At 68.0% G+C, this 57671-nt stretch carries 44 protein-coding genes (1 of these 44 running past the window's edge); 26 read left to right on the forward strand and 18 right to left on the reverse strand.

What is annotated here, in order from left to right; genetic code table 11:
- Positions 1-254: 254 nt before the first annotated feature.
- Positions 255-1976, reverse strand: coding sequence for a gamma-glutamyltransferase (gene ggt / locus RTX79_RS11305; RefSeq protein ID WP_057509296.1), 1722 nt, complete (start codon positions 1974-1976; stop codon positions 255-257).
- Positions 1977-2487: 511 nt separating this feature from the next.
- Between ggt and ilvC the strand changes: the two genes are divergently transcribed.
- From ilvC to leuB, 9 genes are all read left to right on the forward strand, one after another.
- Positions 2488-3462 (forward strand): ketol-acid reductoisomerase, encoded by a 975-nt coding sequence (gene ilvC, locus RTX79_RS11310; RefSeq protein ID WP_057509297.1) that lies wholly within the window; start codon positions 2488-2490, stop codon positions 3460-3462.
- Between the two features lie 39 nt (positions 3463-3501).
- Positions 3502-5238, forward strand: a complete 1737-nt coding sequence (gene ilvG / locus RTX79_RS11315; protein ID WP_312683792.1) for an acetolactate synthase 2 catalytic subunit — start codon at positions 3502-3504, stop codon at positions 5236-5238.
- Entirely contained in the window at positions 5222-5473 is a 252-nt protein-coding gene (locus tag RTX79_RS11320) for an ACT domain-containing protein (RefSeq protein ID WP_057509299.1), read from the forward strand. The genes ilvG and RTX79_RS11320 overlap by 17 nt, the downstream gene beginning before the upstream one ends.
- A gap of 87 nt (positions 5474-5560) precedes the next feature.
- On the forward strand, positions 5561-6661 hold the full coding sequence (locus tag RTX79_RS11325) for a threonine dehydratase (protein ID WP_312683794.1): 1101 nt from the start codon (positions 5561-5563) through the stop codon (positions 6659-6661).
- A complete protein-coding gene (locus tag RTX79_RS11330; protein ID WP_057509301.1) occupies positions 6658-8241 on the forward strand; it encodes a 2-isopropylmalate synthase in 1584 nt (527 codons plus the stop codon). Before RTX79_RS11325 ends, RTX79_RS11330 begins: the two co-directional genes overlap by 4 nt.
- Before the next feature lie 10 nt (positions 8242-8251).
- A complete protein-coding gene (locus RTX79_RS11335; RefSeq protein WP_312683796.1) occupies positions 8252-9025 on the forward strand; it encodes a class I SAM-dependent methyltransferase in 774 nt (257 codons plus the stop codon).
- Positions 9026-9087: 62 nt separating this feature from the next.
- Positions 9088-10506 (forward strand): 3-isopropylmalate dehydratase large subunit, encoded by a 1419-nt coding sequence (gene leuC / locus RTX79_RS11340; protein ID WP_312683798.1) that lies wholly within the window; start codon positions 9088-9090, stop codon positions 10504-10506.
- Complete coding sequence (gene leuD, locus RTX79_RS11345) at positions 10506-11084, forward strand: 3-isopropylmalate dehydratase small subunit (RefSeq protein ID WP_057509304.1); 579 nt, start codon at positions 10506-10508, stop codon at positions 11082-11084. Before leuC ends, leuD begins: the two co-directional genes overlap by 1 nt.
- Entirely contained in the window at positions 11074-12138 is a 1065-nt protein-coding gene (gene leuB, locus RTX79_RS11350; protein ID WP_312683800.1) for a 3-isopropylmalate dehydrogenase, read from the forward strand. Before leuD ends, leuB begins: the two co-directional genes overlap by 11 nt.
- 159 nt (positions 12139-12297) lie before the next feature.
- Here leuB and RTX79_RS11355 read toward each other — a convergent pair whose 3' ends face one another.
- Complete coding sequence (locus RTX79_RS11355) at positions 12298-15462, reverse strand: efflux RND transporter permease subunit (RefSeq protein ID WP_312683802.1); 3165 nt, start codon at positions 15460-15462, stop codon at positions 12298-12300.
- A gap of 4 nt (positions 15463-15466) precedes the next feature.
- Complete coding sequence (locus RTX79_RS11360) at positions 15467-16606, reverse strand: efflux RND transporter periplasmic adaptor subunit (protein WP_312683804.1); 1140 nt, start codon at positions 16604-16606, stop codon at positions 15467-15469.
- Between the two features lie 121 nt (positions 16607-16727).
- Here RTX79_RS11360 and RTX79_RS11365 point away from each other — a divergent pair, with 121 nt between their 5' ends.
- From RTX79_RS11365 to RTX79_RS11375, 3 genes are all read left to right on the forward strand, one after another.
- Positions 16728-17417 (forward strand): TetR/AcrR family transcriptional regulator, encoded by a 690-nt coding sequence (locus RTX79_RS11365; protein WP_057508031.1) that lies wholly within the window; start codon positions 16728-16730, stop codon positions 17415-17417.
- 139 nt (positions 17418-17556) lie between these two features.
- The gene (locus RTX79_RS11370) at positions 17557-18204 is read left to right on the forward strand and encodes a protein-L-isoaspartate O-methyltransferase family protein (protein ID WP_123698975.1); all 648 of its coding nucleotides are present in this window, start codon (positions 17557-17559) and stop codon (positions 18202-18204) included.
- Positions 18205-18220: 16 nt separating this feature from the next.
- Positions 18221-19579, forward strand: a complete 1359-nt coding sequence (locus tag RTX79_RS11375; RefSeq protein WP_057508029.1) for a TolC family outer membrane protein — start codon at positions 18221-18223, stop codon at positions 19577-19579.
- A 132-nt stretch (positions 19580-19711) separates the two neighbouring features.
- Here the strand turns inward: RTX79_RS11375 and RTX79_RS11380 are convergent, their stop codons facing one another.
- Together RTX79_RS11380 and RTX79_RS11385 are read right to left on the reverse strand one after the other, a co-directional pair.
- Positions 19712-20677 (reverse strand): hypothetical protein, encoded by a 966-nt coding sequence (locus RTX79_RS11380; RefSeq protein WP_312683807.1) that lies wholly within the window; start codon positions 20675-20677, stop codon positions 19712-19714.
- A 56-nt stretch (positions 20678-20733) separates the two neighbouring features.
- Positions 20734-20976, reverse strand: a complete 243-nt coding sequence (locus RTX79_RS11385; protein WP_312683808.1) for a hypothetical protein — start codon at positions 20974-20976, stop codon at positions 20734-20736.
- 210 nt (positions 20977-21186) lie between these two features.
- Here RTX79_RS11385 and RTX79_RS11390 point away from each other — a divergent pair, with 210 nt between their 5' ends.
- Positions 21187-21855, forward strand: coding sequence for a hypothetical protein (locus RTX79_RS11390; RefSeq protein ID WP_312683810.1), 669 nt, complete (start codon positions 21187-21189; stop codon positions 21853-21855).
- A 66-nt stretch (positions 21856-21921) separates the two neighbouring features.
- Entirely contained in the window at positions 21922-23307 is a 1386-nt protein-coding gene (gene mgtE, locus RTX79_RS11395; protein WP_312683812.1) for a magnesium transporter, read from the forward strand.
- A 63-nt stretch (positions 23308-23370) separates the two neighbouring features.
- Here the strand turns inward: mgtE and RTX79_RS11400 are convergent, their stop codons facing one another.
- Positions 23371-24336, reverse strand: a complete 966-nt coding sequence (locus RTX79_RS11400) for a hypothetical protein (RefSeq protein WP_312683814.1) — start codon at positions 24334-24336, stop codon at positions 23371-23373.
- Between the two features lie 130 nt (positions 24337-24466).
- Positions 24467-25786 (reverse strand): lipid IV(A) 3-deoxy-D-manno-octulosonic acid transferase, encoded by a 1320-nt coding sequence (gene waaA / locus RTX79_RS11405; protein WP_312683815.1) that lies wholly within the window; start codon positions 25784-25786, stop codon positions 24467-24469.
- A gap of 70 nt (positions 25787-25856) precedes the next feature.
- Here waaA and RTX79_RS11410 point away from each other — a divergent pair, with 70 nt between their 5' ends.
- A complete protein-coding gene (locus tag RTX79_RS11410) occupies positions 25857-26774 on the forward strand; it encodes an LpxL/LpxP family Kdo(2)-lipid IV(A) lauroyl/palmitoleoyl acyltransferase (RefSeq protein WP_057508023.1) in 918 nt (305 codons plus the stop codon).
- A gap of 382 nt (positions 26775-27156) precedes the next feature.
- Here RTX79_RS11410 and RTX79_RS11415 read toward each other — a convergent pair whose 3' ends face one another.
- The 3 genes from RTX79_RS11415 to RTX79_RS11425 are packed head-to-tail and all read right to left on the reverse strand — an operon-like array spanning position 27157 to position 29795.
- Positions 27157-28485 (reverse strand): O-antigen ligase family protein, encoded by a 1329-nt coding sequence (locus RTX79_RS11415; protein WP_312683817.1) that lies wholly within the window; start codon positions 28483-28485, stop codon positions 27157-27159.
- Complete coding sequence (locus RTX79_RS11420) at positions 28466-29581, reverse strand: glycosyltransferase (RefSeq protein ID WP_312683818.1); 1116 nt, start codon at positions 29579-29581, stop codon at positions 28466-28468. The genes RTX79_RS11415 and RTX79_RS11420 overlap by 20 nt, the downstream gene beginning before the upstream one ends.
- A gap of 16 nt (positions 29582-29597) precedes the next feature.
- Complete coding sequence (locus RTX79_RS11425) at positions 29598-29795, reverse strand: zinc-finger domain-containing protein (RefSeq protein WP_042614687.1); 198 nt, start codon at positions 29793-29795, stop codon at positions 29598-29600.
- A gap of 236 nt (positions 29796-30031) precedes the next feature.
- On the opposite strand from RTX79_RS11425, the gene RTX79_RS11430 reads away from it, so the two are divergent.
- Positions 30032-33379 (forward strand): GH92 family glycosyl hydrolase, encoded by a 3348-nt coding sequence (locus RTX79_RS11430; protein WP_428695996.1) that lies wholly within the window; start codon positions 30032-30034, stop codon positions 33377-33379.
- The gene (locus tag RTX79_RS11435; RefSeq protein ID WP_312683822.1) at positions 33376-34083 is read left to right on the forward strand and encodes a basic secretory protein-like protein; all 708 of its coding nucleotides are present in this window, start codon (positions 33376-33378) and stop codon (positions 34081-34083) included. The genes RTX79_RS11430 and RTX79_RS11435 overlap by 4 nt, the downstream gene beginning before the upstream one ends.
- Positions 34084-34326: 243 nt before the next feature.
- Here RTX79_RS11435 and RTX79_RS11440 read toward each other — a convergent pair whose 3' ends face one another.
- Positions 34327-36618, reverse strand: a complete 2292-nt coding sequence (locus RTX79_RS11440) for an NADP-dependent malic enzyme (RefSeq protein ID WP_312683823.1) — start codon at positions 36616-36618, stop codon at positions 34327-34329.
- 240 nt (positions 36619-36858) lie between these two features.
- Entirely contained in the window at positions 36859-38202 is a 1344-nt protein-coding gene (locus RTX79_RS11445; RefSeq protein WP_312683824.1) for a dicarboxylate/amino acid:cation symporter, read from the reverse strand.
- Between the two features lie 235 nt (positions 38203-38437).
- On the opposite strand from RTX79_RS11445, the gene RTX79_RS11450 reads away from it, so the two are divergent.
- Positions 38438-39598 (forward strand): OprO/OprP family phosphate-selective porin, encoded by a 1161-nt coding sequence (locus RTX79_RS11450; protein ID WP_057508016.1) that lies wholly within the window; start codon positions 38438-38440, stop codon positions 39596-39598.
- A gap of 57 nt (positions 39599-39655) precedes the next feature.
- The gene (locus RTX79_RS11455; RefSeq protein WP_312683826.1) at positions 39656-42304 is read left to right on the forward strand and encodes a hybrid sensor histidine kinase/response regulator; all 2649 of its coding nucleotides are present in this window, start codon (positions 39656-39658) and stop codon (positions 42302-42304) included.
- Positions 42305-42353: 49 nt separating this feature from the next.
- Here the strand turns inward: RTX79_RS11455 and RTX79_RS11460 are convergent, their stop codons facing one another.
- From RTX79_RS11460 to RTX79_RS11475, 4 genes are read right to left on the reverse strand one after another with little or no spacing between them, the layout of a single operon-like run.
- The gene (locus tag RTX79_RS11460) at positions 42354-43001 is read right to left on the reverse strand and encodes a response regulator transcription factor (protein ID WP_309683613.1); all 648 of its coding nucleotides are present in this window, start codon (positions 42999-43001) and stop codon (positions 42354-42356) included.
- A 36-nt stretch (positions 43002-43037) separates the two neighbouring features.
- Positions 43038-44090, reverse strand: coding sequence for an ABC transporter substrate-binding protein (locus RTX79_RS11465; RefSeq protein WP_312683827.1), 1053 nt, complete (start codon positions 44088-44090; stop codon positions 43038-43040).
- The gene (locus tag RTX79_RS11470) at positions 44087-45481 is read right to left on the reverse strand and encodes a sensor histidine kinase (RefSeq protein WP_057508013.1); all 1395 of its coding nucleotides are present in this window, start codon (positions 45479-45481) and stop codon (positions 44087-44089) included. The genes RTX79_RS11465 and RTX79_RS11470 overlap by 4 nt, the downstream gene beginning before the upstream one ends.
- The gene (locus RTX79_RS11475) at positions 45468-46166 is read right to left on the reverse strand and encodes a response regulator transcription factor (RefSeq protein ID WP_312683828.1); all 699 of its coding nucleotides are present in this window, start codon (positions 46164-46166) and stop codon (positions 45468-45470) included. Before RTX79_RS11475 ends, RTX79_RS11470 begins: the two co-directional genes overlap by 14 nt.
- A gap of 464 nt (positions 46167-46630) precedes the next feature.
- Between RTX79_RS11475 and RTX79_RS11480 the strand changes: the two genes are divergently transcribed.
- The 4 genes from RTX79_RS11480 (at position 46631) to RTX79_RS11495 (ending at position 52430) form a co-directional block, all read left to right on the forward strand.
- Positions 46631-47773: an OprO/OprP family phosphate-selective porin gene (locus RTX79_RS11480; RefSeq protein WP_312683830.1), complete on the forward strand. Its 1143-nt coding sequence runs from the start codon at positions 46631-46633 to the stop codon at positions 47771-47773.
- A gap of 56 nt (positions 47774-47829) precedes the next feature.
- Complete coding sequence (locus RTX79_RS11485; protein WP_123699276.1) at positions 47830-49158, forward strand: CitMHS family transporter; 1329 nt, start codon at positions 47830-47832, stop codon at positions 49156-49158.
- 31 nt (positions 49159-49189) lie between these two features.
- Positions 49190-49930: an acetoacetyl-CoA reductase gene (phbB, locus tag RTX79_RS11490; protein WP_057508010.1), complete on the forward strand. Its 741-nt coding sequence runs from the start codon at positions 49190-49192 to the stop codon at positions 49928-49930.
- A 214-nt stretch (positions 49931-50144) separates the two neighbouring features.
- Positions 50145-52430, forward strand: coding sequence for a TonB-dependent receptor (locus RTX79_RS11495; RefSeq protein ID WP_312683831.1), 2286 nt, complete (start codon positions 50145-50147; stop codon positions 52428-52430).
- Between the two features lie 441 nt (positions 52431-52871).
- On the opposite strand, the gene RTX79_RS11500 is transcribed toward RTX79_RS11495, so the two are convergent.
- Together RTX79_RS11500 and rsgA are read right to left on the reverse strand one after the other, a co-directional pair.
- Positions 52872-54125 (reverse strand): flavohemoglobin expression-modulating QEGLA motif protein, encoded by a 1254-nt coding sequence (locus RTX79_RS11500; protein ID WP_312683832.1) that lies wholly within the window; start codon positions 54123-54125, stop codon positions 52872-52874.
- Between the two features lie 132 nt (positions 54126-54257).
- Positions 54258-55355: a ribosome small subunit-dependent GTPase A gene (gene rsgA / locus RTX79_RS11505; protein ID WP_057508828.1), complete on the reverse strand. Its 1098-nt coding sequence runs from the start codon at positions 55353-55355 to the stop codon at positions 54258-54260.
- Between the two features lie 122 nt (positions 55356-55477).
- Here rsgA and RTX79_RS11510 point away from each other — a divergent pair, with 122 nt between their 5' ends.
- The 3 genes in view from RTX79_RS11510 to RTX79_RS11520 are tightly spaced (at most 5 nt apart) and all read left to right on the forward strand, a layout consistent with a single transcriptional unit that may run on beyond the window.
- The gene (locus tag RTX79_RS11510; RefSeq protein ID WP_312683833.1) at positions 55478-56755 is read left to right on the forward strand and encodes a pyridoxal phosphate-dependent aminotransferase; all 1278 of its coding nucleotides are present in this window, start codon (positions 55478-55480) and stop codon (positions 56753-56755) included.
- A 5-nt stretch (positions 56756-56760) separates the two neighbouring features.
- A complete protein-coding gene (locus RTX79_RS11515) occupies positions 56761-57372 on the forward strand; it encodes an SGNH/GDSL hydrolase family protein (RefSeq protein WP_312683834.1) in 612 nt (203 codons plus the stop codon).
- 3 nt (positions 57373-57375) lie between these two features.
- Positions 57376-57671, forward strand: partial view of a methyltransferase domain-containing protein gene (locus tag RTX79_RS11520; protein ID WP_312683835.1) — the start only. The gene runs 433 nt beyond the window's last position; only the first 296 of its 729 coding nucleotides appear in the window; it begins with the start codon at positions 57376-57378; its stop codon lies beyond the right edge, outside the window.

Here is a 57671-nt window from a genome sequence, read left to right on the forward strand (position 1 = left end):
GAGTCCTTTCGCGCAGCGAAAGGACTCTGACCCCTGCCTTTGTTCTTTTATTTTCATCACGCGGATGGCGGCGCCCGGAACCTGTCAGGGGGTCGGGCGGTGGGGGTGGGCGGGGGCGTTGAGCGCCATGGATGGCGCGAAACGAGGCCCGCAGGAGCGGCTCTTGCCGTCCCCCGCGCAGCCCCACCGCCCGGCCCAGACCCAGCAACGGCTTTCAGCCACCCGCGAGGGGTCTCACCCGTTCGACCTCCCCCTCAATACCCCGCCGCCTGCCCATCCTTGCGGCTTTCGGATGCGCCGTAGTACACCCCCGTCTCCGGATCGCGCAGGATCGCCTGGTAGCCGCCATACGGACCGTCGGCGAACACCACGCGGTGGCCCTTGCGCATCAGCGCGCGGATCGTGTCATAGGCAAAACCGGTCTCCAGGTTGACCTCGCCGCCATCGCTCATTGCCGTGGCCTGGCCGGTGGGCTCGGTGGATCCTTCGTGCTGGATGCGCGGCGCATCGCCGGCCTCCTGCAGGTTCATGCCGAAGTCCACCAGGTTCATCACGATCTGCGCATGGCCCTGCGGCTGCATCGCCCCGCCCATCACGCCGAAGCTCGCATAGGGCTTGCCATCCTTGGTGATGAAGCCGGGAATGATGGTCTGGAACGGGCGCTTGCCCGGCGCATAGCCATTCGGATGATCCTTCTGCAGCACGAACATCTCGCCGCGATCCTGCAGGATGAAGCCCAGCCCCGGCGGGGCCATGCCACTGCCCATGCCACGGTAATTGGACTGGATCAACGACACCATCATGCCGTCGGCATCGGCGACGGTCATGTAGATCGTGTCGCCCTCTTCCAGCTGTTTCGGCGTGCCCGGCTGCACTTCCTTCAAGGCCTTGTCCATCGAAATCAGCGCACGACGCTCGGCTGCGTACTCCTTGGAAATCAGCTTGGCCACCGGTGCGGCCGGCTGGAAGGCCATGTCCGCGTAGAAGCGCGCGCGGTCGGCGAAGGCCAGCTTCTTGGCTTCCACGAACAAATGCACGTGCTCAGGCGAGCCGAACGGGATCTTCGAGAAATCGTAGCCTTCCAGCACGTTGAGGATCTGCAGCGCGGCAATGCCCTGGCTGTTGGGTGGCAGCTCCCATACATCGTAGCCGCGGTAGTTGCTGCTCACCGGGTCAACCCATTCGCCATGGTGGGCAGCCATGTCATCGAAGCTCAGGTAGCCGCCGTTGGCCTTGAAGTAGCTGCCGATGGTGCGCGCGATGTCGCCCTTGTAGAACGCATCGCGGCCGCCATCGGCGATCTGCTGCAGCGTGTTGGCCAGGTTCGGGTTCTTCCACAGCTCGCCCTTGCGCGGGGCATGGCCGTTGATCGTGAACTGCTCCTTGAAACCGGGGTACTGCGACAGGCGCGGGACCGATCGGTCCCAGTAGTACGCGATGACCTCGGCCACCGGATGGCCTTCGCGCGCGTAACGGATGGCCGGCGCCAGGTTGTCGGCCATCGGCTTGCGGCCGAAGCGCTCATGCAGCGCGAACCAGCCATCGACGGCGCCGGGCACCGACACCGGCAGCGGGCCGGTGGCCGGGATTTCCTTCAGCCCACGACGCTGGAACTCGGCCAGGGTGAGTGATCGCGGCGAACGGCCGGAGCCGTTGTAACCATGCAGTTGCTGGGTCTTCGGATCCCAGACGATGGCGAACAGGTCGCCGCCGATGCCGTTGCCAGTGGGTTCCATCAGGCCCAGTGCCGCGTTGGCGGCGATGGCCGCATCGACCGCACTGCCGCCGCCCTTCATCACCTCCAGCGCGATCTGGGTGGCCAGCGGCTGCGACGTGGCCGCCATCGCATGCGGTGCGATCACTTCCGAACGGGTGGCAAAGCCGTGGCCGGTCACGCGATCAGCGGCGAGGGCAAGCGCGGGCAGCGAAGCCAGCAGGGCAGCGGCCAGCAGGCAGCGGGTCAGTCGTCGGGTCACGGCGGGGAGTTCCTGGAAAGGGATGGCGTGATAGTCGCCTGTCTGCGCGCTGCCGGGTATCCGGCATAGGTCATGGACGTGCGGCGCGGGCAGCCCAACGACTGCGCGAATGGCGTGAACGGCTCGCTGCGCCCCGCAGCGCGACGCTGGTTTCATGCGCAACAATGCAGGCGGCACAAGGCTTTCGCGTGGATTCAGCGGCAACCAATCCGCATCCGTCGACAAGGGTTGACACACCTTGGCGCGCATGTTTTCCTCGGACCCATGTTGCAGCGCCACACGCCACCGCCGACGAACTTCGAGCCCGCCGCCACCGGCGCCGCCTCGCTGCGTTCGCTCCTCGTACTCGTACTTATTAGCCAGCCCACCGGAGCGGGACGAGCCAGCGTGTAAGCAACAGACACACAGGTACTCGATCAGAACCCGCACCGGTCCCGGCGCGGGTTTTTTCGTTTCAGAACAGGGCAACACCCTCCCTCCTCACCCAACACCTCTGCAAGGAACCACCACGATGAGCACCAACGACCTGCCCCAGACCAAGATCGCTGTCGTCGGCTACGGCAGCCAGGGCCGCGCGCACGCACTGAACCTGCGTGAATCCGGCTTCGACGTGGTGGTGGGCCTGCGGCCCGGCGGCCCGACCGAAGTAAAGGCCCAGGCCGACGGCTTCACCGTCAAGGCCCCGGCCGAGGCGGTCAAGGATGCCGACCTGGTCGCCGTGCTGACCCCGGACATGGTGCAGAAGAAGCTGTATGACGAGGTGCTGGCGCCGAACATGAAACAGGGCGCGGTGCTGTTGTTCGCGCATGGCCTGAACGTGCACTTCGACATGATCACCCCGCGCGAAGACCTGGACGTGGTGCTGGTCGCGCCCAAGGGCCCCGGCGCGCTGGTCCGCCGCGAGTACGAGATCGGCCGTGGCGTGCCGTGCATCTGGGCCGTGCACCAGGACAAGAGCGGCAACGCCGCCAAGCACGCGCTGGCCTATGCCACCGGCCTGGGCGGTGCGCGCGCCAATTTGATCCAGACCACCTTCAAGGAAGAGACCGAGACCGATCTGTTCGGCGAGCAGGCAGTGCTTTGCGGCGGTGCCTCGGCGCTGGTGCAGGCCGGCTTCGAAACGCTGGTGGAAGCGGGTTACCAGCCGGAAATCGCGTACTACGAAGTGCTGCACGAACTGAAGCTGATCGTCGACCTGTTCTACGAAGGCGGCATCTCGCGGATGCTGGAGTTCATCTCCGAAACCGCGCAGTACGGCGACTACGTCAGCGGCCCGCGGGTGATCGACGCCGGCACCAAGGAGCGCATGAAGGAGGTCCTGAAGGATATCCAGGACGGCACCTTCACCAAGAACTGGGTTGCCGAATACGAAGCGGGGCTGCCGAACTACAACAAGTTCAAGCAGGCCGACCTGGACCACCCGATCGAGAAGGTAGGCAAGGAACTGCGCGCCAAGATGGTCTGGCTGCAAGGCCAGGCCGCGTAACCCACGCGGCCCTCCCCCACCCGCTCTGCAAGGTTTCCCATGAACATCCCCGCACAACGCAGCGCGCCGCCCAACGGCGCGCGCTGGCTGACCCAGGCGCTGGAGGCCGAAGGCGTGCAGACGCTGTTCGGCTACCCCGGCGGCACCATCATGCCGTTCTACGATGCCCTGGTGGATTCGCGGCTGAAGCACGTGCTGGTGCGCCACGAGCAGGGCGCCGCACTGGCCGCCAACGGCTTCGCGCGTGCCAGTGGCCGGGTCGGCGTGTGCATCGCCACTTCCGGTCCGGGCGCTTCCAACCTGGTCACCGGCATCGCCGATGCAATGCTGGATTCGGTGCCGATGGTGTGCATCACCGGCCAGGTCGCCACGCCGCTGCTGGGCACCGACGCGTTCCAGGAACTGGACGTGTTCGGGCTGACCCTGCCGATCGTCAAGCACAGCTGGCTGGTGCGCAGCGTGGATGACCTGCCACGCGTGGTCGCCGAGGCGTTCCGCATCGCACGCGAAGGCCGTCCCGGCCCGGTGCTGATCGATCTGCCCAAGGATGTCCAGGTAGCCGATGCAAGCCATCTGCCGGTGCATGTGCCGGCCACCGTGGAAGCACCGCCCGCGCCGGCCGAGCAGGCCATCGCCGATGCCATCGCCGCCATTGCAGGCGCGGAAAAGCCGGTGATCTACGCCGGCGGTGGCATCGCGCTGGGTGATGCCGTCGATGCGCTGCGCGACTTCGCTGCGGCCAGTGGGATTCCAGCCGTGCTGACCCTGCGCGGCCTGGGCGCGCTGCCCGCCGGGCACCCGCAGTCGCTGGGCATGCTGGGCATGCATGGCACCCGCGCAGCCAACATGGCCGTGCAGGAGGCCGACCTGCTGCTGGTGCTGGGCGCGCGCTTCGATGACCGTGCCACCGGCAAGCTGACCGAGTTCGCGCCCTTCGCGCGCGTGGTCCACATCGATGCCGATGCGTATGAGATTTCCAAGCTGCGCACCGCCGATGTCGCCGTCCCCGGCAATGTCGCCCAGGCCATCCGCGCCCTGCATGCCGCTTTCCCGGCACCGCCGGCCACGCAGGCGGCCTGGCGCAACCGTTGCGCGCAGCACCGCGAGAAGTTCATCGCCCGCTACGACGCACCGGGCAAGCACATCTACGCCCCGGCCCTGCTGAAGCGCCTGAGCGAACTGGCGCCGGCCGATGCAGTGATCGCCTGTGATGTCGGCCAGCACCAGATGTGGGTGGCCCAGCACTGCCGTTTCAATCATCCGCGCAACCACCTGACCAGCGGCGCGCTGGGCACGATGGGCTTCGGCCTGCCGGCCGCCATGGGCGCCCAGTTCGCCTGCCCGGACCGCACCGTGGTGCTGGTGTCCGGCGATGGCAGCTTCATGATGAACGTGCAGGAGCTGACCACCATCGCGCGCTGCCGCCTGCCGGTGAAGATCGTGCTGCTGGACAACAGTTCGCTGGGCATGGTCCGGCAGTGGCAGGAACTGTTCTTCGCCGAGCGCTACAGCGAGATCGACCTGTCCGACAACCCGGACTTCGTTGCCCTGGCCAAGGTGTTCGGCATCGCCGCGACCCGCATCGATGCACGCGATGACGTCGAAGGTGGACTGGCCGCACTGTTGGCCGAACCTGGTCCGGCGCTGCTGCACGTGGCCATCGATGCGCGTGCCAACGTCTGGCCGCTGGTTCCGCCCAACACCGCCAACAGCACGATGCTGGAATCCAATCCCGCCCATGTCAGCCAGGAGACTCCCAATGCAATACCGGCTTGACCTGGTGCTGCACCCCGCCGAAGGCGCGCTGCTGCGGGTGATCGGCATGGCCGAACGGCGCGGCTTCGCACCGCGCGCGATCAACGGTGCCCCCGATGCCGACGACCACGGCCGCTGGCACCTGCAGCTGGTGGTGGACGGTAGCCGTCCGCCGGAAACCCTGTGCCGGCAGATCGAGAAAATCTACGACTGCGTATCGGTCCAGGTGACCGAACTGCAGGGAGTCGCCGCATGAACGCCCGTACCGTGCAAGCGGTGCCGGCACGGAGGCGTCTTCTTCGCCGCCCGTCGTCGTCGCCGTGCGCACCACGCGTGGTCCCCCATGCCTGCCGCTGACCGCGCCGGCACCGAACCCGACGTAGGCGATGTAACCGTCGCCGACGTGCTGGCCGCGCAGGCCCGCCTGCGCCGCTTCCTGCCGCCCACGCCGCTGCACCACGCTGAACGCTTCGGCACCTGGCTGAAGCTGGAAAACCTGCAGCGCACCGGCTCCTACAAGGTGCGCGGCGCGCTGAACGCGCTGCTGGCCGGCCGCGAGCGCGGCGACCTGCGCCCGATCATCTGCGCCTCTGCCGGCAACCACGCCCAGGGCGTAGCGTGGGCCGCGCATCGGCTGGGCGTGCAGGCGATCACGGTGATGCCGCACGGCGCACCGGCCAACAAGATCGCCGGCGTCGCCCACTGGGGCGCCACCGTCCGCCAGCATGGCGAAAGCTACGACGATGCCTGGGCCTTCGCGGTGGAGCTGGCCCGGCGCCATGACTACCGCTTCCTGTCCGCCTTCGATGATGCCGATGTCATCGCCGGCCAGGGCACGGTCGGCATCGAGCTGGCGCCGCATTCGCCGGACGTGGTGATCGTGCCCATCGGTGGCGGCGGGCTGGCATCGGGTGTGGCCCTGGCGCTGAAATCGCAGGGCGTGCGGATCGTCGGCGCGCAGGTCGAGGGCGTCGATTCGATGGCCCGCGCGATCAGCGGCGACATCCGTCCGATTGCCCCGGTGCCCTCGCTGGCCGACGGCGTGCGGGTCAAGATCCCCGGTTTCCTGACCCGCCGCCTGTGCGCCTCGCTGCTGGACGACGTGGTGATCGTGCGCGAAGCCGAGCTGCGCGAGACGCTGGTCCGGCTGGCGCTGGAAGAGAACCTGATCGCCGAAGGCGCCGGCGCACTGGCGCTGGCCGCCGGTCGCCGGGTTGCCGGACGCCGCAAGTTCGCGGTCGTCTCCGGCGGCAACATCGACGCCTCGGTATTGGCCGGCCTGCTCACCGACGTCCGCCCGCGCGCGCCGCGGAAGCCGCGCCGACGCCGCCCCGAAACCCTGCGAACGCCCGTCGTGGCGGTCGCACTCCCTGCTTTGAAACCTGCTTCTTCCCCTTCCCACCTGCACGCCGCACTGCCCGCTGTCGAGGAGACTTCCCCATGACCACGCCGACCATCGAACGAATTACCCCGCCGCGCATCCGCATCTTCGACACCACCCTGCGCGATGGCGAACAGTCGCCCGGCTGCAGCATGAGCCCGCAGCAGAAGCTGGTCATGGCGCGTGCGCTGGACGAGCTGGGCGTGGACGTGATCGAAACCGGATTCCCGGCCAGCTCCCAGTCCGACCGCGAAGCGATGACGATGATCGGCCGCGAAGTGCAGCGCCCGGTGCTGGCGGTGCTGTCGCGCTGCCTGGCCGCCGACATCGAAACCTCGGTGCGCTCGCTGGACTCGGCCGCACACCCGCGCCTGCACGTGTTCCTGTCCACCAGCCCGCTGCACCGCGAGCACAAGCTGCGCATGACCCGCGAACAGGTGCTGGAATCGGTGCGCAAGCATGTCGCGCTGGCGCGTTCGTACATCGATGACGTCGAGTTCTCCGCCGAGGATGCCACCCGCACCGAACTGGACTACCTGATCGAAGTGTCGCGCGTGGCGATCGCGGCCGGCGCCACCACCATCAACCTGCCGGACACGGTCGGCTTCACCACGCCGGAGGAAATCCGCGCGATGTTCCAGCAGGTGATCGCCGGCGTGGCCGACGTCAGCGGCGCCGAGCGGGTGATCTTCAGCGCGCACTGCCACAACGACCTGGGCCTGGCGGTGGCCAACTCGCTGGCCGCCATCGAAGGCGGTGCCCGCCAGGTGGAGTGCACGGTCAATGGCATCGGCGAGCGCGCCGGCAACTGCGCGGTGGAAGAAATCGCGATGGCACTGAAGGTGCGCCAGGCCTTCTACGACCAGGACACCGCGATCAACACCCAGCGCATCGTCTCCACCTCGCAGCTGCTGCAGCGCCTGGTCGGCATGCCGGTCCAGCGCAACAAGGCGATCGTCGGCGCGAACGCGTTCGCCCACGAATCCGGCATCCACCAGCACGGCATGCTGCGCCACCGCGGCACCTACGAGATCATGCGTCCGGAGGACGTGGGCTGGGAAGATTCGCAGATGGTGCTGGGCCGCCACAGCGGCCGCGCCGCGGTCGAAGCGCGCCTGCGCGCACTGGGCTTCTGGCTGGAAGAAGAAGAACTGAAGCTGGTGTTCGAACAGTTCAAGTCGCTGTGCGAACAGCAGCGCGTGGTCACCGATTCGGACCTGCAGACCCTGATGCAGGGCGGTGCCAGCACCCAGGGCTACCGCCTGGCCTCGATGACCATCAGCGATGTCGGCAGCCGTGCCAATGCGCTGGTCGAATTGTCCGATCCGGATGGCAACCGGGTGGCCGAAACCGCACAGGGCGATGGCCCGGTGGATGCGCTGTTCGGGGCACTCTCTTCGGCCACCGGGGTCAGCCTGCAGCTGGACAGCTACCAGGTGCACAGCGTGGGCATCGGCGCCGACGCACGCGGCGAAGCCAACCTGAGCGTCCGCAGTGGCGATGAGGTGTTCGAAGGCACCGGCACCAGCCGCGACATCATCGAAGCCTCGGCACTGGCCTGGCTGGACGTCGCCAACCGCCTGCTGCGCCAGCGCGAAGCCACGGCCGCCCCTGACACCGCCGCCGCCGCGGCCCACGCCTGAGGAGTCCAGCATGAGCGCCTTCACCTCCGCGACCGTTGATGCCGGCCAGACCTGGGACGCCCAGGATTACGCCATCGACGCCGGCTTCGTGCCGGTGCTGGGCAGCGCGATCGCGCGCCTGCTCGATGCACGACCGGGTGAACGGATCCTCGACCTGGGCTGTGGTGACGGCGTGCTCAGCACCGAACTGGCACTGACCGGTGCCCAGGTGATCGGCGTCGACGCCTCGCCCGAACTGGTGATCGCCGCACGCGCACGCGGCGTCGATGCGCAGGTCATGGATGGCCATGCACTGTCCTTCGATGGCGGATTCGATGCGGTGTTCAGCAACGCCGCGCTGCACTGGATGCGCGAGCCCGACCGCGTGCTGGCCGGCGTGCGGCGTGCCTTGAAACCCGGCGGACGCCTGGTCGCCGAGTTCGGCGGTGATGGCAACATCGCCGCCATCGTCGGCGCCGTGCAGTCCGCCCGCGTGGCGCACGGCCACGGCGAAAGTCCGTTCAGCTGGTACTTCCCCAGCGTGGAGGCGTACAGCGACCGCCTGCGCCAGCATGGCTTCCACGTACAGTTCGCCGAACGCGTGGAGCGCCCCACCCCACTGCCTACCGGCATCGCCGGCTGGCTGCGGGTGTTCGCCGCACCGTTGCTGGCCGACCTGGACAGCACCGCCGCCAGCCGCGTGCGCGTGGCCAGCGAGGCCCTGCTGGCCGAGCTGCCGCGTGATGCGTCTGGCCTCCCACTCGCCGACTATGTGCGGCTGCGTGTGCTTGCACGTCGCCGCTGAGTGTTGACCTCCTCCTGATTACACCCGATGTTCTTCATCGCACCTTCCTGCCAGGCCATCGCATGACCCCCGCACCCAGCACCCTGTACGACAAACTGTGGGACGCCCACGTGGTCGTCCCCGAATCCGACAGCGCGCCCGCCGTGCTGTACATCGACCTGCACCTGATCCACGAAGTGACTTCGCCACAGGCGTTCACCGAGCTGCGCGAACGCGGCCTGTCGCCGCGCCGGCCGGACCGCACCAAGGGCACCATGGACCACTCCACGCCGACGCTGCCCGCGCGCGCCGATGGTTCCCTGCCCTACGCCAGTGCCGCCTCCGAAGCCCAGGTGGCGATGCTGGCCAGCAACTGCGCCGAGTACGGCGTGGAACTGTTCGACATGGCCTCGGCCGACCGCGGCATCGTGCATGTCATCGCACCGGAACAGGGCTTCACCCTGCCCGGCATGACCATCGTCTGCGGCGACAGCCACACCTCCACCCACGGTGCATTCGGTTCGCTGGCCTTCGGCATCGGCACCAGCGAGGTCGGCCATGTGCTGGCCACGCAGTGCCTGCTGCAGCGCAAGGCGAAGACCATGGCGATCACCGTGGACGGCGCCCTGCCGGCCGGCGTCGGCGCCAAGGACGTGGTGCTGCACATCATCGGCGTGATCGGGGTCAACGGCGGCACCGGCCACGTGCTGGAGTTCCGCGGCAGCACCATCGCGGCAATGGACATGGAGCAGCGCATGACCCTGTGCAACATGTCCATCGAAGCGGGCGCACGCGCGGGCATGGTGGCCCCGGACCAGGTCACCTTCGACTGGGTGGCCGCCACCCCGCGCGGCCCGAAGGGGGCCGACTTCGACGCCGCCGTCGAACGCTGGACGCAGTTGCGCAGCGATGACGGCGCGCGCTTCGATGCGGAGGTTTCGATCGACGCGGCCGACATCCGTCCGACGCTGACCTGGGGCACCCATCCGGGTACCGCGATCGCCGTCGACGCGCCGATCCCTGCGGCCAACGATGCCGCTGCACAGAAGGGCCTGGACTACATGCAGCTGCATGCCGGCGACACCCTGCAGGGGACGCCGGTGGACGTGGTGTTCGTGGGGTCGTGCACCAACGGGCGGCTGAGCGACATGCGTGAAGTCGCCCAGGTGCTGCGCGGCCGGCAGGTGGCCGATCGCGTGCGCATGCTGGTGGTCCCGGGCTCGGAAATCGTCAAGCGCCAGGCCGAGGCCGAAGGCATCGATGCGATCGTGCGCGCTGCCGGTGCCGAGTGGCGCGAGCCGGGCTGCTCGATGTGCATTGCCATGAACGGCGACCTGGTGGCTCCGGGCCAGCTGGCGGTGAGCACCAGCAACCGCAACTTCGAAGGCCGCCAGGGCCCCGGCTCCCGCACCCTGCTGGCCTCGCCGATGACCGCTGCGTGGGCCGCCGTCAACGGCCGCGTTTCCGACACCCGCGACCTGTTCAACCAGGAGGTGGCCTGATGAGCGGCTTCCGTACCCTGGCGTCGGCCAGCGTGGTGCTGCGCCAGACCAACATCGACACCGACCAGATCATCCCGGCGCGCTTCCTGTCCACCACCGAACGTGCCGGACTGGGCCGCAACGCGTTCAACGACTGGCGCTGGACCAGCGATGGCACGCCCAACGCCGATTTCGCCTTCAACCAGCCGCAGAACGCCGGCCGCAGCATCCTGCTGGCGGGGCGCAACTTCGGCTGCGGTTCCTCGCGCGAACATGCACCGTGGGCGCTGACCGACCTGGGCCTGCGCGCGATCGTAAGCAGCGAGATCGCCGACATCTTCCGTGGCAATTCGCTGAAGAACGGACTGCTGCCGGTGGTGCTGGACGAAGCCGACGTGCAGGCGCTGATGCAGCGCCCGGACGACGTGCTGACCATCGACATCGCCGCGCGCGAGCTGCGCACCCCCGATGGCCGCGTCTACACTTTCCCGCTGGACGGCTTCTCGCAGACCTGCCTGCTGGAAGGTGTCGACCAGCTGGGCTACCTGCTGGGCCGCGTCCCCGACATTGAACGTTACGAGACTGAACATGCACGCTGAGATCGTCGTACTGCCCGGTGATGGCATCGGCCCGGAAGTGGCCGCCGCCGCCGTGGCCGTACTGGAAGCCGTCGCCACCCGCTTCAACCACACCTTCACCTTCAACGAACACGACATCGGCGGCATTGCCATCGACCGCCATGGCGAGCCGCTGCCCGCGAGCACGCTGGACGCCTGCCGTGCCGCGGACGCGATCCTGCTGGGCGCGGTGGGCGGCCCGAAGTGGTCCGATCCGAATGCGAAGGTACGTCCGGAGCAGGGCCTGCTGGCGATCCGCCGTGCGCTCGGCCTGTATGCCAACCTGCGTCCGGTACGCACGCATGAAGCGGCGCTGGGTGCTTCGCCGATCAAGGCCGAACTGCTGCGCGGCGTCGACTTCGTGGTGGTACGTGAACTGACCGGTGGCATCTACTTCGGTGAGAAGACCCGCACGGCCGACGCCGCCAGCGACCTGTGCAGCTACAGCGTGGAGGAGATCGAGCGGGTACTGCGCAGCGCCTTCGAGCTGGCCCGCCAACGCCGTGGCAAGGTCACCTCGGTGGACAAAGCCAACGTGCTGGAAACCTCGCGGCTGTGGCGCGACGTCGCCACCCGGCTGGGCCGGGACGTGTTCCCCGACGTGGCGCTGGAACACCAGCTGGTGGACTCGATGGCCATGCACCTGCTGGCCAAGCCGCGCGAGTACGACGTGATCGTGACCGAGAACATGTTCGGCGACATCCTGACCGACGAGGCGTCGATGCTGGCCGGGTCGCTGGGCCTGCTGCCGTCGGCATCGCTGGGAGAACCCGGTGCGGTCGGCATCTACGAGCCGATCCACGGTTCGGCGCCGGACATCGCCGGCAAGGGCATCGCCAATCCCTACGCGACGATCTTCAGCGCGGCGATGCTGCTGCGCCATTCGCTGGGCCTGGAAGTGGAGGCGGCGGCGGTGGAAGCCGCCGTGCACGCGGCGCTGGATGCCGGGGTGTTTACTGCCGACCTCGCCGCTGCGGGTGCTGCGGTGTCTACCGCGGAGGCCACCGCAGCCGTTCTCGAACGACTGCAGGGCTGAGGCAACGTCAACGTCAACGTCAACGTCAGAAGCTGCAGGGCTGTGCGGTTGGCGGGACGGGGCAGGTTCGCGGGGGACGGCAAGAGCCGCCCCCCGACCAGCCCCACCGCACGGCGCCAACCCGCCAGCGTGCCGCAGGCAGCCACCCGCGAGGGGGGCTCAGCCCGTTCGTCCATCCTCTTTCCGCACCCGGAACCACGCCGCATACAGCGCCGGCAGGAACACCAGCGTCAGCACCGTACCCACGATCAACCCGCCCATGATCGAAATGGCCATCGACCCATAGAACGCACTGCGCGACAACGGGATCATCGCCAGTACCGCCGCCAGCGCGGTCAGCACGATCGGACGGAAGCGGCGCACCGTCGCATCCAGGATCGCGTCCCAGCGGTCATGCCCGGCATCGATGTCCTGCTGGATCTGGTCGATCAGGATCACCGAATTGCGCATGATCATGCCGGCCAACGCGATCGTGCCCAGCAGCGCGACGAACCCGAACGGCGAACGGAACAACAGCAGGAACAGGGTCGCGCCGATGATCCCGAGCGGTGCGGTGACCAGCACCATCGCCGTGCGCGAGAAGCTGCGCAGCTGCAGCATCAGCAGGGTCGCCACCACCACCAGGAACAGCGGCATGCCGGCCTTGATCGAATCCTGGCCGCGGGCGGAATCCTCCACCGTGCCGCCGGTTTCCAGCAGGTAGCCGCTGGGCAGCTGCGCACGGATGCCCTCGAGCGTCGGCAGCAGCTGCTGCACCACATCCAGTGGCTGCATGCCATCGCCGATATCGGCGCGCACGGTCACCGTCGGCAGCCGGTCGCGGTGCCAGATGATGCCATCTTCGAAACCATGCTCCAGCGTGGCCACCTGGGACATGCTGATGCTGCCACCGGAAGGGGTGGGCATCTGCAGGCTGCCGAGCAGCTCCAGGCTCAGCCGCTCGTCGCCCGCACCACGCACCAGCATCTCGATCTGCCGGTTGCCTTCGCGATACACGCTCACCGCTTCGCCGGCCAGCGAACTGGCCAGGAACTGGCTGACCTGTGCACTGCTCACGCCGAGCGCGCGCGCACGGTCCTGGTCGATCACCAGCCGCACCACCTTGCTCGGTTCGCTCCAGTCCAGGTTGACGTTGATGGTGTGCGGATTGGCGCGCACCTTCTCTTCCACCTGCCGGGCCAGTGCCTGCACCTGCGCGATGTGCTCGCCGGAGATGCGGAACTGCACCGGGTAGCCCACCGGTGGTCCGTTCTCCAGCCGGGTCACGCGCATCTGCACGTCCGGGAAGGTGGGCAGCACCTCGCGCTGCAACCAGTCGCGCACGCTTTCACGGGCATGGGTGTCGTTGGCCAGCACCACGAACTGGGCGAAGTTGGTCGCCGGCAGCTGCTGGTCCAGCGGCAGGTAGAAGCGCGGTGACCCGGTGCCCACGTAGGCCACGTAGTTGCGGATGCCTTCATGGCCGTCCAGCAGCTTCTCCAGCTTGGCCACCTGGCCACGGGTCGCGTTCAACGACGCGCCTTCGGCCAGTTCGATGTCCACCATCAGCTCCGGCCGCGTGGAATCCGGGAAGAACTGCTGCGGCACGAAGCGGAACAGCAGCAGCGAGCCGATGAACAACAGGACGGTCGCGGCGATCACCCACCAGCGATGGCGCAGGCAGCCCTCGAGGAAGCGCCGGAAACGCACGTAGAACGGACGCTGGTACGGGTCGTGGTCGTGCCCGTGCGCCGGCGGCGCGAGCAGGTTGGCCAGTGCCGGGAAGCGGTCCGCCCACGCCTGCCGCCGCGCATGCCAGCGGCCCAGCAGGCTGCCCGGCTTCGGCGGCTGGCGGTTGTACAGGTCCGGCAGCATCTTGTCGCCGAGGTAGGGAATGAACAGCACCGCTGCGATCCAGGACACCACCAGCGCGATGGTCACCACCTGGAACAACGACCGCGTGTACTCACCGGTGCTGGAGGCGGCAGTGGCGATCGGCAGGAAGCCGGCCGCGGTGATCAGGGTGCCGGTCAGCATCGGAAATGCGGTGGATTCCCAGGCGAAGCTGGCCGCGCGCAGGCGGTCGTAGCCCTGCTCCATCTTGGTGGCCATCATCTCCACCGCGATGATCGCATCGTCCACCAGCAGGCCCAGCGCGAGCACCAGCGCACCGAGCGAAATCTTGTGCAGGCCGATGCCGAAGTAATGCATGACGAAGAAGGTCATCGCCAGCACCAGCGGAATGGTCACCCCGACCACCAGCCCGGTGCGCAGGCCCAGCGAGAAGAAGCTCACCAGCAGCACGATCACCACCGCTTCGGCCAGCACCTGGACGAACTCGCCGACGGATTCTTCCACTGCCTGCGGCTGGTCGGACACCTTGCGCAGCTGCATGCCGGCCGGCAGCGTCTTCTGCAGGCGTTCGAACTCCGCATCCAGGTGCGTGCCCAGCGCCAGGATGTCACCGCCGTCCTTCATCGCCACCGCCAGGCCGATCGCATCCTCGCCCATGAAGCGCATCTTCGGCGAAGCCGGATCGGCGAAACCACGGTGGACCTCGGCGATGTCGCCCAGGTGCACGGTGCGCTCGCCGACGCGTATCGGGAAGGCGCGGATGTCGTCGATGCTGTTGAACTGGCCACTGACCCGCAGCTGCACGCGGTCGCTGCCGGTTTCCAGGAAACTGGTATTGGCCACCGCGTTCTGGTCCGCCACCGCCTGCTGGACCTGCTGCCGCGAAATGCGCAGCGAGGTCAGCTTGGTGTTGGACAATTCGATGAAGACCTTTTCATCCTGCAGGCCGACCAGCTCGACCTTGCCCACGTCCTGCACCCGCTGCAGCTCCAGCTGGATGCGATCGGCGTAATCGCGCATCAGTGCGTAGTCGAAACCCTTGCCGGTCAGCGCGTAGATGTTGCCGAAGGTATCGCCGAACTCATCGTTGAAGAACGGCCCGACGATCTCGCGCGGCAGCGTGGCCTGGATGTCGCCGACCCGCTTGCGCACCTGGTACCAGAGGTCCGGGATCTGCCGGGAACGCAGGTCGTCGCGCGCCACGAAGATGACCTGCGATTCGCCCGGCCGCGAATAGGAGCGGATGAACTCGAACTCGCCGGTGTTCATCAGCGCCTTCTCGATCGGCTCGCTGACCTGTCGCGACACCTGTTCGGCCGTGGCCCCCGGCCACATCGTGCGCACCACCATGATCTTGAAGGTGAAAGGAGGATCCTCGGACTGCCCCAGGTGCTTGTAGGACCACGCCCCGATCAGCGCGAAGGCGAGCATGGCGAACAACACCAGGGGACGGTTGGCCAGCGCCCACTCGGAAAGATTGAAGCGACGCACCGGCTTACTCCCCCGCCTTGGTGGCGGCGGCCGCCGCCGGCTTCAGCACCGGGCGGTTCTGCCGGTCCACCGCGGTCACCCGCTGGCCTGCGCGCAGCAGGTGGCCACCGGCAGCGACCACCCAGTCACTCGCCGTGACGCCACTCATTACCGGCACGGTGTCGCTGCCATAGGCGCCTGCGGTTACCGGCACCGCCTTCAGCCGCGCGGTGGTCGGGTCCACCACCCACACGCTGGCGCGGTCGTCGGCACCGCGCTGCAGGGCGGACAGGGGCAGCTGCAGCGCCGCTTTTCCATTGCCGCCCGCCAGGCCATGCACGCGCGCGCTCTGCCCCAGGCTGACATCGGCCAGCGCATCGGCGGCCAGGCTGACCCGCGCAGCGAAGGTCCGCGACTGCGGATCGGCAGCGGCGGCGACCTCACGGATCGTCCCCGGCAGCATCGGCCCACCGCGACTCCACGGCTCCACCTGCACCGCCGTACCGACCGGGAAATCGCGCAGCATCGCTTCGGGCAGATCGATCCGCACCTCGCGGCCATCGTCGGCGGCCAGCGTGAACAACGTCTGCCCGGCGGCCACCACCTGGCCGGCTTCGGCATCGGGCTCGCGGCTGGCAATCACCCCGTCGGCCGGCGCGCGCAGCTGCGCATAGCCGGCCTGGTTGCCCAGCACGTCGGCGTTGGCGCGCGCAGCGTCCACCTGGCCCTGCGCCGCCTTGAACGCGGCAGCCTGCTGGTCCAGTGCCGAGCGGCTGATCAACTGCTGCGCGGCCAGCGTTTCATAGCGTTTGTGGTCGTCACGGGCGCGGACGAGTTCGGCCTGCGCGGCCGCCAGCTGTGCCTGCGATGCCCGTGCCTGCAGGGCGAAGTCGGCCGGATCCAGCTCGGCCAGCAGTTGTCCCTTGACCACCCGCTGGCCCGCATCCACGTCCCGCCGCAGCAGCTTGCCGGCAACCCGGAAGGACAGCGCGCTCTCCTGCCGTGCCCGGACTTCACCGGGGAACACCATGGTGCCGTCGCCGGCCGCGACCAGCGGATGCACCACCAGCACCGGCACCGCGGCGACCGGCGCTTCCGGCTTGTCGGAACAGGCAGCCAGCGCGGCCACTCCCAGTGCAATTCCCATCCAGCGCACGCTCTTCATCGGTGTTCGTCCTGATTACGCATTCGAGTGGTGGCAGCTGCGCGGGAGCGCGGCGCCGGGCGGTTTAGTGAACCCGTCGGTATAGTATAAATATCGAACCGCTTGGTCTACTATTACGCGGATGATGTGTCCCTTCTCCCGAAAGAATGCGCCCAAACCTGCCAGCAAGGCCGCAGGTCCGGGCCGCCCCAAGGACCTCGGCAAGCGTGCCGCCATCCTGGAAGCGGCCAAGGCGCTGTTCGTGGAGCAGGGATACACCGGGGTCAGCATGGATGCCATCGCCGCCCAGGCGGGGGTGTCCAAGCTCACCGTGTACAGCCATTTTGGCGACAAGGAATCGCTGTTCACCGAAGCGGTCAAGTCCAAGTGCGTGGAAATGCTGCCGGACACCCTGTTCGTGGCCGATGCCGAAGGCCCCCTGCGCGACCAGTTGCTGGGCATCGGCGAGGCCTTTTTCGAGCTGGTCACCTCCGATGCGGCCGTATCGGTGCAGCGCGTGATGATGGCCCCGGAAACCGATGACCGCCTGCGCGAGATGTTCTGGCAGGCCGGTCCCAAGCGCACCACCGAGGCGCTGGCCGAATTCCTGCGCGCCCGTGCAGCGCGCGGCGAACTGGACATCCAGGACTTCCCCACCGCGGCACTGCAGCTGATGACCCTGGTCAAGGGCGAACTGCATACGCACATGATGTGTGGGCTGCAGCCGCCGTTGGCGGCCGGGGATGCCGGCCGGCACGTGGCCGCCAGCGTGGATTTCTTCCTGCGCGCCTACGTCCCCCGCCCGGCCCAGGCGGGCCCGCGCGGTGGCTGATCCCCACAACCTGAACAAGCCGGAGGTCGCGATGACTTCCGGCACTGCGACCTACGCCGCCCTGAATACATGCTCCGGGTGCGCCGACGGCCTCCGGCACCGGTAAAATGGCCGGCCCACTGCGCTGGATTGGAACCTCATGACGATTGACTACGCACACGCCCGTGAACTGATGGTGGAACAGCAGATCCGTCCCTGGGACGTGCTGGACATCAAGGTGCTCGACGTCCTGGCGCGCCTTCCGCGCGAAGCCTTCGTGGCCGAGGCGCACCGCGCGCTGGCCTATGCGGACATCGAGCTGCCGCTCAGCGGCGGGCAGAAGATGATGAAGCCGGTCGTCGAAGGCCGCACGCTGCAGGCGCTGGACCTGCAGCCGGGTGACGAAGTGCTGGAAATCGGCACCGGCAGCGGTTACCTGTCGGCCTGCCTCGGCGCGCTGGCGCGCGAAGTGCTCAGCCTGGAAATCGATCCGGAACTGGCCGCCACCGCGCGTGCACGCCTGGACAGCACCGGCCTGGGCACCAACGTGCGCGTGGACGTGGCCGATGCCCTGGCCTGGCAGACCGACCGCCGTTTTGATGTGATCTGTGTCACTGGCGCCGTCGACCGCGTGCCGTCACAGTTCGCCTCGTGGCTGCGTCCGGGTGGTCGCTTGTACATCATCCACGGCCGTTCGCCGGTGATGGAAGCGATCCTGGTCAAAGCCGATGGCAGCACCGAATCGCTGTTCGAAACCGATATCGATTACCTGCGCGGTGCCGCGCCGGCCCCCCAGTTCCACCTCTGAGTCCAAGGAAGCCGCAATGATCCGCCGAACCCTCGCTATTGCGCTGGCCACCGTCCTGCTGCCGCTGTCCGCCCATGCCGCCGACCTGCTGCAGGTCTATGAAATGGCCCGCAATGGCGACCCGCAGCTGTCCGCTGCCGAATCCACCCGGCTGTTCGACAAGGAAGGCGCCGTGCAGGCACGCGCCGCCCTGCTGCCGCAGATCAACGGCGTCGCCTCGTTGAACCGCTCGCGCACCGAAGACCGCGGCAACAATACCGGTACCTTCGAAAGCCGCCGCCGTACCTACACCATCGATGGCAGCCAGACGCTGTTCAACTGGAGCCAGTTCAGCACCCTGCGCGCCCAGCGCGAACTGAGCAGGGCGGCGGACTTCACCCTCGATTCGGCCAACGACGACCTGATCGTGCGCACCTCGGCCGCCTACTTCAACGTGCTGGTGGCGATCGAATCACTGAACGCCGCCAAGACCAACGAAGAAGCCGCCAAGAAGCAGTTCGACTTCGCCGACAAGCGCCTGGAAGTGGGCCTGGCGCCGATCACCGACGTGCATGAAGCCCGCGCCCAGTACGACCAGGCACGCGCCAACACCATCGTCTCGCAGAACACCCTGGCCGACGCCTACCAGGCGCTGACCGAACTGACCGGCCAGCCGGTGACCAACCTGCGCGGCCTGCCGGAAGACTTCCGCCCGGAAGTGCCGGCCAACCGCGGCAACGTCGACCAGCTGGTGCAGAGCGCGGTTGCGCAGAACCCGGCGCTGAAGGCGCAGGAACTGCAGGTCAGCGCATCCGAAGCCAGCGTGCAGTCGGCACGTGCCGGCCACCTGCCCACGCTCGCCCTCGGCGCCAGCGTCGGCCAGGGCGCAACCTGGGGCGACAGCACCGGTGCCGGTGGCCTGAGCCCGGATACCCGCACCAACAGCGTCGGGCTGACCTTGAACGTGCCGATCTTCTCCGGCGGCGCCACCCAGTCCGCCGTGCGCCAGGCGCTGGCCCAGCGTGACATCGCGCAGGATGGCTACGAGCAGCAGAAGCGTGCGCTGGACCGCAACACCCGCAACGCCTACCAGACCCTGGTGGCGGGTATCAGCGAGGTGGAAGCGCGTCGCCTGGCGGTGGTCTCCGCGCAGAGCGCCTACGACGCCTCGCAGGTCGGCCTGGAAGTGGGTACCCGCACCGTGCTGGACGTGATCCAGAACCAGCGGATCCTGTTCTCGGCACAGCTGGATTACGCCAACGCGCGTTACACCTTCCTGCAGAACCGACTGCTGCTGAGCCAGGCCGTGGGCGCGCTGGACATCGCCGAGCTGCAGGAGATCAACCGCCTGCTGACCGTCGACGCCGGCAACCCGAGCACCACGGTCAACAACTGACCGCAGCGTGGTGTGACGACGAAAAGCCACCCGCATGCGGGTGGCTTTTTTTGTAGTGACGGCCGCTGGCCGTCAATCGGTTAGGCCGCTGGCCGTCAATCGGTTGGGCCGCTGGCCGTCAACGGGTTCCGCTTACCACCCCATGTTCACCGCCACCTGCGGCACGAATACCGCGCTGCTGTTGCGGCCGGCCAGCGACACCTGCGCGCCTGCGACGAGCGCGACATGGTCATTCCAGTGGTACTGGATCGCCGGGACGATCGAGAACCGCCAACTGGCCGGATCGCGTCGGTACATATCCTGGCTGCCCGTCGCCGTCACCACCCTGCCGTGCACGCTGCCAGCGCCTTCGCGCTCGTGCAGCAGCTCACCAGCCAGCACCCAGGTGGGCGACAGGCTGTACTCGGCCGCCAGCAGGCTGGTCACGGCCGCACCCAGCCGCACCCTGCCATCGAAGCCCACCGGCGTGCCGAACGCGCTTTGCCCGCGCACACCGGCATTGGCGCCGGGCGTGCGCCACAGCGTACTGGCGCGCATCCGCAGGTGCCCGTCAAGGAAGTAGGCCTGGCCGTGCAGGCCGAGGCTGGTGGCGCCCACGCCGGTTCCGCTGGCGACCGAGATCGGCCTTTCTTCCAGCCGGTCGTGATGCCCGGTGGCGATGCTCTGGCGGACGGCGAGGGTCAGCGTCGGACGATGCACGCCCTCTCCTTTGTACAGCCCGAACAGCGCGGACAACGTGGTGTCGCCGATATCGAAGGCACGCCGGTTGCCGTCGTCACGGTTGTAGGACGCATTCAAGCTGGCGGCGATGGTCAGGCGCTCATGCAGCCCGTACTGGATCGGCACGGCCAGGTACCAGCCGTCCGGTCCGCTGGCGTCGCGACGGTCGCCATTTTCGTCATACAGGCCGCGCAGCTGGCTGTTGATCAGATAGGGCTCGATGTTGAGCATGCCCACCGGCAGCGGCGGTGCGGGGCTGAGCAGCGGGCCGGCGAAGCGCGGCCCCTCGGCGGCGGCCACCTGGCTGGCCAGCGCGGCGGCCAGCATCACTACGCCCGTCGCAGTGGCACGGCGTGCAATGACGTGATTGGACATCATTCTTCTCTCCTCGATGCAGGCACGCGCCTGCCCTGACGACGCTAGGCCGACTCCCACTACACGGACATGCGGGAAGTTGAGGAGATGGAAACTTCAAAGCTATCGAAAGTTCTCAATAGGAACAGACAGCCTATTGAAAGCAGCGCGCGCTGCGCCGAACGCCATGCGATCGATGTCGCTTTTACCTCGTCTGGAGGTGAGAGCAGCGCGTGCCGCCGAGGCAGAAGCGTGCCGCCGCGCACGAAACGAAGCGCACGCACCGCATCCTGCTTGACGCACCGGATCGCGGCCAACAGCATGCGCCCACTTCATCGCCCCGGAGGCCCCTGCTTGGACAGTCACAGTAGATCCTGCTTTTACTGAGCGGACCCGACACTGCCAGGCAGGTCGCGTCCGCCAGGACGGGGCCCGGTGCCGCCCGCCGTGGGTGGCCTGAACTTCGAACATCGCACTGTTTACCTTCGGCCCAAGTGGGAGCCGCTGGCGTATCCGTCCATCGGAGAACGACCATGCGCTTCACCTTCCTTCGCCTTGCCGCGCTGTGGGCAACCCTCTCTGCCAGCAGCCCGCTGCATGCCGCCGCCAGCCTGCTGGTGGACGACGCCGGTACCACCCCGCAGGGGACGTGCCAGCTTGAAAGCTGGACGCGCCCCGCTGCCAGCCACCTGGAGCTGACCGCCGTGCCGGCGTGCACACTCGCCGGCACCGAGTTGTCGCTGGGCCTGAGCCATCTGCGAGGCGAAGGCACCCTGCCCTGGACGCTGGGGGCCAAGCGCGCGCTGCGTCACTGGCACGAGGAACGCCTGCAGCTGGCCGCATCCATCGAAACCGCTGGCGATGTCCGGCAAGCGGGTGCACGCAGCTGGGCGCTGCATCTTCCGCTGAGCGTTGTACTGGGCCGACAGTCCCTGTCCGCCGCGCATTTCAATGCCGGCTGGAGCCGATCACGCCACGAACGCGGGATCACCCTGGGGGCCGGTATCGATATCCGGATCGCCCCGACATGGTCGCTGCTGGCCGAACACGCGCGCGACGCGGCCCGCCATCGCAGCAGCCAGCTGGGCGTTCGTCGTCACCTGCCCGGCGAGGCATCGCTGGATCTGCTGGCCGGTCGCGCTGACGGCCGGACCGCGACGTCGTGGATCACCGTCGGCCTGAACCTGCCGCTGTCGCGCTGAGCGTCTTCCCGGCGCGCGCCGCCCCCGCATTGCCCTTTCTCCAACCCGACCAAAGGAATCATCACGATGAACCGTGAAGAGCTGATATTCGCCGTGCGCCGCTTTGTCCATGCACCCGACCGCGAAGGCTTCGCAGCACTGGTCCGCGCATCGCATCCCTCCGACCTCGCCGAGGTCCTGCTGGGCACCTCCGCCGCGTCGTTGTCGTCGCTGTTGCTGCTGCTGGATCCGCAGCAGCGGGCCGACCTGTTCGCCCATCTTGCCTTCCCGCAGCAGGATGCACTGCTGGCGCTGCTGCCCCGGCAGACCGTCTACGACCTGTTCGAGCGGATGCCCGCGGATGATCGGGCGGATCTGTTCAATCGCCTGGACACGCGGTCACGGCCGGACCTGCTGGCCGGCCTGGATGGCGTGGAGCGCGAGGACATCGTCGCCCTCGCGGCCTACCCCGAAGCGTCGATCGGCTCGGTCACCACCTCCGACTTCGTCGCGCTCGACAGCGCCATGACCGTCGCGCAGGCGCTCGCACACATCCGCACCCTCGCCCCCAGCAGCGAGACGATCTACGCCCTGTACGTCCTGGATGGCCAGCGCCGGCTGCAGGGCACGGTCTCGCTGCGCGACCTGGTGGTCGCCCTGGCCGACACCACGGTGGCCAGCCTGGTGCGACCGGACCCGGTCTTCGTGCAGGCCGCGTGGCCGCGCCTGCGTGCCGCCGAGCTGATCCGCCGCTATGACCTGCTGGCCGTACCGGTGCTGGATGCCAATCAGGCGATGATCGGCATCGTCACCGTCGATGACGCGATGGACATCGACAAGCAGCAGGATGCCGACCAGCTGGCACGCTTCGGCGGTACGTCGGTGGCCGGCGGCAGCGACCTGGACATGATGACCACGCCGCTCCGGCGCATGTTCAGTGTCCGCGTGTTCTGGCTGGCGGTGCTGACCTTGTTCGGCATCATCACCAGTACCTTCGTCGCCGCGCAGGAGGAACTGCTGAGCCAGGCGATCGTGCTGGCGGCCTTCATCGCACCGATCGTGGACATGGGCGGCAATACCGGCAGCCAGTCGGCCACGCTGGTCATCCGCAGCATGGCGCTGGGCGAGCTTGGGCTCAACTGGCGGCATGTCCTGTTCGTCATCAAGCGTGAGCTGCCGGTGGCGGCGATGCTGGGCATCGCCATCGCGCTGCTGGAAGCGGTGCTTGCCTGGTTCAGCAAAGGGGTGGGCATCGACGTGCTGCTGGTGGTCGGCCTGAGCATGCTGGTCTGCACCGCACTGGGCGGGGTCGCCGGTGCGCTGTTGCCGTTCCTTGCGCGTCGCATGGGCACCGATCCGGCGACCCTGTCTTCGCCGTTGATCACCTCGGTGATGGACCTCGTCGGTGTGTTCGTCTACTTCGGCTTCGCCTGGGCCCTGCTGGGCGACCAGCTGGTCAGCGCGAGCACCTGAGCCGTATGCCCGCAGCATGCAGTGCGGCGCATCCCTCCGATGCGCCGCATTCCATCTGCCGCTTCAGAATCCGATGTTGATCGCGACCTGTGGCGCGACCAGCGCGGTCGTGTTGCGTCCCCTCACGCCGACCTGCAGTCCCGCGATCAACCCGACCCGGTCGCTGAAGTGGTACTGCACGGCCGGCAGCACGGACAGCCGCCACGACGACGCCGATTCGCGGCGTTCGGCGTTGCCCTGGCCGTCGTGGCCGCGCAGCGTCGAACCGCCGGCCTGTTCGTAAAGCACTTCACCCACCAGCGTCCAGCGCGGGTCCACGCTGTACTCCGCCGATGCCGTGGCCCCCGCCCCGTGGCCGAGCCGGACGCGCCCGCCGAACCCGGTGTCGGTGCCGTACACGCTGCGCCCCTGCAGGCGTGCGCTTGCCCCGGGCAGGGTCCAGTCGACGCTGGCGCGCGTGCGCAGCCGTCCCTCGAGCAGGTAGGCCTGGCCATGCAGCACCAGCGTGGTGGAGGCCGCGCCGCTACCACTGCCCGGCGCGTCGCGCCGTTCCAGTCGGTCGTGGCGGCCGGTGGGAAGTCGCTGCCGCGCGGTCAGCGCAAGGCGCGCCCGGTTCGGCCCGGCGGCATCGATCAACCCGAACGATGCCGCCACCGTGGTATCACCGGTGGCAAACGCGCGGCTGCTGCCGGGCAGCCGGTTGTACTGTCCGCGCAGCGTGCCGCCGATGCTGAGCCGGTCGGTCACCCCGTACTGGATCGGGACGGAGGTGGTCAACTGGATCGGCGCCGGGCTGCGCCGGCGATGGCCATCGCCATCGAAACGCGACGCCGACCGGTTGAAGATGACGTAGGGTTCGATGTTGAAGGCGCCCTTCGCCAACGGTGGCGCCGGCGTCGCCAAGGGACCGATGAAATGCGGAGCGTCCTGCAGTCCTGCCGCATGCGCGCAGGCAGCCATCGACAACAGCGTGCCGATGACAAGGCGCCCCCCACTGCGGCGGCGTGGCAGGCAAAGACGAAGCACCATGGCGTTCTCCACGAAAGACAGGAAGATGCCTGTTCGTGGACGCTAGGACGCCGCCGAGAGGGGGCCCTATCGGACAAATCTGAAATGAAACCGGCGCGGCCGTTGCGTCGCCGCGACGACCGGGATCGCGTCAGCAGTCGGCGGACGCCGCACTGGAGAGCGGCGGCGGCAACTGCGGTTGCACCAGGGCGATCGTGCGCTTCAAGGCGCCTCTGCCATTGCTGACCAGCGCGCAGCCTGCGCGCGCCATGTCTTCACGTGCCTGCACGTCGGACAACAGGTGCTGCAGGTGCTCGCCGACCGACTGCACGTCCTGGCCGATCAGCAGCGCATCGGCCTCGAGCATGCGGCGCGAGATCTCGGCGAAATTATGCAGGTGCGGACCGGTGACGGCCGCGGTTCCCATGGCCGCAGGTTCCAGCAGGTTGTGCCCGCCGATCGCCTGCAGGCTGCCCCCCACGAACGCCACCTGGGCGCACGCATAGAAGGACATCAGCTCTCCCAGCGTATCGATCACGAACACATCGCTGTCGGCCTGCGGCCACTGCTGCGCACGTCGGGTGGCCACCTGCCAGCCCTGCTCGCGGGCGAGCGCATCGACCCGGGCGAAGCGCTCCGGGTGGCGCGGCGCCCACAGCAGCAACAGCTGCGGATGCTGCACGCGCAGGCGCCGGTGCAGGTCGATGATTGCCTGCTCTTCGCCTTCGTGCGTGCTGGCGGCGATCCACACCGGTCGCTTTGCCGGCACGCTGCGATGGAACTGCTCGACGAAGGCCTGCACGTTGGGCGCGGCGATGTCGAACTTCAGGTTGCCCAGCGCCTGCACCTGCGCCGGATCGGCGCCAAGCTGGATGAAGCGCGCGGCGTCGTCTTCGGACTGCGCTGCCACGCAGGTGACGGTGCGCAGTGCGCGCCGGATCAACGCCGCCAGCAGGCGATAGCCGCGCAGCGAACGCGCCGACAACCGCGCATTGAGGATGTACACCGGGATCGAGCGGCTGCGGCAACCGAACAGCATGTTCGGCCACAGCTCGGTCTCCAGGATCAAGGCCAGGCTGGGTTGGAAATGGTTGAGAAAGCGCCCCACGCTGCCCGGCACGTCATACGGCAGGTAGACGTGGTCCACCGCATCGCCCCAGATCGCGCGCACCCGCTCCGAGCCGGTCGGGGTGATCGTGGTGACCACCCAGCGGATGTCCGGTCGCAGCGCGCGCAGTGCATTGACCAGCGGCGCGGCGGCGTTCACCTCGCCGACCGATACCGCATGCAGCCAGACACGTGGCTGGCAGCTCGAATCCGGGTAGGAGGCGTAGCGCTCGTCCCAGCGCTGGAAGTATTCGCGCACCCGGAAACCGCGCCAGACCAGGTGGTACACCGTGATGGGCAGCAGCAGGTAAAGCACGGCCGAGTACAGGCCGCGCAGGATCCATTCGACGGGGTCTTTGCGCATGCGGGAAGGATACGGGAGGGCCCGGTGAAAGACACGCGGCCCGCCCGCGGGGCCTTGGTAGAATGGCGGCATGTCCGATGCCACCACCGCCCCCCGTCCTTCGCTGCGCGATCCGCGCAACTGGCCCATGTTCGCCGTGATGTTCGGCGCCTTCGCCATCGCCCGGCTGCCGTGGATGCTGCAGCGTGCGCTGGGGCGCGGCGTCGGCTGGGTCAGCTGGCGGCTGGCAGGCAGCCGGCGCAAGGCAGCGGAGGTCAACCTCAAGCTGTGCTTCCCGGAGAAGGACGATGCGTGGCGGCAACGCCTGCTGCGCGACAGCTTCGATGCACTCGGCGTAGGCATTTTCGAGTTCGCCCGCGCCTGGTGGGGCAGCATCGCCACGATCCGCCCGCGCGTGCACGTGGAAGGCGTGGAGCACCTGCAGAAGCTGAAGGCCGAAGGACGTGGCGTGCTGCTGGTTTCAGGCCATTTCATGACCCTGGAGATGTGCGGGCGCCTGCTGTGCGACCACGTCGAGCTGGCCGGCATGTACCGCAAGCACCGCAATCCGGTCTACGAATGGGCGGTGAAGTTCGGGCGGCTGCGTTACGCCACGGCGATGTTCGCCAACGAAGACATCCGCGCCAGCGTGCGGCACCTGAAGAAAGGCGGTTTCCTGTGGTACGCGCCGGACCAGGACATGCGCGGCAAGGACACCGTGTTCGTGCCCTTCTTCGGGCACACCGCCGCTACCATCACCGCCACCCACCAGCTGGCCCGCATGACCGGCTGCGCGGTGGTGCCGTACTTCCATCGCCGCGAAGGCGGCGACTATTACCTGAAAGTGGGCGCACCGCTGGACAACTTCCCGACCCAGGACGTGGAAGCCGATACCGCGCGGGTCAACCAGGCCATCGAACAGATGGTGCGCGAGGCCCCGGACCAGTACCTCTGGATCCACCGCCGCTTCAAGCGCCAGCCGGGTGGCCGCAGTTCCTATTACGAGTAGAGAACGGTTCGCGTGCTGCGTTGATCGATTCATAGGTTGAGGCGGGGGAGGATGCTGCGCGGGACACGCCGCAAGTACGTCCATGCAGGCTGCGTCGCCGCATCCATGCGGCTCAGCGTCCCGCGCAGCACCCTCCCCCGCCTCCGGACACTAAACTTGTCCCGCGGAATTGGGTCAGAAAAGAGCAAAAGCAGAAGCCGCCGACCATGGGCATGCCGGGCATCCTGCCCGGCACCCTGCGGGCCGTCGCAAGCGACGTTGGCAGCAGCTCCTGCCGCTGCCTGCGGCGCTACCGTTTCATCTTTCGTGGCGGGCGGCCACCGGAATCTCTCGGATCGAGGGGCTGTGGGGCGCCGCCAAGAGCGCCGACAGCGAGGCGCTTTCAGTCGTTGGAACCCGGCTCATCCCGTGCCAGCAGGCTGCCCGCGAACAACGCGGCCAGCAGCACCGTGACCCCACCCCAGAACGTGGAGTGGAACGCCAGGTGGGTATTCAATGGAAACACCGTAACCGCCAGCGCCAGCATCGCCGGACGCGCGCGATCGCGCGCCGCCGGCGGCGCGAAACGCCACGCCCGCCACGCCTGCGCCGCTGCCGCCAACCACAGCAGCAGGCCGATCACCCCGGTTTCCGCCAGGATTTCCAACACGATCTGGTGCGCATGCAGCGCCGGCCCCGCGCCCCAGACACCGGTGCTCCCGGCGGCCGGGTCACAGTCGGGGTAGGCATCGCGGAAGCCGCGCGCGCCCACGCCGTTGATCGGATGGGCCTGGATCATGCAGCCCGCTGCGGACCAGATCCGGCCACGGCCGGACAGCGCCTGCTCCACGCCATCGTCATTGCCTTCCCACGCCTGCGCGGTGCGGACCACCCGGTCACGCAGCTGCGGCACGCTGTAGGCAAGGCCTGCCGCCACCACCAGCCCGAACACCGCCAGCAGCAGCAGCTGGCGCCCCCCGAACAGGCGCCATCCGCTGTACGCCACCACCAGCGCGAAGGTGATCCACGAGGCGCGTGAACCGGCCAGCAGCAGCACCACGCCGACCGCCATCGTGGCCACCATCCAGCCGATGCGACCGAACCGCGTGGCGGCCGGCAGCAGCAGGAAAGCAGACAGGCTGGCCAGCACCTGGCCGAATTTGAGATTGCACGGACCCAGTGCGCCGCTGAGCCGGTCGGCCAGCGCGGCCTCTTCCGGGCTGCACAGTGGGCGCTGGCTGGCCAGCTGCTTGAGCTGGTCCAGCGACCAGAACCATGGGCTGGTACCGGCAAGCGCCTGTACCAGTGCATCCACGGTCCACGCCGCGGTGATCAGCGCCAGCCCGCCCAGGGTCAGGGCGCGGCGCCGCGGCGTCGCCACCGCGATCGCGACCAGCCACATGAAGGGCAGATAGCGCAGCCCGGCAGCGGTCTTGGTCCAGGCCGCGGAAGGGTCGACCGCGTCCAGCGCGGAGAGCGCCTGCGGCAGCCAGAAGCCCAGGAACAGGATGCTGGTCAGCGCCCAGGCGGCCGGGCTGAGCAGGCGCGGCCGGCCCTGCAGACGGCGGGTGACCATGCGTACCGCAGCATAGATCGCCCCCAGCGCCAGCACGCCTTCGGCGATGCCCGGCAACGGCCACAATGCGACGAAAGCCAGCACCACCCACGGCGCCCAGCGACCCGCGCGATCATCGATCACGGCAGGAATGGGGTCAGCCGGCAAGGTCGGCATACAGGCGGAGGGTGTCGCGTTGCATGGCCTGCAGGGTAAACGGGATACGCGCCGGCAGCGACGGGGCAGCGGCCAGCAGGGCCAGCGCGCGTTCACCCAGCGCCTGCATGTCGCCCAGGGCGACGGCGCCGGCGGGCTGCAGCTGGCGCAGCAGTTCGCCCACGCCACCGTGGTCCCAGCCCAGCACCGGGCGGCCTACCGCAAGGGCCTCGACCACGGTGCGCCCGAACGCTTCAGGCTTGTCGGACAACTGCAGGACCAGGTCGCTGGCCGCGTAGGCCTGGGCGATCTTCGAGGTCGGGGCGCTGATATGCAGGGCATCGCCGACCCCCAGGGCCTGCGCCTGCTGGCGCAGCTCCTGTACGTAGGCTTCCCGCCCGGGTTCGTCGGTGCCCAGCATCCACAGCTGCGCCATCACCCCGGCCGCATGCAGGCGTGCCAGCAGCTGCAGGGCGTGGGTGTGGCCCTTCAGCCGGGTACCGCGGCCAGGCAGCAGCAGCAACGGAGCGGTCACTGCGGCCAGCCAGGGATGGTCCTTTGCCAGCGCCAGCCGGGGGCGTCTGTCGTGGCTGCCGACACGGGGGAACTGCGCCGTGTCCACCCCGCGCGGGATCACCTGCAGGCGCTGCGCCGGCACCGCGGGATAGTGCTGCTGGACGAAGTCGCGCACCGTTTCCGACACGCAGATCACGCGCTCGCCGGTGGTCATGACCGCGCTGTAGCGACCCGGCGAATTCAGCCCATGCACGGTGGTCACCCAGTGCGGGCGCTGCGGGGCAGGCAGGGCGCGCACCGCATGCAGGCCCAGCCAGGCCGGCAGCCGCGAGCGCGCATGCACGATGTCCGCACCGACCTCGGCGAACAGGCGGCGCAGGGTGGGCATGTGGCGCAGGGTCAGCAGCGACTTGCGGCCGATATCCAGCGTGAGGTGTTCGGCACCGCTGGCCAGCAGCGGCTCGACCAGCCGCCCGCCGGCAGACACCACCAGGGCGCGGTGGCCGGCCTGGACCAGTGCCGCGGCGATTTCCAGCGTAGAGCGCTCGACACCGCCGGAGTGCAGCGCCGGCAGCAACTGCACCACGGTCAATCGGCGCATCAGGTCAGGCGCCCGATCAGTCGGCCAGGACGAAGACGGCGCCGCAATAGGCGCACTTGGCTTCGCCGTTGGGTTCGTCTTCGATCGGCAGGTACACGCGCGGATGCGAGTTCCACAGCGCCATCTCCGGCGTCGGGCAGCTCAGCGGCAGGTCGCCGCGGTGCACGGTGTAACGCTTTTCGGCGTTGGCGGGAGCAGTGGCGGTATGGCTCATGGCAGGCGTCGTGAAAGGGATTGCGAGGGCTGCGATTCTAGCATCCGGCGCAGCGCCGGGGCTGGCCCGGGACTGCGGGCAAGGGAATCGCCGCGGTCTGTTTGGATCGTTCCATATGGCGCGCCGCAGCAATCAAGCAGACAGGCATCGCGCCGATTTGGATCGAACCAAATGCACTTGTCAGCGCCAACATGCGTGTTGCAGGATGGTCCGCGTTGCTCTGGGAGGAGACCGCAATGCCCCGTAATGCGTCTGACCGTGCGCGCCGCGCGCCGCTGTGCCTCGCGCTGGCCCTGGCCATGCTTCCCGCCGCCCATGCGGCTGCGCTGTCGACCTCGTTCGAAGCCGGCCAGCCGATGCCCCCCGCAGGCGCTGGCGGCCCGTTGAGCCTGCGCGTGGGCCCAGGCCCGGCCGACCCGTACGCAGCCAAGGCGGGCGTGGGTTACAGCGGCCAGCGCGCCCTGCAGTACCGCAGCAGCGGCGGCACTGCCCGGCAGGTCCTGCTGGCCACCGACCAGCAGATCGATGCGGACACGACGCTGAGCTGGATGGTCCTGCCGGAGATCGTCGACGGCGACACCGCCGCGTCCACCCATGTCTCGCTGGACCTGCTGCTCGATGATGGCCAACGCGTATCAGCCAGCGCGGCGCGAGACCAGCACGGGGTCGCACTGGGCGCCACGGCGCAGGGGGATTCGAAGACGCTGTATCCGCAGCAATGGGCGCGCAAGGCCGTGCGCCTGGGCGAGGTGCCCGGATTGCGCGGTCGCCGCGTGGTGGCCATCGAACTGGAAGTGGCCAGCGCAGCCGGCGCGCCGGTGTCGGGCTGGATCGACGATGTACGGCTGGAGGCGACGCCGTCGGTCGTGCCGGCGCAGCCGTCCGACTGGGTGCTCACCACGCGCGGCACCCAGTCCAACGGGCGCTTCTCGCGTGGCAACAACTATCCCGCCACGGCACTGCCGCATGGCTTCAACTTCTGGACGCCGGTGACCGACGCCGGCGTGCTGAACTGGCTGTACCGCTGGAACGAGCACAACGACGCCGACAACCGCCCGCGCCTGCAGGCGTTGTCACTCAGCCACCAGCCCAGCCCGTGGATGGGTGACCGGCAGACCTTCCAGGTGATGCCCTCGGCCAGCCGCGGCGTGCCCGAAGCCGACCGCGCCAAGCGCGCGCTGGCGTTCTCGCACGACCAGGAAAACGCACGCCCGTACCGCTACGACGTGCGTTTCGACAACGGCATCGCGGCCTCCATCGCCCCGACCGACCATGCCGCCCTGTTCCGCTTCCAGTTCCCGGCCACCGGCGATGCCAACCTGCTGTTCGACAATGTCGATGCGCGCGGCGGGCTGACCCTGGACGCTGCCAGCCAGACGCTATCCGGCTACACCGACGTGCGCAGCGGCCTGTCCAACGGCGCCACCCGCATGTACGTGGTGGCGGGTTTCGACCGTCCGTGGCGCAGCAGCGGCACGCTCGACACCGGACGCCCCACCGGCTACATCAAGTTCGATCCGGGCAGCGATCGCCAGGTCAACATGCGCATCGCCACCTCGTTGATCTCGGTGGAACAGGCACGCCATAACCTCGCCCTGGAACTGAGCGCCGACGACACCCTGGAGCGCGTCGCCGCACGCGCGCAGGATGCATGGGACGCACGGCTGGGCGCCTTCGACATCGGCGACGCCAGCGACGACCAGAAGACCACGCTGTATTCCAACCTCTACCGCCTGTACCTGTTCCCCAATTCCGGCCACGAGAATGTCGGTACCGCGCAGGCGCCGGAGTGGCGCTACGCCAGCCAGGCCAGCGCGGCCGAGGACAACACCGATGGCAGCGCGGTGCGCAGCTTCGCACCGGTGCGCGACGGCAAGGTGTACGTCAACAATGGCTTCTGGGATACGTTCCGTACCACCTGGCCGGCCTATGCGTTGTTCCGCGCCGATGATGCCGGCGCCCTGGTGCAGGGCTTTCTGGAGCAGTACAAGGCGGGCGGCTGGGTCGCACGCTGGTCCTCGCCGGGCTACGCCGACCTGATGGTCGGCACCAGCTCGGACGTCGCCTTCGCCGATGCGTGGCTGAAGGGCGTGCGCGGCTTCGACGTGGACACCGCGTACGACGCAGCGCTGCGCAATGCCACGGTGGTGCCACCGGATCGGCATGTCGGCCGCAAGGGCATGGACCGTTCCACCTTCACCGGCTTTGCCAGCGCCGACGTCCACGAAGGGATGTCGTGGACGATGGAAGGCGCGCTCAACGATTTCGGCATCGCCAACATGGCGACGCGGCTCGCCAGCGACGCCGGCTCGAGCGCCGAGCGTGAGCGCTATGCCACTGAAGCGGATTACTTCGGCCATCGTGCGGCGGCCTATTCAACGATGTTCGACCCGGCTGCGGGCTTCTTCCAGGGCCGGCGCGAAGATGGCAGCTGGCGGGTGGACGCCAAGGACTACGACGCACGCGTCTGGGGCCATGACTACACCGAATCCAATGGCTGGACCTTCGCCTTCACCGCTGCCCACGATGGCGAAGGACTGGCAGCGCTTTACGGTGGACGCGAGGCGCTGGCCGCCAAGCTGGATGCGTTCTTCGCCACCCCGGAAACCGCGGATCCGGCATTTGCCGGTTCCTACGGCGGGCTGATCCATGAAATGACCGAAGCCCGCGATGTACGCATGGGCATGTACGCACACAGCAACCAGCCCTCGCACCACATCCCGTGGATGTACCTGTACACCGGCCAGCCATGGAAGACCCAGAAGCAGGTGCGCGAGATCCTGGCGCGCCTGTACGTGGGCAGCGAGATCGGACAGGGCTACCCCGGTGACGAGGACAACGGCGAGACCTCGGCCTGGTATGTGTTCGCTTCGCTGGGCCTGTATCCGCTGCGGATGGGCGCACCGGAATATGCGATCGGCTCGCCCTTGTTCCGCCACGCCAAGGTCACCCTGCAGGACGGCGCGGTGCTGACGGTGAACGCGGCGGACAACTCCCCCACCAACGTGTACGTGCAGTCGTTGAAGGTCAACGGCAAGCCATGGACGAAGACCTGGCTGCCGCACGAGATCATCGCCGCCGGCGCCACGCTGGACTTCCAGATGGGTCCGCAACCCTCGCGCTGGGGTACCGGCGAAGGCGATGTGCTGCCGTCGCTGACCGCACGCGGCGAGCGCCCTGCCCTGCTGCATGACCTGCTGGCCAAGGGCGCGCAGGCGCGGCTGGAAGACGGCCGCGCGCTGGACGCGCTGGTCGATGACAACGCCACGACCGCCGCGCCGCTGGGCGCGAAGGCAACGGTGGTGTTCAGCGGCGTCGCCGCCGGCGCCCCCACGATGTACACCCTGACCAGCGGCGAGAACAGCATCCGCGGCGGCGCATGGACGCTGGAAGCACGTACCGCCGGTGGTCGCTGGTCCACGCTGGATACGCGCACGTCCGAAGACTTCGCCTGGGCCCGCCAGACCCGCCCGTTCCGCATCGCCAAGCCGGGCCGCTACGCCGAATACCGGCTGCGCATCGCCGCGCCCGGACGCATGCAGTTGGCAGAAGTGGAGCTGCTGGCCAAGGAGTCGACACCATGAGCCGTGCTGCGCGCTACCTGCGGCCGGCCACACTGGCGGCGCTGGCCCTGCTTGCTCCAGCAGCAGCATGTGCGTTTGAATCCACGCAGCAGCAGGGCGGCGTGACCCTGCGCTACCAGGACGCCCGCGATGCGCTGCCGGAGGCGATGCGCGAGCGGATCATCGGCACGTTCTTCAAGGCCTATCTGCCGCAGCGCGCCGACTTCCATCCGAACGCACCGAGCCAGGCCGCCATCGTGATCGATCCGGCGTACGACGGCATCGCCTTTGTCGGCGAGAAGGCCAAGGCGGCCACCATCACCCTCAATCCGGCGTGGCTGGACAAGCACCCGGGCGACACCGACCTGGTGACCCATGAGGCGATGCACATCGTGCAGGGCTACCCCGAGTACGCCAATGAACGCGTCCCGGGCTGGCTGGTGGAAGGCATCGCCGACTACGCGCGTGACCGCTATGGCGTGGACAACGCCGCCGCCGGCTGGGCGTTGCCGCTCACGGTGCAGGACGGGCAGGATTTCGATACCGGCTACCGGGTCACCGGCGCGTTCCTGAAGTGGAGCGAGGCCGCTTGGCCGGGACTGGTAAAGACACTGGATGGCGCCCTGCGCAGCGGCCGCTACACCCCGGCGCTGTGGCAACAACACACCGGCCAGCCCCTGCCCGCCCTGTGGGCCGCCTACGCCAAAGCACGACAAGCCCGGTAGCGCCCAGCCCCCGCACACCATCCGACGAAGAGCCCCCTTGTTGTTCAAGGGGGCGCGCCAACGGCGCGGGGATAAGGTGGAATTCGTGGGCAAACCGCTGGCGGTTTGCTCAAGGGGGCGCGCCGCAGGCGCGGGGATAAGGTGAAATGCGCGGGCAAACCGCTGGCGGTTTGCTCAAGGGGGCGCGCCAACGGCGCGGGGATAAGGTGGAATGCGTGGGCAGCGCAGGTTGAAAAGAAGGCCTCAGGCCTTCTTTTCGGCCTCCAGCTGCTTGCGGATCTGCGCATCCACCGCAGCGATCGCGGTCATGTTCAGAATCCGGCGCGAGGTCGCGCTGCTGGTCAGGATGTGCGCCGGCTTGGCCACGCCCATCAGGATCGGCCCGATCGCCACGCCATCGGTGAACACGCGCACCAGGTTGTAGGCGATGTTGGCCGCTTCCAGGTTCGGCAGCACGAACAGGTTGGCACGGCCGGTCAGGGTGGAGCCCGGCAGCAGCTTCTGCCGCAGCGCTTCGTCCCAGGCAGTGTCGCCCTGCATCTCACCATCCACGTTCAGGCGCGGGTTGCGCTTGAGAAGCATCTCGCGGACCTGGCGCATCTTCAGCGCGTCCTTCGAATCGTGGCTGCCGAAGTTGGAGTGCGACAGCAGCGCCACCTTCGGTTCGATGCCGAACAGCTTCATGCGGTAGGCCGCCTGCAGCGTGGCTTCGGTCAGCTGTTCGGCCGTGGGATCTTCCTGCACGTGGGTGTCCACGAAGAAGAACACACCCTGCTGGTTGATCACCCCGGTCATCGCCGAGGTCGAGGTGACCTTGGACTCCAGCGGCAGCACGCTGCGCACGTAACCCAGCTTCTTGTGGAAGCGGCCGACCACGCCGGTCAGCAGCGCATCGGCTTCGCCGCGCGCCACCATCACCGCGGCGATCAGGGTCGGGCGCGAACGCATCAGGTTCTTCGCCGCGGCCACGGTCACGCCACGACGGCCGGTCAGCGCGTGGTAGTACTGCCAATACTCGTTGAAGCGCGGATCATCGTTGATGTTGGTGACCTGCACGTTCTCGCCGATCTTCAGGCGCAGGCCCAGGCGTTCGATGCGTGCCTCAATGACGTCCGGGCGACCGATCAGGATCGGATGCGCCAGATCCTCGTCGACCACGTTCTGCACCGCCTGCAGCACGACTTCTTCCTCGCCTTCGGCATACACCACGCGCTGCTTGTCGGTGCGCGCGCGGTCGTACACCGGCTTCATCATCAGGCTGGTGCGGTAGACGAATTCGGACAGCTTCTGGCGGTAGGCGGCCATGTCGGCGATCGGCCGCGCGGCCACGCCGGAATCCATCGCCGCCTGTGCCACGGCAGCGGACAGCTCCACCAGCAGGCGGCGGTCGAACGGGCGCGGAATCAGGTATTCACGGCCAAAGCTCGGGGTGTCACCGCCGTAGGCCGAGCCCATGTCGGTGGCCGCACGGCGTGCCAGCGCGGCGATGGCGCGCACGCAGGCGATCTTCATTTCTTCGTTGATCGCGGTGGCGCCCACGTCCAGCGCGCCGCGGAACAGGTAAGGGAAGCACAGGACGTTGTTGACCTGGTTCGGGTAGTCCGAACGACCGGTGCCGATGATCGCGTCGGCGCGTACCGCGCGCACGTCTTCGGGCATGATTTCCGGGGTCGGGTTGGCCAGCGCGAAGATCACCGGGTCCGGCGCCATGGTCTTGACCATGTCGGCGGTCAGGATGCCCGGTGCCGACAGGCCCAGGAAAATGTCCGCGCCGTCGACGATCTCGGCCAGGGTGCGCTTGTCGGTATCACGCGCGTAACGCGCCTTTTCCGGGTCCAGGTCGCTGCGGCCGGTGTGGATCACGCCCTCGCGGTCGAAGGCCAGGATGTTCTCCGGCTTCAGGCCCAGCTGCACCAGCATGTTGACGCAGGAAATGCCGGCCGCGCCCATGCCCGTGGTCGCCAGCTTCACTTCTTCGATCTTCTTGCCGGTGATCGCCATGGCGTTCAGCACCGCGGCGCCGACGATGATCGCCGTGCCGTGCTGGTCGTCATGGAACACCGGGATCTTCATCCGCTCGCGCAGCTTGCGCTCGACGATGAAGCACTCCGGTGCCTTGATGTCTTCCAGGTTGATGCCGCCGAAGGTCGGCTCCAGCGAGGCGATGATGTCGACCAGCTTGTCCGGGTCCAGCTCGTCGATTTCGATGTCGAACACATCGATGCCGGCGAATTTCTGGAACAGCACGCCCTTGCCTTCCATCACCGGCTTGCCGGCCAGCGGACCGATGTTGCCCAGGCCCAGCACGGCGGTACCGTTGGAAATCACCGCGACCAGGTTGCCACGTGCGGTGAGCTCGCTGGCCTGCTGCGGGTCGGCCATGATCGCTTCACAGGCGTAGGCAACGCCGGGCGAATAGGCCAACGACAGATCACGCTGGGTCAGCATCGGCTTGGTCGCCGTGACCTTGATCTTGCCCGGCGGCGACATGCGGTGGTAATCGAGGGCGGCCTGTTTGAAATCTTCTTTGGACATCGACGTTGGGCACATGAATGGGCAAGGGGGACAGGGGATCATACCCCCGTTGTTCGGGCTGGACCTGTCGCGGGGCTGTCGCGCGTGTGCTGCAGCGCACCAACCGGCGTGTTGCCGACGTACTGCGGAGCATCGCGCCGCACCCTCCATGCGGGGTGTGACAGCAAGGTGGCAGGTACCGCGGAAAAAGCTGCGGGGCCACGTCATCGCTGACGGGCCCCGCATCCTGACGTGGAAGGGTCAGATCTTGGCAGAGGCGAGCGGCAGGGCCGCATCGACCGGCGGCGGCAGCTCGCTTTCGCGGCCGTCCAGCGCCAGCTTCAGGCGGTCACGGTCCAGCGCGCCTTCCCAGCGCGAGACCACCACGGTCGCCACCGCGTTGCCGATGAAGTTGGTCAGCGAGCGGCATTCGCTCATGAAGCGGTCCACGCCGAGGATCAGCGCCATGCCGGCCACCGGTACTTCCGGTACCACGGCCAGGGTGGCGGCCAGGGTGATGAAGCCGGCGCCGGTCACGCCGGCGGCACCCTTGGAGCTCAACATCGCCACCAGCAGCAGGGCGATCTGGTGGCCCAGGGTCAGCTCGGTGTTGGTGGCCTGGGCGATGAACAGCGCCGCCAGGGTCATGTAGATGTTGGTGCCGTCCAGATTGAACGAGTAGCCGGTGGGGACCACCAGGCCGACCACCGACTTGCTGCAGCCGGCGCGCTCCATCTTTTCCATCAGCGACGGCAGCGCCGATTCGGACGAGGAGGTGCCCAGCACCAGCAGCAGCTCAGCCTTCAGGTAACGCGCCAGCTTGAACACCGAGAAGCCGCACAGGCGGGCCACCGCGCCCAGGATCACCACCACGAACAGGAAGGCGGTCAGGTAGAACGAACCCACCAGCCAGGCCAGATTGATCAGCGAACCGACCCCGTACTTGCCGATGGTGAAGGCGATCGCACCAAACGCGCCGATCGGGGCGGCCTTCATCAGGATATGCACCAGCTTGAACACCGGAGCGACCAGCGCTTCCAGGAAGTTCAGCACCGGCTTGCCCTTCTCACCCACCAGCGCCAGCGCGATGCCGAACAGCACCGCCACGAACAGCACCTGCAGGATGTTGCCGTCCACGAACGCGCTGACCAGCGTCTTGGGAATGATGTCCATCGCAAAGCCGACCAGGGTCAGGTCATGCGACTTTTCGACATAGCTGTTGACCGCGGTCTGGTCCAGGTCGGCCGGGTTGATGTTCATGCCCGCGCCCGGCTGCACCACGTGCGCCACGATCATGCCCACCACCAGTGCCAGCGTGGAGAAGAACATGAAATAGGCCATCGCCTTGGCGAACACCCGGCCCACGGTGCGCAGGTGGGTCATGCCGGCGATGCCGGTGACGATGGTCAGGAAGATGACCGGGGCGATGATCATCTTCACCAGGTTGATGAAGGCATCACCCAGCGGCTTCATCTTCTCGCCGATCAGCGGCTCGTAATGGCCCAGGACGGCACCGAGGATGATGGCGACCACGACCTGGAAATACAGCTGGCGATAGAACGGCAGCGGCTTGGTCGGCACCGGGGAAGCGGCGGGAACGTGCATGGCGGGCTCCGGAAGGGACTGATGACGCCAACGCCACGAAGGACACGCGGCGCGGCATCGGATGGCGCCCTTTGTACGCCGCGCGGACGCATCAGCAGATAACCTATTGGTACTACCCCCCCGGTTCAGGCTGCCTCCGGGCGCTTTCTGCGCCTACACTGCGCCGGTCGCGACGACCCCGCACAGACCGGGGCGCGTGTAGATCCACCTTTCCCGAATAGAGACCTGCCGTCCCATGCGAATGACCCCGACCCTGCTTGCCCTGTCCCTGGCCGCCAGCCCGCTGCTGGCCAATGCCGCTGGTTTCGACAACTGGCCGACCAAGGTGTCGTTCGCTGATGGCACCGAGCTCGCCGCCACCGGCAACATTGCCTACGACTGGAACAATTTCTCCGGCGACATCGAAAACGCCGACGCGGTACGCCGCAAGGAATTCGGCGCCACGCTGAAGAAGAAGGGCGTGTATGACGCCATGGTGTACTACGACTTCCAGTCCGACACCTGGCTGGATGTGTACCTGCGCCTGGAAAGCAAGGCGTTCGTCGGCCAGGACATCGGCAAGTTCCGCGTCGGTTACATGAAGACCCCGGTCGGCCTGGATGCGGTGACCAGCTCGCGCGCCGGCAGCTTCATGGAATTCGCGATGCCGGTGCAGGCGTTCTACGCCGGCCGTCGCACCGGCCTGGACTGGGTGCTGGAGCGCCCCGCCTACCTGCTGCAGGCTGGCCTGTACGGTGGCAAGGACCTGCAGGGCGACAACCCCGGCACCATGCAGGCGCTGCGTGCGGTGTGGACCCCGGTCAAGGCCGAAGCGAACGTGCTGCACCTGGGCCTGGCGCTGTCGCAGGAAAACCCGCGTGGCTGGCGTGATGGCCGCGACGTGCACCACGAAGCGACCGCGCGTTTCCGCGCGCGTCCGGAGGCCGGCCTGACCGACCTCCGGCTGGTCGATTCCGGTGCGCTGGTCACCGCCGACAAGGTCAACCGCGCCGGTCTGGAAGGCATCTTCATCCGCGGTCCGTTCTCCATCCAGGCCGAAGCCCTGCAGGCCACCATCACCCGCGAAGGCAAGCCGGACTACACCGGCAACGGCCAGTACGTGATGGGCAGCTGGGTGCTGACCGGCGAATCGCGCCCGTACAGCGGTGGCGGCGTGGCCAACATCAAGCCGGCGCGTGACTACGGCGCGGTGGAAGTGCTGGCGCGCTACAGCCGCCTGGACCTGGACGACGCCGATGTGCTCGGTGGCCGTGAACACAACTGGACCCTGGGTGCCAACTGGTACCTGACCAGCCACTTCAAGTTCCAGGCCAACTACATCAAGGCCGATGCCAGCCGTCGCGGCGTGCATACCAAGCCGGAGATCTTCGAAGTCCGCGCCCAGATGCATTTCTGAGCCGGGCCGCGTGACTGAGCGGGTCATCGACCCGCTCTGCCCGTAGACTCTGTCCGCATGTACCGGCTCGGCCGCTACCGCAAGCTGGCCATGACCCTGCTGGTGATGATCGGCGGGACCGCGCTGTGCGCGGTATCGGCCGGGCATTTCGCCGGCCAGCGCGCATTGGCCGGCGAAAGCGCGCAGGTGCAGCGCCAGCTGCAGCTGTATGGCCAGGGCCTGCAGCAGCGGATCGATCGCTTCGGCACCCTGCCGCAGGTGATGGCGCTGGATCCGGACCTGCTGGCCGCGCTGCGCAGCGCACCTGCTCCGGCAGGACGCCAGCGCCTGAACCTCAAGCTGTCACAGGCCAACCAGGTCACCCGCGCCTCGACCCTGACCCTGGTCGGGCGCGATGGGGTGGCGGTGGCCGCCAGCAACTGGGACCAGCCCTCGACCAACGTCGGCGAAGACTACAGCTACCGGCCGTATTACCTGCAGGCGATGGCGGCCGGCCACGGCCGTTTCTACGGCATCGGCATGACCACCGGCGTGCCCGGTTACTTCCTGTCGCACGCCATCGACGATGCCGACGGCACCCGGCTGGGCGTGGTGGTGATCAAGATCGAGCTGTCCGCGCTGGAACAGGAGTGGGTCGCCAGCCCGGACATCGTCCTGGCCAGCGACAACCACGACGTGGTGTTCCTGGCCAACCAGGATCCCTGGCGCTACCGCCTGCTGCGGACCCTGGGCACGCAGGAACGCGAGGAAATGCTGGCCAGCCGCCAGTACGCCGACCGCTCCCTGCAACCACTGCGCGCACGTACCGAGCGGGTGCTGGACGACGGCGGGCGGATCGTGCGCATGGCCGACCCGGCGATGCCGCGTGCGCTGCTGTGGCAGACCATCGACCTGCCCGAAGAGAACTGGCACCTGCACCTGCTGCACGATGCCAGCGCGGCCGGCGCGGTGGCCCGCAGTGCGGCCATCGGCGGTGGCGCGGCGTGGTTGGCGCTGGGCTTCCTGGCGCTGTTCGTGCAGCAGCGGCGACGCCTTTCGGCGCATCGCCAGCGCAGCCGGCGCGAGCTGGAAACCCTGCTCAAGCAGCATGCCCAGGAGCTGCGCAGCGCGCAGGATGGGCTGCTGCAGGCCGCGCAGGACGCCGATCGCGGGCTGAGCCGCAGCCTGGAACACCTGCCACAGGGCGTGGTGATCATCGACAGCCAGCAGCAGCTGGTGGCGTGGAACTCGCGCTATCTGGAACTGTTCCGCTTCCCGCCGGGACTGGTGCAGGTGGGACGGCCGATCGAGGAGATTTTCCGCTTCAACGCACGTCGCGGCCTGCTCGGGCCGGGGCCCATCGACGAAGCCATCGAACGCCGGCTCAACCACCTGCGCAGCGGACGCCCGCACATGCGCGAAAGCGAGAAAGACGACGGCACGGTGCTGGAAATCCGCGGGAATCCGCTGCCCGACGGCGGCTTCGTCACCAGCTATGCGGACATCACCAGTTACAAGAACGCCGCGCGCGAACTGCGCTCGCTGGCCGATGCGCTGGAACACCGCGTGGCCGAGCGCACCCGCGACCTGGACGAAGCGCGGCGCGAGGCCGAGCAGGCCAACCGCTACAAGACCCGCTTCGTCGCTTCGGCCGTGCATGACCTGCTGCAGCCGCTGAACGCCGCACGCATGTTCGTGTCGGTGCTGCGCGCCAAGCTGGCCGACGGCGAACAACAGCAGACCGCCGACCACATCGAAGCGGCGCTGTCAGCGCAGGATGCGATCCTGGTCAGCCTGCTGGATATCTCCCGGCTAGAATCGGGCAGCCTGCAGACGCGCGTGCGTGCCTTCGCGCTCAACCCGCTGCTGGAGACCCTTGCCCGCGAGTTCGGCATCGCCGCCGAAGGTCGCGGGCTGCAGCTGCACTGGGTGCCTACCGCCGCGGTGGTGGTGAGCGACGAGGCGCTGCTGCGGCGCATCCTGCAGAATTTCCTGTCCAATGCGCTGCGCTACACCCAGCGCGGCCGCGTGCTGCTGGGCTGCCGCCGCGAAGGCGGCCGGCTGTGGATCCAGGTGCACGACCAGGGTCCGGGCATCCCGGAGAGCCTGCACAAGGAGATCTTCGAAGAATTCCGCCGCCTGCACGATGGCCAGGAACGCGGCACCGGCCTGGGCCTGGCGATCGTCGAACGCATCGGCCGCCTGCTGGGGCATCCGATCCGGCTGCGCTCGGTGCTGGGCAGCGGCTCGATGTTCGAAGTGGCGGTGCCGCTGGGCCGGGCAGAGGAGGTCGTGGCGTCGGTGATGGTGCACGCGCCGGTGGTGGTGGAAACCACGGCTGACAGTCCGCTGCGTGGGCGCCGGGTATGGGCCATCGATGACGATGCGCATGTCAGCGCTGCCACGCGGGCACTGCTGGAAAAATGGGGCTGCGATGTGGAGCAGTCCGAAGGCCCGCAGGCCGCGCTGGATGCGGCCCACGCCGGGCTGGCACCGGAGCTGGTGCTGCTGGACGTGCGCATGGGCGAGTTCCATGGGCCGGCGCTGTATGAGGCCCTGTGCGAACGCTGGCAGGCGCGGCCGCCGGTGGTGCTGGTCACCGCCGAACGCGACGATGCGCTCCGGGCGCTGGCGGCCGACAACGGCTGGGGCTTCCTTGCCAAACCGGTGCGCCCGCCCGCCCTGCGCGCCCTGATGACCCAGCTGCTGCTGCGCCACCGCGGGTAAGGCCTGCGACGGATGGATTCCGCCGAGCGTGGCTCGGCGCCACCTGGGCCTACACCAGGCCGGCGTCGCCTTCCGGCTCCAGCGCCTTCACCAGCACCGCAGCCTGCGTACGGCTGTGGCATTCCAGCTTCTTCAGGATGGCGGTGACATGCACCTTGACCGTGTTCTCTGCCAGGCCCAGCGTGTAGGCGATCTGCTTGTTCAACAGCCCATCGGCCAGGCACAGCAGCACGCGGAACTGCTGCGGAGTGAGCTGCGCAAGGCGGCTGGCCAGCAGGGCATCGGCATCGGATCGCTCGGCGGCCATCGCCGGGAACCACAGCCCCCCATCCAGCACGGCCGCCACGGCTTCGCCGATGGTCTCCGGCGGCACCGATTTAGGGATGAACCCGGCGGCGCCGAACTGCTGCGCACGGCGGATGACACGCGGGTGGTCATTGGAAGACAGGATCACCACCGGGATGTCCGGATGCGCGCCGCGCACATGCAGCAGCGCGGAAAACCCGTGCGCGCCGGGCATGGTCAGGTCCAGCAGCACCAGGTCCACGTCCGGCTGCTGGTCCAGCGCCTGTTCCAGCGCCTCGGCACTGGCCACCTCGCGTACGTTGACCTGGGGCAGGCCCTGCCGCAGCGAATGCACCACGGCAGCACGCAGCAGGGGATGGTCGTCGGCAACCAGCAGGTTCAGTTCGCTCATGCGGGCATTGTAGGGCCGACTTCAGTCGGCCGTGCGCTACCGCGCCGGCCGCATGCTGCTGTTCCAGGCATCCAGGAACTGCCGCCGCTTCAGCGCATCCAGGTAGACCAGCAATCCCGGGCCGAGCTGGATCGGCCGCAGGTTGCGCTCCGGGCTGCCGTTGCGCGTCGCGCCGCCGCGCACGATCGGCATCAACCGGGCTTCGCGGGACAGCACCTGCTGGCCGCGCGGCGACAGCAGGTAATCGAGGAAGCGCCGCGCTTCTGCCGTGTTGCGCGCAGTGCGCGGTATCACCGCGGTACGCAGCATCACCAGCGTGTAGTCCTCCGGCTCGACGATGCCCAGCGGTTCACCGTCATCGATGCGCGCCTGTGCATACGAACCGAGCACGTTGTACACCAGTGACAGCTCGCCGCTGCTGACCTTGTCCAGCAGCACTCCGGTGCGCTCTTCCAGCAGCACCCGGTTGTCGCCCAGCGCGCCCAGCAGCGCACCGGCCATGCTGCCACGCTGCGCATCCTGCGTGGCCAGCAGGTAGCCGACGCTGCTGCGGTTGATGTCATAGGTACCGACCCGCCCACGCAGCGGGGCATCCGTCGCGCGCAGAAGGTCCAGCAGCTGGCGCCGCGTACGCGGGACGCGCTCGGCCGGCAGCGTGCGGGTGTTGTAGACCATCGCCACCGGCTCGTAGCTGATCCCGAAGGCCTCGCTGCGCCACTGCGCCCAACCGGGCAGCGCCTCGGTCTGTGGCGAGCGATGGGCCAGTGCATGGCCGTCGTTGACCAGCTTGGCCTGCAGGTCCATGCCACTGGAAATCAACAGGTCGGCCGAGGCGGGCCCGTTCCGCTCGCGAAGGAAGCGCGCGTGCAGGTCCTGGGTGATGATGTCCTCGTACACCACTTCCGTTCCCGGATGCAGGCGCTGGTAGTCGGCGATCACCACGGCGAATACTTCGATGTCGGTCGAACCATGGATGCGCAGCTGCGCGTTGGCGGGGCCGGTTGCGGCGAAACGCTGTACGTCGCCAGGTGCGGCAGCGGCCACCGCCCCCCACAGCAGCAGCGTGAACAGCGTCATCTGGCGGATCATGCGTGGCTCCGGGGCAATGCGATGGTGGCCACCAGGCCCCCTTCGCGACGGTTTGAAAGATCGATCCGGCCAGCGTGCGCATCCACCACGCGCTTGACGATGGCGAGCCCCAGCCCGGCCCCGCCGGCAGCGGCGCCTTCGCCGCGCGCGAAGCGCTCGAACACCCGTTCGGCATCGCCGGGCGCGATGCCCGGGCCATGGTCGGCGATGGTCAGCAGGGCCGTGTCGCCGTCCAGGGTCAGGGCGACCTGCAACGGCGCCGCGCCACTGTACTTGATGGCGTTGTCGATCAGGTTCTTGATCGCCTCGCGCAGCAACAGCGCATCACCCTGCACCCACACCGGCCCGGTGCTCATCGCAAGGTGCACGCGTGGGATCGGTTCCACCTGGGGCACGGCCTCGTGCAGCGCCTGGTGGACGGTCTCGGCGAGATCCACCGGCGCATAGCGCTGCAGGTTGGCGCGGTGGATCACGCTGGCATCGCTGAGCAGCTGGTTGAGCAGGCGGCTCATGTGGCTGGCATTGCGTTCGATCGCCAGCAGGCTGCGACGCATGTCCTCCGGCTCCTCGTCATCCAGGGCCAGCTGCGCCTGCGCGCGCAGCGCCGCCAGCGGCGTGCGCATCTGGTGCGCGGCTTCGGCCATGAACGAGCGCAGGGTTTCGTTGCTGCTGGACAACCGGCCCATGAAACGGTTGAGCGCAGCGACCATCTGGTCCATTTCGCGTGGCACGTGGGCGTCCAACGGACGCAGGTCGGACGGCTCGCGCCGCGACAGCTCGCGCTCCACCCGCACCAGCGGACGGAATGCGCGATGCACGCCGACACCGACCAACGCCAGCGACAGCAGCGACAGCACGGTGATCGCCAGCAGCGCGCGGTTCACCATCTCCTGCGCGAGCGCTTCGCGCGCACGCCGGGTCTGCCCGACCTGGACCTGCACCTCGCCCTGCGCCGAAGGCGATGACAGGTTGCGTGCCACGACCACGAAACGCACGGTTTCTCCGCTGTACGGCGCGTCGAACAAGGCCGGTGCATCACCGTGCCCGTTGATGCTGCGCGGCACCGGCGGCAGGTCGCCATAGCCGGTGATCAGCGCGCCGCGACTGTCCGCCACGCGATAGAACACCCGGTCCTCCGGCGCCATCGCCAGCAGGTCAAGCGCCGCATACGGCAGGTCGACCTGCCACTGGCCATCGACCAGCGCCACCGAATCGGCGATGGACAGCGCCGAGGACACCAGCAGATGGTCGTAGGAACGGTTCGCCGCACGCTGCCCGTAGTCGCGCGCGGCGAACAGCAGGGCGACCGCGAACACCGCCAGCAACGCGCCCAGGTACAGCGTCAGCGTGCGCCGCAGCGACGCCGGGCGCTGCCGCTCACGCGGGTGCATCGATGCCCCCGTCGGTCGCGTCCACGGCTTCCAGCATGTAGCCCACGCCGCGCACGGTGACGATGCGCAGCGGCGCGGCGGCCAGCTTGCGGCGCAGCCGGCCGACATACAGTTCGATGGCATTCGGCCCGGCTTCGTCGTCGAAGCCGAACAGCCCATTGCCGATCTCGTCCTTGCCGACCACCTGACCCAGCCGGCCGACCAGGATCTCCAGCAGGCGGAATTCGCGGTTGGGCAGTTCGATCAGTTCACCGTCCAGGCTGACGCGGTGCGCGGCGTTGTCGAACTGGAACCCGCCGATCTGCACCAGTTCGCTGGCCTGGCCGCGCGCGCGGCGCAGCAGCACGCGGCAGCGCGCTTCGAATTCGCGGAAATCGAAGGGCTTGCCGAGATAGTCATCGGCACCCACGTCCAGCGCCTGCACGCGGTCTTCGATGCCGTCGCGGGCGGTGAGCATCAGTACCGGGGTGCTGTCACCGCGTTCGCGCATGCCGGCCAGCACGCGCAGGCCGTCCAGTTTGGGCAGGCCGATGTCCAGCACCACCAGGTCGAAGCTCTGGTAGCGCAGCACGCTGGCGGCGGCCAGTCCGTCGGATTGCCAGTCGACGGCGTGGCCGTTGCGGCGCATGCGGCGGATGATGGCATCGGCGAGGTCCGGGTTGTCTTCGACCAGCAGCAGGCGCATGCGGTTGTCGGGTACGGGGGAGTGGAGATGCTAACGCACGGGGGGTGGATCGAACGGGTGATGCGCGTTCGCGGCTGGCTTTGGAGCTGGGCTACGGGTTGGCGACGGGCGGGGTGGGTATGCGGGGCACGCGCAAGTACGTCCATGTAGCTCTTCGCGGCTCCTGCCGCTCAAGGCCCCGCATACCTACCCCGCCCATCGCCCTGAGGGTTTCCCGGTTGCTGCCGGCCGCGTATGAGGAAAAAAAGCGGTAGCGCCGAGCCGTGCTCGGCGGGCGGATCGGAGTCGGAATCGCGCGGAGTTCGCTGCGCTGCACAAACCGCTGACAGGTGAATGACAGCTTGCTGGGCCGAGACTGCGGCCTCGCATCCGTTCCGGGTGCCCACGTTGGCCGCGCGCCGGGCGCGCACCTGGGAGGGTTTGTGGATCGTTTTATTGTTCGTTGGTCGGTTGGTTCCTGTGCGATGGCCGCCTGTGCCGTGTTTGCTGCTGCGCCAGCCGTTGCCGCCGACGATGACCGGCCGGTCACCGCCGAGATCGGCGGGCGGCTGCATCTGGATTTCGCCAGCTTCGACAATGATGGCCGCGGTACGCCGAACAAGGACGATACCGAGGTGCGCCGTGCGTGGCTTGACGTATCCGGCAAGTTCTTCGTGGTCGACTACAAGATGGAAGCCGACTTTTCCGGTGATCGGGTCGAGGCGAAAGATGTGTACCTGAGCCGCAGCTTTGGCGATGCCGGCCGGCTCACCGTCGGTCAGTTCAAGCAGTACTTCTCGCTGGACGACCGTACCGGCTCCAACTACGGCAGCTTCCTGGAACGCGGCAACGCCGGCACCTCGCTGGCGCCGCTGTACCGGCTGGGGGCGTCGTGGCAGGCCAACCCGGGTGACTTCACCTGGGCAGCCAGCCTGTACAGCCTGGAAAGCATCGATGCCTGGCAGGTCAAGGGTCGTGCCGCCGGTGGCCGCGCTACGTGGGCACCGAGCCCCGCCGCCGGCGACGTGCTGCACCTGGGTGTGTCGGTGGCGCGAGAGCTCTACGACAACCCCGGTGCCAGCGGTGCGCCCGGACTGCGCATCCGCCCGCGCCCGGCCGGTCACCTGTCCGATGAAAGCCGCCTGACCCTGGTCGACTTCTCCGCGGGCCGCGATACCGACGTGGACAAGTGGTCGCTGGAGTACGCGCAGGTGCGTGGGCCGTGGTCCTGGCAGGGCGAGTTCAGCGGCGCCACGTTCGACGACGGCCTGCAGCGCGGCAAGGTGCTGGCCGGCTACGGCATGCTCAGCTGGTTCGTGACCGGTGAGTCGCGCGGCTACGACCGCAAGACCGGTCGCTTCGCCCGCATCAAGGACATCCGGCACAAGGCCGGCGCCTTCGAACTGGCGCTGCGCTACGACCAGATGCGTGGTGACCAGCACCTGGTCGGCCTGCCCGACCTGCGCGAGGGCAGCACCGAGGCGTGGACGCTGGGCGGCAACTGGTACCTGCGCGACAACCTCCGCTTCATGCTCAACCTGATCGAAAGCCGCAACCGCGACCGCCTGGCCGACGTCACCGTCGACCGCACGCGCGCCGTCACCGGCCGCCTGCAGTTCGATTTCTGATGCTCCCCCGCTCTCCCCTCCCCCTTCCGCACTGATACCCAAGGAGTCCGCAGATGATGCTCAGCATCCTCGGCTTTGGCATGGTCATTACGTTCATGTACTTGATCATGAGCAAGCGACTGTCGCCGCTGGTCGCCCTGATCACCGTCCCGATCATCTTCGCCCTGCTCGGTGGCTTCGGCGCCGGCATCGACGAAATGATGCTCGACGGCATCAAGAAGATCGCCCCCACCGGCGTCATGCTGATGTTCGCCATCCTGTACTTCGGGGTGATGATCGATGCCGGCCTGTTCGATCCGCTGGTGCGGATCATCCTCAACGTGGTCAAGGGCGATCCACTGAAGATCGTCATGGGCACCGCCGTGCTGGCGATGCTGATCTCGCTGGATGGCGATGGCTCGACAACCTACATGATCACCGTATCGGCCATGCTGCCGCTGTACCGGCGGCTGGGCATGAACGCACTGAACATGACCTGCGTGACCATCCTCGCCGGCGGTGTGATGAACCTCACCCCGTGGGGCGGGCCGACCGCGCGTGCGGCCACCGCGCTGCACGTGGACCCGGCCGATGTGTTCGTGCCGCTGATTCCTTCGATGGTGATCGCCTGTGCCGGCATCCTGGTGCTGGCGTGGTACCTCGGCATGAAGGAGCGCCGCCGGCTGGGCGTGGTGACCCTGCCGCAGGGCGGTTCGTGGATGGACTCCAGCGTGTCCGACGATGGCGATGCGCTGCCGACCGTGGAAGATGCCGAAGACATCAAGCGCCCGAAGCTGCTGTGGGTCAACTTCGGGCTGACCGCCGCCCTGATGGCCGCGCTGATCATGGGCCTGCTGCCGATGCCGATCCTGTTCATGGTGGGCTTCGCCATTGCGCTGGTGATCAACTACCCGAACCTGGCCGAGCAGCGCCGTCGCGTGGTCAACCACGCCGGCAACGTGCTGTCGGTGGTGTCGCTGATCTTCGCCGCCGGCATCTTCACCGGCATCCTCAACAACACCGGCATGGTCGAAGCGATGTCGCACAGCTTCCTGGCGATCATCCCGGAAAGCTGGGGGCCGTACCTGGCGGTGATCACCGCGCTGGCCTCGATGCCGTTCACCTTCTTCATGTCCAACGATGCCTTCTACTTCGGCGTGCTGCCGATCCTGTCCGAGGCCGCCGGCAACTACGGCATCACGCCGGTGGAAATGGCCCGCGCCTCGTTGGCCGGCCAGCCGGTGCACCTGCTCAGCCCGCTGGTGCCCTCGACCTACCTGCTGGTCGGGCTGGCCAAAGTCGAGTTCGCCGACCATCAGAAGTTCACCCTGAAATGGGCGGTGCTGATTTCACTGCTGCTGATGGCTGGCAGCCTGCTGTTCGCGCTGTACCCGTTGGCCGCCTGATGCGGCCCCGCCACAGGACCTGGAGAAGCAAATGACCCTTCGCATCGCATACGTCACCAGTGGCATGGGCAGTGTCGGCACTGCGATCTGCCAGACCCTGGCCCGCTCGGGCCACACCGTGGTCGCCGGCTGCGCACCGAACTCTCCGCGCAAGGCCGGCTGGCTGCGCGAGCAGCGTGACCTCGGCTTCGACTTCATCGCCTCCGAAGGCAACGCCACCGACTGGAGCTCCACCGCCGCGGCGTTCGCCAAGGTGCGCGCCGATGTCGGCGAGGTCGACGTGCTGGTCAACAATTCCGGTGGCAGCCGCGATGTGCTGTTCCGGCAGATGAGCGCCGATGACTGGAATGCGGTGATGGCATCCAACCTCAACTCCCTGTTCAACATCACCAAGCAGGTGGTGGATGGCATGGCCACCCGCGGCTGGGGACGCATCATCAACATCGGCTCGGTCAGCGCGCACAAGGGCCAGATCGGCCAGGTGAACTTCGCCACGGCGAAGGCGGCGATGCACGGGTTCAGCCGCGCGCTGGCCGCGGAGGTCGCTGCGCGCGGGGTGACGGTGAACACCATCTCACCCGGCTATATCGCCAGCCAGGCGATCAGCAGTTTTCCACCGGACGTGCTGGACCGGTTGGCTGCCTCGGTACCGATCCGCCGCCTTGGCAAGCCGGAAGAAGTGGCCGCACTGTGCGGTTGGCTGGCGTCGGATGAGGCGGCGTACGTGACCGGTGCCGACTATCCGGTGAACGGCGGCCTTTACATGGGGTGATGCGCGGGGTGGCCGCGCGCCGGTGGGCAGGTGAGTGGGTGGGTGACGACCGTTGGTCGTCACATCCCTGCCGCTGCGCTCGCCGGGCATTAAGCGAACGCCGTCCCAGTTACACGCATTCTGCGTTTTCCGGTCAAAAACCCGTCATTTCCGCTTTGCATAGTGGTCGGTGACCTGCAGCACGCAGGCCTTCCCCCTCATGCAACGGAACGACATGCAGACCCGACACCTGACGATTGCCGTGGCGATCGCGCTTTGCGCCGCCAACGCCCACGCCGCCGGCGAACCCAACGCCGATACCGCCCTCACCGCGCAGACGCTCGATGCGGTGTCGGTGATCGGCCAGGGTGAAACCCGCCAGGTACAACGCATCACTGCCGTGGACAAGCAGGTGCTTCCGCCCGGCACCAGCGGGCAGAAGATCCTCGATCGCCTGCCCGGCGTTTCCGTCCAATCCAACGATGCCTTCGGTGCCAACGAAGAGTCACAGACCATCAGCCTGCGCGGCTTCGACAAGAGTCGCCTCGGCTATACGCTGGACGGCATCCCGCTGGGTGACAACAGCTACGGCAACTACAACGGCCTGAGCATCGCGCGCGCCTTGATCGCCGAGAACCTGGCCGGTGCCGAGCTGTCGCAGGGCATCGGTTCGCTGGGCGTGGCGTCCACCAGCAACCTCGGCGGTGCGATCCAGTATTTCTCGATGGACCCTGCCACTGAATTCGGTGGGCGCGCCAGCATCACCGCCGGTGATGACAACCAGCGCCGCGGCTACCTGCGCGTGGATACCGGCGACATCAACGGGTTCTCCGCCTATGTGTCCGGCGTGCACCAGGACGCGGACATGTGGGCCGCCCCCTACCAGAACCAGACCACGCGCCAGTTCAACGCGAAGGCGGTATGGCACGTGGGAGACAACCGCTTCGGCGCGTTTGCCGCCACCTCGCGCGCCAGCCAGGCCAACTATGCCTATCTGTCCAAGAGCATGCTGGACCGCGGCCTGGGGTATGACTGGAACATCTACGCCCCGGACTGGAACCGCGCCCTGGCGGCCGCTTACTGCGCCCCCGCCACGCGTGATCCGGCGCGCTGCGCGTTCAGCGGTGGCGTCAACAGCATTGACGATGCGTACTACCAGAGCCGCGCGTTGCGCGACGACAACCTGTACTCGCTGGACGCCGACCTGAAGCTCGGCGACAGCGCCGGACTGAAGCTGCTGGCCTACCACCACGACAACCGCGGGCAAGGCCATTGGTGGGCCCCGGGCCAGCCATCCCATCCGGGCACCGACCGCGAGCTTCCGATTTCGATCCGCAGCACCAACTACACCATCAACCGCCAGGGCCTGACTGCGGCGTTCACCTGGAACGTGGGCCTCCACGAACTGGAAGCCGGGCTGTGGTACGAGAAGAACGACCACAACGTCGAACGCAACTTCTACTACATCGACGGCCCGTTCCTGGATGACACCTACCTCAACCACCCGGACCGCCGCCTGTTCGACCAGGATTTCGATATCCGCACGCGGCAGTTCTACGTGCAGGATCGCATGCGTTTCATGGAGGATCGGATGACGGTGGACGTGGGCATCAAGAGCCCCAACACGCGCATGACCGCCCGCGCGAAGCCGGGCACCGAATCCAGCTACGCCTCCGGCACGTTGACCGCAAAGGAATCCCTGCTGCCGCAGGCCGGCATCAGCTTCAAGCTGAGCCCCCGTCAGGAAGTGTTCGCCTCGTATGCGGAGAACATCGCCGCGTTCGTCGGCGGCGGCAGCGGTGGCCCGCTACAGGTATCGCCGGAGTCCTTCGCAGCCAGCGTGGATGACCTGGAGCCGGAGAAGTCGCGGACTTTCGAAGCCGGCTTCCGTCGCTTCGGCGAAAGGTACCAGGCGTCGCTGGCGGCCTACCACGTGATGTTCGACAACCGCCTGCTGTCACTCAATCCATGCACCAGCATCGAAGTCGGCACGCGGCCGGAGTGCATCACCCGCTTCATCAACGTCGGTTCGGTGAAGAGCCAGGGCGCCGAACTGACCTTCATCCTCAAGCCAGTCGACGGCCTGCAGTGGTACAACGCGTTGTCGTGGAACAAGACCACCTATGAGGACGACTACACCTCGGGCGGTGCCATCGTACCGGTGGCCGGAAAGATCACCGTCGACACGCCGCAGCGCATGGCCTCCAGCGAACTGAGCTGGAACCGCGACGGCTTCTTCGCCAGCCTGCGCGCCAAGTACACCGGCAAGCGCTATTACACCTATACCAACGACCAGTCGGTACCGGGCGTGACCACCTTCGACGCCGGGCTGGGCTATTCCTTCGGACCGGGCATGGGCCTGCGTGACATCAAGGTATCGCTCAACGCCACCAACCTGACCAACAAGCGCTACGCGGGGCAGTTGAGCTCGTTCGCGCCGACCGACCCGACCGGCACCCGCTACGCGATCCATGCCAGCGCACCGCGGCAGGTGTTCATGACGGTGGGGGTTGATTTCTAGGCTTCGGCGGGGCGTGGGTTCATGGGCTGAGGCGGCGGAGGGTCATGTGCGGGACACGCCGTGAATCCGTCCATGGAGGCTGCGTCGCCGCATCCATGCGGCTCAGCGTCCCGCGCATCACCCTCCCCCGCCTCCGGACAGTGGACGTGCCCCGTCGGGGTTGGGGGGAGAAGCAAAAGCAAAAGCAAAAGCAAAAGCAAAAGCAAAAGCAAAAGCCGCCGAGCATGGCTCGGCGCTACCGCTTTTCCTTTTTTTCATTACGCGGGTGGCGGCGCCGGAACCTGTCATGGGTTGGGCGGGGAGGCTGTGCGGGGCCTTGAGCGGCAGGAGCCGCGAAGAGCTACAGGGACGTACTTGCGCGTGCCCCGCACAGCCTCCCCGCCCGACCCACACCCTGCTGCAGAACCGCAACACGCGAGGGGGTCCCACCCGTTCGACCCCTTACTCCGGTGACAACTGATCCATCCGTATCCGATTGGCGAACAACGAAAACGCCAGCATCCCCGCCAGCCCATTGGCCCGGCTCACCCAATGCGGCAGCCAACGCGGCGGCTGCAGGATCCCCGCCTCGAACAACGGCGCGAAGGTGATCGCATCGGTCAGCGTCATCTTGCCCGCGAACAACCACCGGCATACCTGCAGGCGGTCCTCGGCCAGCATGTGGCGGAAGAACGTATGCACCGACACCAGCCCGCGCAGGTACACCGTATCCTTGGTGAAGGCCATGCCACCGGTAGGCGGCACGCCGCGGAACACGCGCTGGGCCGAAGCAAAGCTCTCTTCCTGGTTCTGCCCGGCATCGCAGAAATAGCGGAATACCTCGATGAAATCCGCGCCCTCGCGCGCCATCGCGATCGCCTCGGTGCGCAGGCTGATGCGCTTAAGCCGTTCGATGTCGATGCTGCCGGTGATCTGCTCGGCGAACGTGGCCAGGCCTTCCTGGGTCGCGGTGACCCGCGGCGATGACAATGCCAGGCTCGGCAGGACGTGCTGCTCCCTGCCATTCAATGCGGTCAGCGAGTGCACCAGCGCTTCGTGGTGGAACAACTGCGCACGGTCGTAGGCACTGAAGCGGGCACTGGTGCGCAGGCGGATGCGGGCCGGCCCGGCCGCCGCCTTGGACACCAGTCCGGGGTCCAGCTGCACCTGGATGATGCGCGATTCGAAGAACGCGTCCAGATCGCTTTGCAGCTGCAGCTGCAGGGCCGTGGCCGATACCGGGACCTGCTCTTCCGGTGCCAGCAGCTCGTGATCCAGTTCGGTGGCGATCTGGATGAAATGGCGCGCCGCATCGCGCGTGCTCGGGCCGTTGCCGGGCAGCGGCTGTTCCGGCGAACCGAACAACTGCACCGAACACGCATCCACCGCAGCGGTGCCCAGTCCTTCCAGCAGCTGCGCGGCCAGGTCCCAGCTCTGCGCGGACTGCTGTACGTAACGGCCCAGAGGGTGGTCGGCATCGCATTCGGCGGTCAGCGCCGCCAACGCGCGTCGCGCGTCGCTGAAATCAAGTTTCGGGTAGTCCACTTCGGGCAGCTGCGGCTGGCCACGCGCCACGCTGGCGAGGAACGGAGACTGCAGGCCGGCCGGCCAGCTGGTCAATCCCAGCAGCCGGATCCCACCAACAGCATCGACCAGCCGCGCGTCCAGCGCGGCATGGTGGGCCACTTCACGATCGAGCGTCGCGCCTGGATCCATGGGCCAACTATACGGTAGTGACGGCCGCTGGCCGTCGACGCGGGAAAGCTGACGGCCAGCGGCCGTCACTACCGGAAAGCTGACCGCCAGCGGCCGTCACTACCGGCAGGTCGCGGGCCTCAGCGGCCGTCACTACCGGCGGCGCGGCGCCTTGCCGGCGCCACGGCGCGCGGCGGTGCGGCGCTCCTGCGCCGTCTCGGCCTGGCGCACGGCCAGTTTGGCGGCGGCGGCGGCGACTTCTTCCTTCAGCTTGAAGTAGTTCAGCACGCGGGTCTCTTCGATCTCGCCTTCTTCGATCGCCGCACGTACCGCGCACCCCGGCTCCTGCTGGTGCAGGCAGTTGCGGAACCGGCACTGTGCCGCCAACGCTTCGATATCGGCAAAACCGCCTTCGGCCAGCGTCTCTTCGCCGGTCGGCTTGAGTTCGCGCATGCCCGGCGTGTCGATCAGGCAGGCGCCCATCGGCAACGGCATCAGCGCGCGGTGGGTGGTGGTGTGGCGGCCGCGCGAATCATTGGACCGCACCGTGTTGGTCTTCATCCGCTGCTCGCCGAGCAGGGTGTTGGTCAGGGTCGACTTGCCCGCGCCCGAAGAGCCCACCAGCACCACCGTATGGCCCGCGCCCAGCCACGGATGCAGGGTCGCCACGCTCGCAGGGTCCAGCCCATTCACCGCGCGCAGCGCGATGCCCTGCGCCTTCAGTTCTTCCAGCACCGCCAGCGCGTCTTCGGTGTACTCGGTCTGGTCGGCCTTGGTCAGCACCACCACCGGCTCGGCACCGCCGCCGCCCACCAGCAGGAGGTAGCGCTCGATCCGCCGCGGATTGAAGTCGGCATCCAGCCCGCAGACGATGAAGACCGTATCGACGTTGGCCGCGATCACCTGCTGGTGGTAATGCTCCCCCGCCGCGCCCCGCTTGATCGAGGTGCGCCGCGGCAGCAGCGCGACGATGCGCACGCCCTCCAGCAGCACCCAGTCGCCCACGGCGGGGCGCTCATGGCTGGGAAAGCGCGGACGCTGCCATTCCGGCAGGGATTCGGCCTTGATTGACGCGTCCGGCCCGTCGGCGACCACGTAATGCGTGCGGTGCTGCTCGATCACCCGCGCAGGGCGCGCCAGCGGATGGGTGGCCATCGCGGCCTGCCAGTCCGCCTGGTCGGCGGTGGCGGGCGGGCCGGGCCATGGCCAGCCAATGGTCTGCAGCGCGGGGTAATCAGGGGTATCGGTCATCGTCCGCATTCTACCGGCAGCGGGCCCCGCGGGCGCGGGCCATGCCCGGCCGTCACCCTTGCCATGCGCTGCAGCAATTCAGCTAGTATGGGCCTTCCATGCCCATCGACGGCCCGTCTGCCATGTCCACCCCCACGCCCAAGCCCCTGGCCATCCGTGAGCGCCTTTCCGAAGTGCGCTACGAGATCCGAGGAGAATTGGCGCGACGAGCGCGGGAGCTGGAGGCGCAGGGCCGCACGCTGATCAAGCTGAACATCGGCAACCCCGGCAATTTCGGCTTCCGCGCCCCGGAACACCTGCAGCGCGCGATCGCCGATGACATGGGCCGCACCGACCCCTACACCCACCAGCAGGGCCTGCCAGAGGCGCGCGAGGCCATCGCCGCCGCCTACGCCCGCCGCGGTGCGCCGGACGCCCACCCGGACCGGGTGTTCATCGGCAACGGGGTCAGCGAACTGATCGACCTGTCCCTGCGCGCGCTGCTCAATCCCGGCGACGAAGTACTGGTGCCCTCGCCGGACTATCCGCTGTGGTCGGCGGCGACCATCCTCAACGACGGCCGCCCGGTGTATTACCGCTGCGCCCCGGAGAATGGCTTCCAGCCGGATCCGAGCGAAATCGAAGCGCTGGTGTCTTCGCGCACCCGTGCCATCGTACTGATCAACCCGAACAACCCCAGCGGCGCCAGCTATTCCCGCGAACTGCTGGAGCGCATCGTCGCCATCGCACGCAAGCACAACCTGCTGCTGATGGTCGATGAGATCTACGACCAGATCCTGTACGACGACGCGGGGTTCCAGCCGGTCGCGCCGCTGGCCGGTGACCAGCCCTGCATCACCTTCAGCGGCCTGAGCAAGGTGCACCGCGCCTGCGGCTGGCGCGTCGGCTGGGCGATGCTGTCCGGCGACGCCGGGCGGCTGGGCGAGTTCCGCGCCGCGATGGACCTGCTCAGCGCGCTGCGCCTGTGCGCCAACGTGCCCGGCCAGTACGCCATCGACGCCGCCGTGAACGGTCCCGACACGATCACCCCGCTGTGCACGCCCGGTGGCCGCCTGTACGAAACCCGCCGCGCGGTGATCGACGCCTGCGCGGCCAGCGAGCACCTCTCGCTGGTGGCGCCGGCGGGCGCCCTGTACGCCTTCCCGGCCGTGGTCGGCGATGCCGCCAAGGGCCTGGACGACCACGATTTCGCGCTCGACCTGATGACCGACGAAGGCGTGCTGGTGGTTCCCGGCTCCAGCTTCAACGTGCCCTACCGCCATCATTTCCGCGTGACCCTGCTGCCCGAGGCGACGGTGATGCGCGAGGTGTTCTCGCGGATCGACCGCGCTTTGGCGCGGCGCGCCGAAGCCAACCGCAAAGTGGTGCCGCTGAAGCCACGTCGCTCGGCCGTCGCCTGACCCCGGTGGCACTGACCTGGCTGGCCCTGGGCGACTCCTACACCATTGGCGAAGGCGTCCCGGTGGCAGGTCGCTGGCCGCAGCAGCTGGCGGCCCTGCTGCGCATGCGCGGCATCGCGCTGCAGGACCCGCAGACCATCGCCACCACCGGCTGGACCACCGATGAGCTGGAGGCCGGCATCGACGCAGCGGCGCCGACCGGTCCATTCGACTTCGCCAGCCTGCTGATCGGGGTCAACAACCAGTACCGCGGTCGGTCGTTGCACGACTACCAGCAGCAGTTCAGCGCCCTGCTGCAGCGCACGCTGGCGTTCACCGGCGGCAGCCCCGCACGGGTGCTGGTGCTGTCGATCCCCGACTGGGGCGTCACCCCGTTCGCGCACGATCGCGACCGCACCGCCATTGCCGCCGCGCTGGATGCTTACAACCTTGCGGCGCAGGCCATCTGCCAGGCGCACGGCGTGGTGTTCGTGGACATCACCGACCTCTCGCGCCAGCACGGCGCGGAAGCGGCGATGCTGGCCGACGATGGCCTGCATCCTTCGGCGCGGATGTACGCGCTGTGGGCGCAGCGGGCCCTGCCGCTGGCCGAGCGCCTGCTCGCGCCCGCCGCCTGAGCCGTGACCGGCGCGCGGCCCGGGGCAGCCTCAGCGTCCGCTTGCCTGGACACCGCGGACGCCACGGCGATCGCCCGGGCGTTCCTGCCGGCCAGCCGCTGGGGCAATCGCAGCACCTACTACTACGTGCGTGCCAAGCTCGGCAGTGACCCGCTCTACAACGGGGTGCTGCAGGCCCTGCCGGACGATGGCCTTGCGTTGCTCGACCTGGGCTGCGGGCTGGGCCTGCTCGGCCACGTCGCGCGCCTCCATGGCCGCACGCAGCCGTATCTGGGCGTGGACGTGGATGCAGGCAAGAT

Source organism: Stenotrophomonas chelatiphaga, assembly GCF_032054965.1.
Taxonomy (GTDB): Bacteria; Pseudomonadota; Gammaproteobacteria; order Xanthomonadales; family Xanthomonadaceae; genus Stenotrophomonas; species Stenotrophomonas chelatiphaga.

Bases quoted from the DNA above. Each gene is read 5' to 3' on its own strand.
- ilvC (WP_057509297.1), top strand. From the start codon at position 2,488: ATGAGCACCAACGACCTGCCCCAGACCAAGATCGCTGTCGTCGGCTAC.
- ilvG (WP_312683792.1), top strand. From the start codon at position 3,502: ATGAACATCCCCGCACAACGCAGCGCGCCGCCCAACGGCGCGCGCTGG.
- RTX79_RS11320 (WP_057509299.1), top strand. From the start codon at position 5,222: ATGCAATACCGGCTTGACCTGGTGCTGCACCCCGCCGAAGGCGCGCTG.
- RTX79_RS11325 (WP_312683794.1), top strand. From the start codon at position 5,561: ATGCCTGCCGCTGACCGCGCCGGCACCGAACCCGACGTAGGCGATGTA.
- RTX79_RS11330 (WP_057509301.1), top strand. From the start codon at position 6,658: ATGACCACGCCGACCATCGAACGAATTACCCCGCCGCGCATCCGCATC.
- RTX79_RS11335 (WP_312683796.1), top strand. From the start codon at position 8,252: ATGAGCGCCTTCACCTCCGCGACCGTTGATGCCGGCCAGACCTGGGAC.
- leuC (WP_312683798.1), top strand. From the start codon at position 9,088: ATGACCCCCGCACCCAGCACCCTGTACGACAAACTGTGGGACGCCCAC.
- leuD (WP_057509304.1), top strand. From the start codon at position 10,506: ATGAGCGGCTTCCGTACCCTGGCGTCGGCCAGCGTGGTGCTGCGCCAG.
- leuB (WP_312683800.1), top strand. From the start codon at position 11,074: ATGCACGCTGAGATCGTCGTACTGCCCGGTGATGGCATCGGCCCGGAA.
- RTX79_RS11360 (WP_312683804.1), bottom strand. From the start codon at position 16,606: ATGAAGAGCGTGCGCTGGATGGGAATTGCACTGGGAGTGGCCGCGCTG.
- RTX79_RS11365 (WP_057508031.1), top strand. From the start codon at position 16,728: ATGATGTGTCCCTTCTCCCGAAAGAATGCGCCCAAACCTGCCAGCAAG.
- RTX79_RS11370 (WP_123698975.1), top strand. From the start codon at position 17,557: ATGACGATTGACTACGCACACGCCCGTGAACTGATGGTGGAACAGCAG.
- RTX79_RS11375 (WP_057508029.1), top strand. From the start codon at position 18,221: ATGATCCGCCGAACCCTCGCTATTGCGCTGGCCACCGTCCTGCTGCCG.
- RTX79_RS11380 (WP_312683807.1), bottom strand. From the start codon at position 20,677: ATGATGTCCAATCACGTCATTGCACGCCGTGCCACTGCGACGGGCGTA.
- RTX79_RS11385 (WP_312683808.1), bottom strand. From the start codon at position 20,976: ATGCTGTTGGCCGCGATCCGGTGCGTCAAGCAGGATGCGGTGCGTGCG.
- RTX79_RS11390 (WP_312683810.1), top strand. From the start codon at position 21,187: ATGCGCTTCACCTTCCTTCGCCTTGCCGCGCTGTGGGCAACCCTCTCT.
- mgtE (WP_312683812.1), top strand. From the start codon at position 21,922: ATGAACCGTGAAGAGCTGATATTCGCCGTGCGCCGCTTTGTCCATGCA.
- RTX79_RS11400 (WP_312683814.1), bottom strand. From the start codon at position 24,336: ATGGTGCTTCGTCTTTGCCTGCCACGCCGCCGCAGTGGGGGGCGCCTT.
- waaA (WP_312683815.1), bottom strand. From the start codon at position 25,786: ATGCGCAAAGACCCCGTCGAATGGATCCTGCGCGGCCTGTACTCGGCC.
- RTX79_RS11410 (WP_057508023.1), top strand. From the start codon at position 25,857: ATGTCCGATGCCACCACCGCCCCCCGTCCTTCGCTGCGCGATCCGCGC.
- RTX79_RS11415 (WP_312683817.1), bottom strand. From the start codon at position 28,485: ATGCCGACCTTGCCGGCTGACCCCATTCCTGCCGTGATCGATGATCGC.
- RTX79_RS11420 (WP_312683818.1), bottom strand. From the start codon at position 29,581: ATGCGCCGATTGACCGTGGTGCAGTTGCTGCCGGCGCTGCACTCCGGC.
- RTX79_RS11425 (WP_042614687.1), bottom strand. From the start codon at position 29,795: ATGAGCCATACCGCCACTGCTCCCGCCAACGCCGAAAAGCGTTACACC.
- RTX79_RS11430 (WP_428695996.1), top strand. From the start codon at position 30,032: ATGCCCCGTAATGCGTCTGACCGTGCGCGCCGCGCGCCGCTGTGCCTC.
- RTX79_RS11435 (WP_312683822.1), top strand. From the start codon at position 33,376: ATGAGCCGTGCTGCGCGCTACCTGCGGCCGGCCACACTGGCGGCGCTG.
- RTX79_RS11440 (WP_312683823.1), bottom strand. From the start codon at position 36,618: ATGTCCAAAGAAGATTTCAAACAGGCCGCCCTCGATTACCACCGCATG.
- RTX79_RS11445 (WP_312683824.1), bottom strand. From the start codon at position 38,202: ATGCACGTTCCCGCCGCTTCCCCGGTGCCGACCAAGCCGCTGCCGTTC.
- RTX79_RS11450 (WP_057508016.1), top strand. From the start codon at position 38,438: ATGCGAATGACCCCGACCCTGCTTGCCCTGTCCCTGGCCGCCAGCCCG.
- RTX79_RS11455 (WP_312683826.1), top strand. From the start codon at position 39,656: ATGTACCGGCTCGGCCGCTACCGCAAGCTGGCCATGACCCTGCTGGTG.
- RTX79_RS11460 (WP_309683613.1), bottom strand. From the start codon at position 43,001: ATGAGCGAACTGAACCTGCTGGTTGCCGACGACCATCCCCTGCTGCGT.
- RTX79_RS11465 (WP_312683827.1), bottom strand. From the start codon at position 44,090: ATGATCCGCCAGATGACGCTGTTCACGCTGCTGCTGTGGGGGGCGGTG.
- RTX79_RS11470 (WP_057508013.1), bottom strand. From the start codon at position 45,481: ATGCACCCGCGTGAGCGGCAGCGCCCGGCGTCGCTGCGGCGCACGCTG.
- RTX79_RS11475 (WP_312683828.1), bottom strand. From the start codon at position 46,166: ATGCGCCTGCTGCTGGTCGAAGACAACCCGGACCTCGCCGATGCCATC.
- RTX79_RS11480 (WP_312683830.1), top strand. From the start codon at position 46,631: ATGGCCGCCTGTGCCGTGTTTGCTGCTGCGCCAGCCGTTGCCGCCGAC.
- RTX79_RS11485 (WP_123699276.1), top strand. From the start codon at position 47,830: ATGCTCAGCATCCTCGGCTTTGGCATGGTCATTACGTTCATGTACTTG.
- phbB (WP_057508010.1), top strand. From the start codon at position 49,190: ATGACCCTTCGCATCGCATACGTCACCAGTGGCATGGGCAGTGTCGGC.
- RTX79_RS11495 (WP_312683831.1), top strand. From the start codon at position 50,145: ATGCAGACCCGACACCTGACGATTGCCGTGGCGATCGCGCTTTGCGCC.
- RTX79_RS11500 (WP_312683832.1), bottom strand. From the start codon at position 54,125: ATGGATCCAGGCGCGACGCTCGATCGTGAAGTGGCCCACCATGCCGCG.
- rsgA (WP_057508828.1), bottom strand. From the start codon at position 55,355: ATGACCGATACCCCTGATTACCCCGCGCTGCAGACCATTGGCTGGCCA.
- RTX79_RS11510 (WP_312683833.1), top strand. From the start codon at position 55,478: ATGTCCACCCCCACGCCCAAGCCCCTGGCCATCCGTGAGCGCCTTTCC.